The 57671-nt window shown below is 36.0% G+C and carries 52 protein-coding genes, 6 pseudogenes and 1 riboswitch (1 of these 59 running past the window's edge); of the genes and pseudogenes, 12 read left to right on the top strand and 46 right to left on the bottom strand.

What is annotated here, in order from left to right:
* From HNP81_RS24495 to HNP81_RS19840, 4 genes and pseudogenes are all read right to left on the bottom strand, one after another.
* Nucleotides 1-741: the 5' portion of a response regulator gene (locus HNP81_RS24495; RefSeq protein WP_182503771.1), read on the bottom strand. 2070 nt of this gene lie to the left of the window's left edge; 741 of the gene's 2811 nt are visible here — the first part of the coding sequence; the start codon lies at nucleotides 739-741; its stop codon lies beyond the left edge, outside the window.
* Nucleotides 742-941: 200 nt separating this feature from the next.
* Complete coding sequence (locus HNP81_RS19850; RefSeq protein WP_182503775.1) at nucleotides 942-2255, bottom strand: hemolysin family protein; 1314 nt, start codon at nucleotides 2253-2255, stop codon at nucleotides 942-944.
* A gap of 350 nt (nucleotides 2256-2605) precedes the next feature.
* Nucleotides 2606-2712, bottom strand: a pseudogene (cueR, locus tag HNP81_RS24080) (Cu(I)-responsive transcriptional regulator); the annotation flags it as partial.
* 419 nt (nucleotides 2713-3131) lie between these two features.
* Nucleotides 3132-3617 carry a MarR family winged helix-turn-helix transcriptional regulator gene (locus tag HNP81_RS19840; protein ID WP_182503770.1) on the bottom strand — a complete coding sequence of 162 codons (486 nt, stop codon included), beginning with the start codon at nucleotides 3615-3617 and terminating at the stop codon, nucleotides 3132-3134.
* Between the two features lie 114 nt (nucleotides 3618-3731).
* Between HNP81_RS19840 and HNP81_RS19835 the strand changes: the two genes are divergently transcribed.
* Nucleotides 3732-5255, top strand: coding sequence for an MDR family MFS transporter (locus HNP81_RS19835; RefSeq protein ID WP_182503769.1), 1524 nt, complete (start codon nucleotides 3732-3734; stop codon nucleotides 5253-5255).
* 132 nt (nucleotides 5256-5387) lie between these two features.
* On the opposite strand, the gene def is transcribed toward HNP81_RS19835, so the two are convergent.
* A complete protein-coding gene (gene def / locus HNP81_RS19830; RefSeq protein ID WP_182503768.1) occupies nucleotides 5388-5966 on the bottom strand; it encodes a peptide deformylase in 579 nt (192 codons plus the stop codon).
* Nucleotides 5967-6187: 221 nt separating this feature from the next.
* Here def and HNP81_RS19825 point away from each other — a divergent pair, with 221 nt between their 5' ends.
* Both HNP81_RS19825 and HNP81_RS19820 read left to right on the top strand, forming a co-directional pair.
* Nucleotides 6188-7915 (top strand): AAA family ATPase, encoded by a 1728-nt coding sequence (locus HNP81_RS19825; RefSeq protein WP_182503767.1) that lies wholly within the window; start codon nucleotides 6188-6190, stop codon nucleotides 7913-7915.
* 241 nt (nucleotides 7916-8156) lie between these two features.
* Nucleotides 8157-8600, top strand: a complete 444-nt coding sequence (locus tag HNP81_RS19820) for a YtxH domain-containing protein (protein WP_182503766.1) — start codon at nucleotides 8157-8159, stop codon at nucleotides 8598-8600.
* A 173-nt stretch (nucleotides 8601-8773) separates the two neighbouring features.
* On the opposite strand, the gene HNP81_RS19815 is transcribed toward HNP81_RS19820, so the two are convergent.
* The 10 genes from HNP81_RS19815 to HNP81_RS19770 all read right to left on the bottom strand — a co-directional run bounded on the left by HNP81_RS19815 (nucleotide 8774) and on the right by HNP81_RS19770 (nucleotide 20086).
* Nucleotides 8774-9667 (bottom strand): peptidylprolyl isomerase, encoded by an 894-nt coding sequence (locus HNP81_RS19815; protein WP_182503765.1) that lies wholly within the window; start codon nucleotides 9665-9667, stop codon nucleotides 8774-8776.
* A 242-nt stretch (nucleotides 9668-9909) separates the two neighbouring features.
* A complete protein-coding gene (locus HNP81_RS19810; protein WP_182503764.1) occupies nucleotides 9910-10983 on the bottom strand; it encodes an ABC transporter substrate-binding protein in 1074 nt (357 codons plus the stop codon).
* Nucleotides 10980-11786 carry an ABC transporter permease gene (locus tag HNP81_RS19805; protein WP_028392696.1) on the bottom strand — a complete coding sequence of 269 codons (807 nt, stop codon included), beginning with the start codon at nucleotides 11784-11786 and terminating at the stop codon, nucleotides 10980-10982. The genes HNP81_RS19810 and HNP81_RS19805 overlap by 4 nt, the downstream gene beginning before the upstream one ends.
* Before the next feature lies 1 nt (nucleotide 11787).
* The gene (locus HNP81_RS19800; protein WP_182503763.1) at nucleotides 11788-12591 is read right to left on the bottom strand and encodes an ABC transporter permease; all 804 of its coding nucleotides are present in this window, start codon (nucleotides 12589-12591) and stop codon (nucleotides 11788-11790) included.
* Nucleotides 12581-13690 (bottom strand): ABC transporter ATP-binding protein, encoded by a 1110-nt coding sequence (locus HNP81_RS19795; RefSeq protein WP_182503762.1) that lies wholly within the window; start codon nucleotides 13688-13690, stop codon nucleotides 12581-12583. The genes HNP81_RS19800 and HNP81_RS19795 overlap by 11 nt, the downstream gene beginning before the upstream one ends.
* Nucleotides 13691-13747: 57 nt before the next feature.
* Nucleotides 13748-14290, bottom strand: a complete 543-nt coding sequence (locus HNP81_RS19790; protein ID WP_028392693.1) for a helix-turn-helix domain-containing protein — start codon at nucleotides 14288-14290, stop codon at nucleotides 13748-13750.
* 420 nt (nucleotides 14291-14710) lie between these two features.
* Nucleotides 14711-15778 carry a nitric oxide synthase oxygenase gene (locus HNP81_RS19785; RefSeq protein ID WP_182503761.1) on the bottom strand — a complete coding sequence of 356 codons (1068 nt, stop codon included), beginning with the start codon at nucleotides 15776-15778 and terminating at the stop codon, nucleotides 14711-14713.
* Between the two features lie 206 nt (nucleotides 15779-15984).
* The gene (locus HNP81_RS19780; protein WP_182503760.1) at nucleotides 15985-17370 is read right to left on the bottom strand and encodes a protoporphyrinogen oxidase; all 1386 of its coding nucleotides are present in this window, start codon (nucleotides 17368-17370) and stop codon (nucleotides 15985-15987) included.
* A 131-nt stretch (nucleotides 17371-17501) separates the two neighbouring features.
* On the bottom strand, nucleotides 17502-17990 hold the full coding sequence (locus HNP81_RS19775; protein WP_182503759.1) for a GNAT family N-acetyltransferase: 489 nt from the start codon (nucleotides 17988-17990) through the stop codon (nucleotides 17502-17504).
* A 59-nt stretch (nucleotides 17991-18049) separates the two neighbouring features.
* Nucleotides 18050-20086 (bottom strand): Na+/H+ antiporter, encoded by a 2037-nt coding sequence (locus HNP81_RS19770; protein WP_182503758.1) that lies wholly within the window; start codon nucleotides 20084-20086, stop codon nucleotides 18050-18052.
* A gap of 186 nt (nucleotides 20087-20272) precedes the next feature.
* Here HNP81_RS19770 and HNP81_RS19765 point away from each other — a divergent pair, with 186 nt between their 5' ends.
* On the top strand, nucleotides 20273-21958 hold the full coding sequence (locus tag HNP81_RS19765; protein WP_084552432.1) for a methyl-accepting chemotaxis protein: 1686 nt from the start codon (nucleotides 20273-20275) through the stop codon (nucleotides 21956-21958).
* A 194-nt stretch (nucleotides 21959-22152) separates the two neighbouring features.
* On the opposite strand, the gene trhO is transcribed toward HNP81_RS19765, so the two are convergent.
* Together trhO and HNP81_RS19755 are read right to left on the bottom strand one after the other, a co-directional pair.
* Nucleotides 22153-23121, bottom strand: coding sequence for an oxygen-dependent tRNA uridine(34) hydroxylase TrhO (trhO, locus tag HNP81_RS19760; protein WP_182503757.1), 969 nt, complete (start codon nucleotides 23119-23121; stop codon nucleotides 22153-22155).
* 307 nt (nucleotides 23122-23428) lie between these two features.
* Nucleotides 23429-23629, bottom strand: coding sequence for a hypothetical protein (locus tag HNP81_RS19755; protein ID WP_182503756.1), 201 nt, complete (start codon nucleotides 23627-23629; stop codon nucleotides 23429-23431).
* A 227-nt stretch (nucleotides 23630-23856) separates the two neighbouring features.
* Here HNP81_RS19755 and yhfH point away from each other — a divergent pair, with 227 nt between their 5' ends.
* A complete protein-coding gene (yhfH, locus tag HNP81_RS19750) occupies nucleotides 23857-23988 on the top strand; it encodes a protein YhfH (RefSeq protein ID WP_084552431.1) in 132 nt (43 codons plus the stop codon).
* Between the two features lie 162 nt (nucleotides 23989-24150).
* Here the strand turns inward: yhfH and hflX are convergent, their stop codons facing one another.
* The 10 genes from hflX to HNP81_RS19700 form a co-directional block, all read right to left on the bottom strand.
* Entirely contained in the window at nucleotides 24151-25419 is a 1269-nt protein-coding gene (hflX, locus tag HNP81_RS19745; protein ID WP_182503755.1) for a GTPase HflX, read from the bottom strand.
* Between the two features lie 772 nt (nucleotides 25420-26191).
* Complete coding sequence (locus tag HNP81_RS19740; RefSeq protein ID WP_182503754.1) at nucleotides 26192-27292, bottom strand: YecA family protein; 1101 nt, start codon at nucleotides 27290-27292, stop codon at nucleotides 26192-26194.
* Between the two features lie 214 nt (nucleotides 27293-27506).
* A complete protein-coding gene (locus HNP81_RS19735) occupies nucleotides 27507-28559 on the bottom strand; it encodes an SEC-C metal-binding domain-containing protein (protein ID WP_028392683.1) in 1053 nt (350 codons plus the stop codon).
* Nucleotides 28560-28834: 275 nt separating this feature from the next.
* On the bottom strand, nucleotides 28835-29188 hold the full coding sequence (locus HNP81_RS19730; RefSeq protein WP_182503753.1) for a hypothetical protein: 354 nt from the start codon (nucleotides 29186-29188) through the stop codon (nucleotides 28835-28837).
* 180 nt (nucleotides 29189-29368) lie between these two features.
* Nucleotides 29369-29569 carry a cold-shock protein gene (locus HNP81_RS19725; protein ID WP_028392682.1) on the bottom strand — a complete coding sequence of 67 codons (201 nt, stop codon included), beginning with the start codon at nucleotides 29567-29569 and terminating at the stop codon, nucleotides 29369-29371.
* A 211-nt stretch (nucleotides 29570-29780) separates the two neighbouring features.
* Nucleotides 29781-30557, bottom strand: coding sequence for a TatD family hydrolase (locus tag HNP81_RS19720; RefSeq protein ID WP_312859710.1), 777 nt, complete (start codon nucleotides 30555-30557; stop codon nucleotides 29781-29783).
* On the bottom strand, nucleotides 30554-31291 hold the full coding sequence (locus HNP81_RS19715) for an ABC transporter ATP-binding protein (RefSeq protein WP_028392680.1): 738 nt from the start codon (nucleotides 31289-31291) through the stop codon (nucleotides 30554-30556). Before HNP81_RS19715 ends, HNP81_RS19720 begins: the two co-directional genes overlap by 4 nt.
* Entirely contained in the window at nucleotides 31284-32054 is a 771-nt protein-coding gene (locus HNP81_RS19710; RefSeq protein ID WP_028392679.1) for an ABC transporter permease, read from the bottom strand. Before HNP81_RS19710 ends, HNP81_RS19715 begins: the two co-directional genes overlap by 8 nt.
* On the bottom strand, nucleotides 32051-32344 hold the full coding sequence (locus HNP81_RS19705; protein ID WP_028392678.1) for a thiamine-binding protein: 294 nt from the start codon (nucleotides 32342-32344) through the stop codon (nucleotides 32051-32053). Before HNP81_RS19705 ends, HNP81_RS19710 begins: the two co-directional genes overlap by 4 nt.
* Before the next feature lie 13 nt (nucleotides 32345-32357).
* Nucleotides 32358-33350 carry an ABC transporter substrate-binding protein gene (locus HNP81_RS19700; RefSeq protein ID WP_028392677.1) on the bottom strand — a complete coding sequence of 331 codons (993 nt, stop codon included), beginning with the start codon at nucleotides 33348-33350 and terminating at the stop codon, nucleotides 32358-32360.
* Between the two features lie 138 nt (nucleotides 33351-33488).
* A riboswitch (TPP riboswitch) is annotated at nucleotides 33489-33598 on the bottom strand.
* Between the two features lie 68 nt (nucleotides 33599-33666).
* On the opposite strand from HNP81_RS19700, the gene HNP81_RS19695 reads away from it, so the two are divergent.
* Complete coding sequence (locus HNP81_RS19695) at nucleotides 33667-34314, top strand: hypothetical protein (protein ID WP_182503752.1); 648 nt, start codon at nucleotides 33667-33669, stop codon at nucleotides 34312-34314.
* A 21-nt stretch (nucleotides 34315-34335) separates the two neighbouring features.
* Here the strand turns inward: HNP81_RS19695 and HNP81_RS19690 are convergent, their stop codons facing one another.
* The 3 genes from HNP81_RS19690 to brnQ form a co-directional block, all read right to left on the bottom strand.
* Nucleotides 34336-34839, bottom strand: coding sequence for a DinB family protein (locus HNP81_RS19690; RefSeq protein WP_182503751.1), 504 nt, complete (start codon nucleotides 34837-34839; stop codon nucleotides 34336-34338).
* Nucleotides 34840-35164: 325 nt separating this feature from the next.
* Nucleotides 35165-35530, bottom strand: a complete 366-nt coding sequence (locus tag HNP81_RS19685; protein ID WP_028392674.1) for a winged helix-turn-helix transcriptional regulator — start codon at nucleotides 35528-35530, stop codon at nucleotides 35165-35167.
* Nucleotides 35531-36155: 625 nt separating this feature from the next.
* Nucleotides 36156-37499 (bottom strand): branched-chain amino acid transport system II carrier protein, encoded by a 1344-nt coding sequence (gene brnQ, locus HNP81_RS19680; protein ID WP_182503750.1) that lies wholly within the window; start codon nucleotides 37497-37499, stop codon nucleotides 36156-36158.
* Between the two features lie 249 nt (nucleotides 37500-37748).
* Between brnQ and HNP81_RS19675 the strand changes: the two genes are divergently transcribed.
* Nucleotides 37749-38423 (top strand): GntR family transcriptional regulator, encoded by a 675-nt coding sequence (locus tag HNP81_RS19675; RefSeq protein ID WP_028392672.1) that lies wholly within the window; start codon nucleotides 37749-37751, stop codon nucleotides 38421-38423.
* 98 nt (nucleotides 38424-38521) lie between these two features.
* Here the strand turns inward: HNP81_RS19675 and HNP81_RS19670 are convergent, their stop codons facing one another.
* Entirely contained in the window at nucleotides 38522-39160 is a 639-nt protein-coding gene (locus HNP81_RS19670; RefSeq protein WP_182503749.1) for a FusB/FusC family EF-G-binding protein, read from the bottom strand.
* A 205-nt stretch (nucleotides 39161-39365) separates the two neighbouring features.
* Nucleotides 39366-39485: pseudogene (locus HNP81_RS19665) on the bottom strand (hypothetical protein); the annotation flags it as partial.
* 835 nt (nucleotides 39486-40320) lie between these two features.
* Here HNP81_RS19665 and HNP81_RS19660 point away from each other — a divergent pair.
* Nucleotides 40321-40680, top strand: coding sequence for a DMT family transporter (locus tag HNP81_RS19660; RefSeq protein WP_182503748.1), 360 nt, complete (start codon nucleotides 40321-40323; stop codon nucleotides 40678-40680).
* 224 nt (nucleotides 40681-40904) lie between these two features.
* Here the strand turns inward: HNP81_RS19660 and HNP81_RS19655 are convergent, their stop codons facing one another.
* Nucleotides 40905-41246: a zinc ribbon domain-containing protein YjdM gene (locus HNP81_RS19655; RefSeq protein WP_028392669.1), complete on the bottom strand. Its 342-nt coding sequence runs from the start codon at nucleotides 41244-41246 to the stop codon at nucleotides 40905-40907.
* Between the two features lie 789 nt (nucleotides 41247-42035).
* Here HNP81_RS19655 and HNP81_RS24490 point away from each other — a divergent pair.
* A pseudogene (locus tag HNP81_RS24490) lies at nucleotides 42036-42236 on the top strand (multicopper oxidase family protein); the annotation flags it as partial.
* A 341-nt stretch (nucleotides 42237-42577) separates the two neighbouring features.
* Here the strand turns inward: HNP81_RS24490 and HNP81_RS19645 are convergent.
* From HNP81_RS19645 to HNP81_RS24065, 5 genes are all read right to left on the bottom strand, one after another.
* Nucleotides 42578-42784 carry a hypothetical protein gene (locus tag HNP81_RS19645; RefSeq protein ID WP_028392668.1) on the bottom strand — a complete coding sequence of 69 codons (207 nt, stop codon included), beginning with the start codon at nucleotides 42782-42784 and terminating at the stop codon, nucleotides 42578-42580.
* Between the two features lie 225 nt (nucleotides 42785-43009).
* Nucleotides 43010-43441: a universal stress protein gene (locus HNP81_RS19640; RefSeq protein ID WP_182503747.1), complete on the bottom strand. Its 432-nt coding sequence runs from the start codon at nucleotides 43439-43441 to the stop codon at nucleotides 43010-43012.
* Nucleotides 43442-43542: 101 nt separating this feature from the next.
* On the bottom strand, nucleotides 43543-44901 hold the full coding sequence (locus HNP81_RS19635; RefSeq protein WP_182503773.1) for a DHA2 family efflux MFS transporter permease subunit: 1359 nt from the start codon (nucleotides 44899-44901) through the stop codon (nucleotides 43543-43545).
* Between the two features lie 63 nt (nucleotides 44902-44964).
* Nucleotides 44965-45249, bottom strand: a complete 285-nt coding sequence (locus HNP81_RS24070) for an LmrA/YxaF family transcription factor (RefSeq protein WP_235179152.1) — start codon at nucleotides 45247-45249, stop codon at nucleotides 44965-44967.
* Nucleotides 45250-45354: 105 nt separating this feature from the next.
* Entirely contained in the window at nucleotides 45355-45516 is a 162-nt protein-coding gene (locus tag HNP81_RS24065; protein ID WP_235179150.1) for a TetR/AcrR family transcriptional regulator, read from the bottom strand.
* 135 nt (nucleotides 45517-45651) lie between these two features.
* On the opposite strand from HNP81_RS24065, the gene HNP81_RS19625 reads away from it, so the two are divergent.
* A complete protein-coding gene (locus tag HNP81_RS19625) occupies nucleotides 45652-46155 on the top strand; it encodes a CarD family transcriptional regulator (protein WP_028392665.1) in 504 nt (167 codons plus the stop codon).
* Between the two features lie 176 nt (nucleotides 46156-46331).
* Here the strand turns inward: HNP81_RS19625 and HNP81_RS19620 are convergent, their stop codons facing one another.
* Nucleotides 46332-46784 (bottom strand): MarR family winged helix-turn-helix transcriptional regulator, encoded by a 453-nt coding sequence (locus HNP81_RS19620; RefSeq protein WP_034301946.1) that lies wholly within the window; start codon nucleotides 46782-46784, stop codon nucleotides 46332-46334.
* 69 nt (nucleotides 46785-46853) lie between these two features.
* Between HNP81_RS19620 and HNP81_RS24060 the strand changes: the two are divergent.
* Nucleotides 46854-47000 (top strand): annotated as a pseudogene (locus HNP81_RS24060) (group II intron reverse transcriptase/maturase); the annotation flags it as partial.
* A gap of 232 nt (nucleotides 47001-47232) precedes the next feature.
* Here the strand turns inward: HNP81_RS24060 and HNP81_RS19615 are convergent.
* The 4 genes and pseudogenes from HNP81_RS19615 to HNP81_RS19605 form a co-directional block, all read right to left on the bottom strand.
* Nucleotides 47233-47604 carry an iron chaperone gene (locus HNP81_RS19615; RefSeq protein ID WP_182503746.1) on the bottom strand — a complete coding sequence of 124 codons (372 nt, stop codon included), beginning with the start codon at nucleotides 47602-47604 and terminating at the stop codon, nucleotides 47233-47235.
* Between the two features lie 96 nt (nucleotides 47605-47700).
* Nucleotides 47701-47835, bottom strand: coding sequence for a hypothetical protein (locus HNP81_RS24380; RefSeq protein WP_268745209.1), 135 nt, complete (start codon nucleotides 47833-47835; stop codon nucleotides 47701-47703).
* Between the two features lie 690 nt (nucleotides 47836-48525).
* Nucleotides 48526-50361 carry an ATP-dependent nuclease gene (locus HNP81_RS19610; RefSeq protein ID WP_182503745.1) on the bottom strand — a complete coding sequence of 612 codons (1836 nt, stop codon included), beginning with the start codon at nucleotides 50359-50361 and terminating at the stop codon, nucleotides 48526-48528.
* 307 nt (nucleotides 50362-50668) lie between these two features.
* Nucleotides 50669-51157, bottom strand: a pseudogene (locus tag HNP81_RS19605) (transposase); the annotation flags it as partial.
* Between the two features lie 343 nt (nucleotides 51158-51500).
* On the opposite strand from HNP81_RS19605, the gene HNP81_RS19600 reads away from it, so the two are divergent.
* Nucleotides 51501-54071 carry an AAA family ATPase gene (locus tag HNP81_RS19600; RefSeq protein WP_182503744.1) on the top strand — a complete coding sequence of 857 codons (2571 nt, stop codon included), beginning with the start codon at nucleotides 51501-51503 and terminating at the stop codon, nucleotides 54069-54071.
* An 896-nt stretch (nucleotides 54072-54967) separates the two neighbouring features.
* Here HNP81_RS19600 and HNP81_RS19595 read toward each other — a convergent pair.
* The 3 genes and pseudogenes from HNP81_RS19595 to HNP81_RS24775 all read right to left on the bottom strand — a co-directional run.
* Nucleotides 54968-56261, bottom strand: a pseudogene (locus HNP81_RS19595) (IS110 family RNA-guided transposase).
* Between the two features lie 594 nt (nucleotides 56262-56855).
* Entirely contained in the window at nucleotides 56856-57350 is a 495-nt protein-coding gene (locus HNP81_RS19590; protein ID WP_182503743.1) for a hypothetical protein, read from the bottom strand.
* Between the two features lie 228 nt (nucleotides 57351-57578).
* On the bottom strand, nucleotides 57579-57671 hold a 93-nt coding region (locus HNP81_RS24775), incomplete at its 5' end, for an IS3 family transposase (RefSeq protein WP_182503742.1).

The following is a 57671-nucleotide window of genomic DNA, read 5'->3' as shown; positions in this document are numbered from 1 at the left end:
AGCAATATCACCAATCTCATCTTTAGTCTTCACATGTATACGCGGAAGGTCCGTTAGATAATTAAAGTCAATTTTTTTCATAATACTCGTGATAGATCTCAGATTCTTGGTCGTACTTCGAATCATCCAAATCATCGCAATCGTAATGAAAATAATCACTAGACCTACAGAGAAAATAATAAATTGTATAATTGCATCATAAGTTTCATACGCTTCTTTCAGCGCCTCATTCATCAATCCTTCTTGATAAACTTTAAATTCCTCTATAGAACTAGTTACCTTCAACCTTTTATCTCTTTGCTGGGCCATCAGGGTATTTATATCAGATGCAGATTTACCTTGTTCAAGCGCATAAATAATTTCTGTTTCCGTTATCGAGTAGGAACCATAATTCGCTTCAACCTGTTTAATCACCTGCGATCCATTACTTCTATTTACAATTTGCGATAATTCAGCAATCTTCAATTTAATTTCGTCTTGATTATTTTTAATTATCTCCAAACTATCCCTAGCTTCTTCTTTAGTAATAGAATCATTGACAGCATAAAGAATTTCCCGATCGCTACGTGAAAATAATTGACGAATTTCCATTGCAGCACTTACTTTAACATACCGATCGTCAACGATTTCCGTTATATTGCTTTTTACACTGTTCACCATAAATACAATACCCATTAGCATAGCGGCTAAAAAAAGGATAATTACACCAAATACTACAAATTGCTTCTTTTTAAAACTCACCCTATCCCCTGCCCTCTTGATTTTATTTATAAAATCTAACTCTTGAACGATTAATCGAACTCGCCAAAAGGAATATGACTCTATTAATTCATATTAATTATCTACCACTATAGAAAATTAATCTCTCTTTAATCCCTAGATAGAGAAAGCCAAAGATTATCTGTTCAATCAAATCTTTGGCTTTTTTTAAATCTATTCTTTTATTTAACTAAAGAAGAGCTTGTCTTCTTGACTTCTATATATAAAACATGATGTCCATCCATCTCTTTCACAGTGAATTCATAGTCCTCGAATTCTATTTTATCTCCTACCGACACATCATATTTGCCAGTTAAAATCCAACCGCCAATCGTGTCTATGTCCATTTCAGGCAGATGGATTCCTAATGTAGAGTTGACATCACCTATTAATGTTTTGGCATCAAAAACATAATGCCCTTCTGTGATTTTTTGGATATTAGGTCGTTCATCCTGATCAAATTCATCACGGATATCACCGACAATTTCTTCTAAGATATCCTCAACCGTCACCAAACCTGCTGTTCCACCATATTCATCTGACAGTATCGCCATATGAATCCGTTCTTTTTGCATTTTAAGCAGTAAATCATGAATGGGTATTGTCTCAAGTACCCGAATAACTGGAGTAATAAATTCATCAACATTTAAATCTGCCACATTGTCTTCCGTTATTGTAGCTGTATAGAGCCGTTTAATATTTACCATGCCAACAATATTATCTTTATCTCCATCTGTTACTGGATATCGTGTAAATTGTTCTTCTTGGATTATTTCAATGACATCAAGAAGCGAAGTTCCTTGTTCAATCGTTACCATTTCCGTTCTTGGCACCATGATTTCATTGGCAATTCGATTATCAAATTCAAAGATTTTATTCACATATTTATATTCCGATTGATTAATTTCACCACTTTTGTAACTCTCAGATAAGATTAAGCGTAACTCCTCTTCAGAATGGGCTAATTCATTCTCAGACGCAGGCTGCATTCCGAACATACCGACGAGCAGACGAGAGGAACCATTAAGAACCCAAATAAATGGATACATAATACGGTAGAACCAAATTAAAGGTTTAGCAAATGCAAGGGTAACTTGCTCAGCTTTCTGAATAGCAACTGTTTTCGGAGCCAATTCTCCTACAACAACATGCAAGTAAGTTACTGAAGCGAATGCAATGGCAAATGACAAAATGCTTATTGCTGGTTCAGCAACATGCAATTTTTCAAATAAAGGATGTAATATCGCCTCAACCGTTGGTTCACCTAGCCAACCAAGCCCAAGGGCTGTTACAGTAATTCCTAATTGACAAGCAGATAAATACTCATCAAGATGAGACGTTACTTTCTTCGCTGCAAGTGCATTTTTATGTCCTTCTTCTATTAATTGGTTAATACGAGAACTTCTCACTTTGACAATCGCAAATTCAGAAGCAACGAAAAAGGCAGTTAAAGCGATTAGTAATGCTACGGCTATCAATTTTATGGTAATCTCCAATGTGGATGGGTAATCGGTATACAATCCTTATTTATGATCCTATTGTCTTGCTTGAATCAAAATAAGGAAATACTTGAATACGATTGAATCCCAGGCACCTCCTGTATAGTGTCTCTATTTATATATATAATTTACACATAATCTCGATTTCTTAACCCACTGAACATTACAAAAGTAAAAGCAGCAATGTTTGCATGAATGACTTACTTTTTTTGCGATACTCTATTTTTTTTACGAACTTTTTATTTTCATGCTGATAATGGTCTAAAATTCTTGGAATGTATCATTTTGATCTTATCCAATGGAATATTGCTATTTTCTATACGTGACAATCCAAGTTCACCATATTTGTAATAGTGGTAATTAAAAGAGAACGTTCAGGTTTTAACAATCCGAGATTTGTATAATAGTCGAATGTGCGCTTTGTCACATTCGCTAATTGTGCTAGCTCACTTATTCTTAGTCTCTCGTTCCCAACATAGTTACCCCCTTACTATCACATTATGGATTTGTTTGATTTAATTACTCAAACATATTTCTATTTTACAAAATGAATGACCCTAAGAAAAATATTTTTCACTGAAACACATAAATATTCGTAAAAATAAAAAACCGACTCTTCTTAAGTCAGAATAATCGGTTGAAATGTATGATTTTATTTATTTGTTTTAGAAGCTTGGAGTCCAATAAGAATCTTAGGACCACATTGGCATAAAGCAGAATGTTTTAATTTTTTTATAGGTGCTCCACATGTGTTACAAATTTTTACCGCCATGATTCGTCCTCCTCTTTTACTCACTTAACTTATAGTATACTACTTTACATGTAATAATCAATATTAGTTTATAATAATTATAAATTAAATATACCAAGAACTCAATTATTCTCTTCTCTCTCCGCCATTAGTTTTTCGTTTTCGTGATCCATAATCCTTATTACTTTTTCAACAAAGCCAAGAATAACAACTAATTCTTCTTCAGTATATGTCAAGCAAGCTTCTTTGGTCGCTTCTGCTAACGATTCGAAATGAGCCTTTATTTGTTTTTGTCGTTTCTGAATTGGAGTGATCACGACTTTCCTGCGATCTTCCTCATCTTTTTCTCTCATTACATAGCCTGTTTTTTCAAGCCGATCAATAAGAGCCGTAACTGACCCGGAGCTAAGACCGGTAATTCTCGACAGCTCACCAGCAGTAATGGGGCCTGTTTCATTTAGTATCTCTGCAGTCTTTAAATCTGTGTGGACGACCCCCATCTTCTGTGCCATATTTTGTTGAAATAAGACGGTTCTCATCCCGTACTTATGCAGGCTTTTCAATAAGCAGTCTAACGTCTCTTGTTTTTGAAGTTTATCCCTTGACATGGACAGGCACCTCCCACTAAACTTGGTTTTATCTCGATTATCAAGATAATCATTTTTATAAAATTTTTCAAGTGATATAATCACTGGGTCCATAAAAAAAGGGGGATTTAATTGATGGATGGTATTCAACAGAATAAAAATCAAAACCTTATTGTTGCTGGTTTACTATTAGCTATTTTCATGGCAGCAATGGACAATACAATTGTCGCTACAGCCATGGGAACCATCGTTTCAGATTTAGGCGACTTTGATAAGTTTGTCTGGGTTACATCCGCCTATATGGTTGCTACAATGGCTGGGATGCCGATCTTCGGTAAACTTTCCGATATGTATGGTCGTAAACGTTTTTTCATTTTTGGTCTTATTGTTTTCCTACTAGGATCTGCATTATGCGGAATTGCCCAAAGCATGGTTCAATTAAGTATTTTTAGGGCGATACAAGGGATTGGCGGTGGGGCACTAATGCCTATTGCCTTTACGATTGTATTCGATATTTTCCCACCTGAAAAACGTGGAAAAATGACCGGGTTGCTCGGAGCTGTATTTGGGGCATCAAGTGTAATAGGGCCTTTATTAGGCGCTTATATTACCGTATATGTCAGCTGGCATTGGGTATTTTATGTAAATGTGCCCATTGGATTAATATCCTTATTTTTCATACTACGTTATTATAAAGAATCTCCACAAATTCGAGAACAAAAAATTGATTGGGGAGGAGCTGCAACACTTATCATCGCCGTAATTAGCCTCATGTTCGCACTTGAATTAGGTGGTGGTAAATATAGCTGGGATTCAGTCCAGATTATCGGTTTATTTACTAGCTTTGCCGTATTCTTTCTATTATTTTTCTTTTTCGAAAAAAGAGCGCAAGAACCAATCATATCTTTCTGGATGTTCAAAAAACGCTTATTTGCGACTTCGCAACTTTTAGCGATTCTTTATGGGGCATCGTTTATTATTTTAACCGTCTATATTCCAATCTTTGTTCAGGCTGTCTATGGTGGGTCAGCCACGAATGCAGGGCTTATCCTCATGCCAATGATGCTCGGTTCTGTAGCTGGAAGTGCATGCGGCGGGATTTTTCAAACAAAGGCAAGCTTCCGTAAGCTGATGATTATTTCAGTTGTCGCTTATTTTATCGGCATGTTCTTGCTCGGAACATTAACACCTGAAACAAGCAGAGGATTACTCACTCTTTATATGACAATTGTTGGAATTGGAGTTGGTTTTTCATTTTCTTTACTACCAACAGCATCTATTCACGATCTAGAGCCGCGTTTTCGAGGTTCCGCTACCTCAACAAATTCATTTTTGCGTTCATTTGGAATGACATTAGGTATTACTATTTTCGGAGCTATACAAAACCATGCGTTTACGAGCAATATAGCAGATTCATTTAAAGGAATGGGAACTGGTGGTGAAGGGGCGTTTGGCAATCTTAAAGATTCGCGAGAGCTGTTCCAATCAGAGGCTCGTGCTCTTATCCCAGACTTTGTTCTTAAGAAGATCGTCCAATCTATGTCGGATTCGATTACTTTAACTTTTATGCTGGCGCTTATTCCAATTAGTATAGCAGTTATTACTGTTTTCTTTATGGGAAACACACGTGTTAAAACTACACAAAAAGAGCAAGATTAAAACGAGTAATACTTAATAACTAATGGTCTGCCCCCCACTTCATACATGCCACAATAGAAATGTGCATCTAGTGTGGGGGCAGACCATTATGCTTTGACCGTGTTAGAAGCTTAACCCTAACTATATGTTAAATCATAAACTCTTGATCTCTACATTATCAGGAAGTTTAAATGGGTTTTTTTCATTAATTCTGTCATAGAACATGATACCGTTCAAATGGTCGAATTCATGCTGGAAAACGATAGCAGGGAACCCTTTCAGGCGAAGCTCGATTTCCTTTCCAGTTAAATCCGTTGCTTTTACTTTAACTCGCTCATATCTTGGCACATAGCCACTTATTTCACGGTCAACAGACAGGCAGCCTTCACTTTGTGGCAAGTATATCATTGTTGCTGAATGACTGATAATTTTCGGATTAACAAGTGCATGTTCATATAAAGTTCCTTTTTCGTCTGTAAAGTACATGGCGAACATCCGTTTATTCAAGCCGATTTGATTCCCAGACAAACCTACACCAGCACGCAATTGATATGTTTTTGCTATCACAGGATCCTGACTATTCTTTAGAAACTGCATCATACTCTCCAATGTTTCTTTGTCTTCTTCCGAAAGGGGCAGTTTGACTTCTTCCGTTTTCTGCTGTAATATCGGATCGCCCTCTTTCACAATATCGTCCATCGTAATAATATAATCACTCTTAAATTTATTCATACGTAACCATTCCTCTTTTATTGTTTGAGACATGTTTCATACCTATTCTCTATTCACTTTACCATGTCAGTCTTCATACTGTCTAACAACGAAGAAACGATGGGAAATTAAGCTACAATATCATATTTTCCATTATTTTACACTATAAATAGTACAAAAGAACCATTTATAATAGAGAGTAGTTCACTATACTAGTTTCATAGTAAAGGGGAGATAAGAAATTGAACTCAAACTCTACATTTGTTTCTAAATTCACGCCAATCTTCGTGGCATTACTTGTGATCATTTCCGGTGTTTTATTGTATGTTGTTAATCCGACACAGAAGACAGAAATCCCTTTTTCTTCAGTCGAAGATAAGATTGCAGCTCAGAATGGTGATTTAGTCACGTTAAAGGAAAATCAGAATGGTACTTTGACATTGATTACGCCAGACGGAAGTTATGTTTCTCACATACCACCCAATAGCACATTAGTAAACAAACTTGTCGAAACATATAATGTTCAGTATTCTTTCTCATCAACTAGCCCATTTAGTCTATGGTTATTAGGTGGAATAGTCGCAGCATTAGCGGTAACCGCCATTATTATACAAAGAAAAACAAAAGGTGGCATTGGAATCGGAAAAAGGAAGAATAGTGTTTCTTCAGCAAAACCACTTCCAGCCATTACCCTTGATGATATCGGTGGATTACAGACCGAAATCAAAGAAGAAATTCTCCAGACACTTGCCATTTTAAAAGAACCTGAGCGTTCAGAGAAACTCGGAATCACCGCTCCAAAAGGAATTCTATTATATGGGCCTCCTGGGACCGGCAAAACATTGCTTGCTCAAGCAATTGCTAAAGAAATGGGCGCCAACTTCTTTTCTACAAGCGGTTCCGCCTTTAATGAAATGTTTGTTGGTGTCGGAGCCTCTCGTGTCCGGAGTTTATTCCAAAATGCAAGAAAGCAAACACCAGCGGTTATTTTTATCGATGAAGTAGATGCTCTTGCTGCTAAACGAAAAGAGCACGGCGGTGAAGAAGGAGAAAAAACACTGACCGAACTGCTCGTCCAGCTTGATGGTGGGCATTCGAACGATGGGATTTTGTTTATTTCGGCTACAAACCGAAAGGATATGTTAGATGAAGCCTTCCTTCGCCCTGGTCGGATTGATTTTTCATTTCAAGTGCCGTTGCCAGATACGAAAGGCCGGAAAGAAATTATTGAAATCCATTCCAAAGGTAAACAACTATCAGAAGATGTGAAGCTTTCCCTTGATACATTAGCTGAAAGCACTTCAGGATTTTCCGGAGCAGATTTAAGCTCTCTATTCGATACCGCCTCAAGACGAGCATTACGTAACGGGCAAGCGTTTATTGAGAAAAGCGATCTTGATTATGCCATTGATCGTACAATATTAGGCAGCACTTCACGTTCATTAAATGATCCTGATACAAAAAGGCGTGTTGCTATACACGAAAGCGGACATGCACTTGTAGCAGCGATTACGAAACCGGGTTCTGTTCGCAAAGCAACTATTATCCCTCGTGGTGATGCTCTAGGTTATGTTGCACCCATTCAAAAAGAACTGCATCTAGCTACAACAAGTGAATTATTCGATCAAGTCAAAATGATCCTTGCTGGCGGTGTTTCAGAACGGATGTTTTTAGGTGAACATAGCATCGGCGTAAGCGGCGATGTCAAACAAGCAAAACATCTGCTTGAACAAATGGTCGAAACAGGGATGCTACAAGAAGGCTTCACTCTTACCTTCAATAAAGGTGAAAAAGAGAAAAAAATGCAGGAATTGTTTAACGAAGCGATTCAAGCAACCGAAAAACTTATCAATAATAACCGTGAACAGTACGAAGAACTTGTTGAAACATTATTAAAGAAAGAAACGCTTGAAGGATCTGAGGTTGAAGAAATCGTTAGCAGTAGACGACCTGAAATAGTTCTTGTTTGATAAAAAACCTCCTTGGCACTGATGATTGCCTAGGAGGTTTTTCTATTTTTATCCTGTATTAACAGGCAGTAAAATCCCCACTGATTGAAGTTGCACTTTATACTTTATTTCTATTTTTCCCTTAAGAATTCGCATTAAGACCCTGATCAACCACTGTAAACCTAAATGATGTAGTTTAGCAAACGAGCTTATCGGGAAAATACCAACAAGCTAATCACATTAATGCTAGGAGGAATTAAACATGGTTCAAACATCAGATGATCAAAATAATAGCAAACTGGTGAAAGGAATGATTGTCGGAGGAATTATAGGTGGAGCTCTCATGCTCTTAAATTCATCAACAAGGAGCAAAGTAAAAGAAACAGCAATGGATATTAAAGACTCATCCTTGGACATGATTACCCAAGTGAAAGAAAACCCGAGTGAAGTGAAAGATGATATGATTAACCGTTTTAAGTCAGCATCCGAAGTACTAAAAGAGGCAATCAGTGATGCTCAAGCCCTTTATTCAATGATTAATGATGATGTGTTCAGCAAAGTAAGTGAGGTTAAAGATATTTCAACCGACGCCGTGTCAACAGTAATGGAAGCCAAAGAGGAATTAGCGGATATTGGTTCCAAAGTCGCTGAAGCAGGTAGTCAATTAAAGGAGGCATCACCAGAGCCTAGAACCAATTCTAAATAGCCACAACTAAGAGCAAAACCTTGAAATTAGTAAAAAGAGGGTGTCCCAAATGAAAAGTCAAAGCCCACACCTACTTAAATATTGTTATATGACGTGTCATTGACACGATAAACAATGTATAGAGTGTGAGATCAGACCCTTTGGGAAACCCTCTTTAGATTTTGAATGTATTATTATTTCTCAGGAACTAAGGAATTAGTAATCTTGTGATCTTTTTTCTGCTCTGCTAGCCATGTCGGGAATTCTGCAGATAGTTTTTCCGTTTTTAGAGCTTCTTTGATATCCTTTTTGCTATCTTCAAAGTTCGCTGCTTTCGCTGCTTTTTTTCCAGTTACTTGAATGATGTGATAGCCAAAATCCGTTTTAACTGGATCACTGATTTCATTTACCTTGAGTGAGAAAGCTGCACTTTCAAACTCTGGAGCCATTTCCCCTTTTCCGAAATAACCCAACTTCCCTCCATTGGAAGCATTAGCGGTGTCCGTAGAATATTCTTTTGCTAATTTAGCAAAGTCGCCTCCATCAGCTAGTTTCTTAGCTACTTCTTTAGCTGTAGCTTCATCCTTCACTAAAATATGACTTGCTTCTACTTGCTCAGCTTGCGCGTATTGATCTTTATTGGCTTCGAAATATTCCTTCATTTCATCGTCTGTAATCTTGATTCTAGGCTCTAATAGTTTTACAGTCTTTAAATACGAACGAATATCTTCTTCAATATCCGCGGTTTTCAAGCCACTACTTGCAAGCTGAGCTTCGAATGCATCTTTGCCACCATATGATTCCATCATCGTATCAAGCTCTGTTTGAATTTCCTTATCGGTGATTTTAACTTTTTCTTTATCCGCTTCAAGGTCAACCAATTTATTCGTGATCAATGTGTCTAAAGCAGTCGCTCCATATTGAGTGACAAGGGCATCGTATAACTCATCCTTACTAATTTTACTCCCATCCACTTCTGCTACAACTTCACTGCTTGAAAAAGAGGCAATAAGTACGGCTGCAGCAACAATGACTAGAATTGCTGCACCCCATATATACGTTTTTGTATTTTTAAAGAAATCCTTCATCATCGCTCTCCCTTATCATTAGTACGTTCGATTCTTTGATTTGTTCTTGTTCATTCATCATATCGAGAAAGTGTGACGAAACTATGAACGAGTCTTTAAATAAGTGTGAAAATGAATAGTAGCTGCCTCAAACTAATGGAATAAACCTCACAACATCAGTAACGTTTCAATTTAACCTTTGTCACACGATAGTCCATCTATAGAGTGTGAGTTAGACCCTGTTCGAAGCAGCCCTTTGCTTATTATTTCCGGTGCATTTTAAACTCTAGGAAAAGTTCATTATAGGTAGCCAAATTTCTTTTCCCAAGATTCTCATACACTTCTAGCTTATCCGTTAGTTCTGGTGCTGGATAAAAGCGTTCATCGTTTACCATTTCTTCAGGCATAAATTCAAGTGCTGCTTTATTAGGAGTTGAGTAGCTTACATACTCCGTGTTTTGTGCAGCAACTTTCGCATCTAGCATGAAGTTAATGAAGGCATGGGCTCCATCAATATTTTTTGCTGTTTTTGGAATAACCATATTATCAAACCATAAATTAGACCCTTCGCTTGGTACGACATAGTCAAGATCTTCGTTTTCAGACATAATTTCAGAAGCATCTCCTGACCAAGTAATCCCAATGGCCGCTTCTCGGTTAGCGAGAAGCAATTTATTTTCATCACCGACAATCGCCTTGATGTTTGGAGTTAATGTATCAAGCTTTGCCTTCGCTTCTTGTAAATGCTTTGGATTTGTATCATTTAATGAATAATGTAAACTATTAAGCCCCATTCCGATTACTTCTCGCGCACCATCAATCAATAGAATTTCGTTTCTTAGTTTTCGATCCCACAAATCATTCCAACTTGTTATCTCCATTCCACCCAGCATTTCCGGATTATAGACAATACCCACTGTTCCCCAAAAATACGGAATAGAATATAAATTATCCGGATCAAATGGTAAGTTTAGAAACCGTTCATCGATATTTTTCAGATTCGGCAGCTTTGAATGGTCTAGTGGAATTAATAAGTTTTCCTTAATCATTTTATCAATCATATATTCTGATGGAACCGCAACATCATACGTCGTTCCACCTTGTTCAATTTTTGTCATCATCGCTTCATTCGAGTCAAATGTCTCATAAATGACCTTTATGCCTGTTTCTTTTTCAAACCGATTAATTAAATCCGTATCAATATAGTCTCCCCAGTTATAAACCGTCAACGTATTGCTTCCGGAAAAACCTTGTGATTGATTCAATCGATTCGTGATAGAAAGGAGTACAATAGAAACAAGAATAATTGTCAAAAATGTACGGACTAATTGCTTCATTTGTGAACCCCCATTCCGCCAGACTTCATACTACGCTTTGTGATGAAGTAATAACCAATGACTAATAGAATGGTGAATAGGAATAGTAAGGACGATAGAGCATTAATATTCAATGATACTCCTCTACGCGCTAATGAGTAAATTTCAACCGATAATGTTGAAAACCCATTTCCTGTCACAAAGAAAGTAACTGCGAAATCATCAAGAGAGTATGTCAGCGCCATGAAAAAACCAGCAAATATGCCTGGTGTAATATAAGGTAAGATCACTTTTGTAAGCACACCTAAGTTGCTTGCTCCAAGATCACGTGCCGCATCAATATAGGTGGGGCTCATTTCCATTAGCTTCGGCAGAACCATCAAGACAACGATTGGTACACTAAATGCAATATGTGCTAACAATACGGAATAAAAACCAAGCTTAATTCCAGCCATCGTAAATAAGATCAAAAACGATGCACCGATAATTACATCGGGGCTGACGATGAGCACACTATTCAATGATAAAATGGTGTTTTTCGTTTGTCTTCTCTTTACCGAATGAATAAACAAAGCACCTATTACGCCAATAATCGTCGAGATTAGCGCAGATAATAAAGCAATTACAAGTGTATTCAAAACAATAATTAACAGGCGTGTATCATCAAATAATTCTCGATACCAATCCAGCGTAAAGCTTTCAAAGTTAAACATAGTACCGCCGCTGTTAAATGAGTAAAAGATAAGAAAGAAAATTGGTGCATACAAGATAAAAAAGATAAGCACTAAAAATAGCGAAGATACAGGTGACAATTTCTTCTTCACCTTATACACCTCTTTTCCTTGCACCTGTCAATGCCATGATCAGGAACATAAAAATAATTAAAAAGACCGCAATAGTCGAGCCCATTCCCCAATCTTGGATGACAAGGAAATGCTGTTCAATCGCTGTACCTAGTGTAATCACACGGTTACCAGAAATTAAACGTGTCAGCATGAACAGTGATAAGGCTGGAATGAAAACAACCTGACAGCCTGATTTCACGCCATCTAATGTTAACGGAAAAATAACACGGCGGAACGTTACCCATCCAGATGCTCCTAAATCATTAGCCGCGGCTATTAACGTCGGATTCAATTTATTTAACGCATTGAAGATCGGTAAGATCATGAATGGTATAAAAATATAAACGGACACGAAAATAAAACTAAAATCCGTGAAAAGAATTTGCCGAGAACCAATTCCGATTCCTTCCAAAAATTTATTTGCTGCCCCATATGTGCCGAATATACCGATAAACGCATAAGCTTTCAACAGCAGATTGATCCACGAAGGAACGATAATTAGCAAAAGCCACAACTGCTTGTGCTTCGTCTTTGTTAACAAATAAGCGGTCGGATAGGCAACAAGCAATGAAAAGAAGGTAATTAAAAATGCATACCAAAAAGAATTCACTGTCATCATTAGGTATACAGGCGTAAAGAAATTCTGATAATTAACGAAAGAAAAATTCCCATCTATATCGAATAAGGAATAATAAAGAACGAGTAAAATTGGCGCAATAACAAAACAGACAATCCACAGAAAATACGGAAGGGAATATACATTAAACTTCGCTTTATTTTCCATCTTGAGCTCCATCATTGTAAGCTTCTAAACGTTTATCAAACTCTTCTTCCGATTCGCCAAAGCGCATAACATGAATAGCCTCTGGATCAAAGTATAGACCAATTTGATCACCAACAGTTGCTTTCTTTGTAGAATGAACTAACCACTCATTTCCTTCTGTATCATAACTGCTAATTTCATAATGAACGCCACGGAATAACTGAGAGTCCACACGCACTTTTAATTTCCCTCGGTTCACATCAGTAATTTCCAAGTCTTCTGGTCGAATCACAACCTCAACTGGCTCATTTTCATTAAATCCACCATCGACACATTCAAACTCTTTACCAGTAAACTCGACTAAATGATCACGAATCATTTTTCCTTCGACAATATTTGATTCCCCAATGAAATCCGCGACAAAACGGCTGATTGGCTCATCGTAAATATCTGTAGGCGTCCCGCTTTGTTGAATTTTTCCGTTATTCAAAACAAAAATCTCATCTGACATAGCAAGCGCTTCTTCCTGATCATGCGTAACAAAGATAAAAGTAATTCCAAGCCTTTGTTGTAATTCTCGTAATTCATATTGCATTTCCGTTCTCAGCTTTAGATCAAGCGCAGACAAAGGTTCATCTAACAAGATTACTTCAGGCTCGTTTACAATTGCTCTGGCAATCGCCACACGCTGACGCTGTCCACCTGACATTTCTGAGATCTCTCTTGTTTCATAGCCGTCAAGGTTGACAAAGCTTAATGCTTCTCGAACCTTTGCAGTAACTTCACTATTCTTCATTTTCTTTATACGTAATCCAAATGCAACATTTTCAAAAACATTCAAATGAGGAAATAACGCATAGTCCTGAAAAACTGTATTTACTTGCCGTTTATTAGCTGGTACTCGGTTAATAATTTTCCCATTAAAATAAATCTTTCCTTGCGTAGCCTCTGTAAAGCCAGCTATTAAACGTAGAATGGTTGTTTTTCCGCAACCAGAAGGTCCTAGTAGCGTATAAAATTTGCCTCGTTCGATTTCAAAACTAACATCATTCAACACAGCTGGATCTGCATCATATTGTTTAGTTACTCGTTCGAAACGAATGATTGACTCATTTGTCAAAGTATTCTCCTCCTCAATATCTTTATGTGTGATCCTTTTCACCAAATAGCTGAATGCTCACAGATAGGAATTTGTAACAACTAGAAGCAATTCTGTAGGACCATCATTATCATTAACCAATTGGTGATCTTCAGAAGCATGAAAATAAATTGATTCCCCCGCCTTAGCCATATATATACGGTTTCCTAAATAAACAATGATTCTTCCGCTTACTACATACCCAAACGTTTCTGAAAGAGATGGTTCAAACTTCTTGAACTCCCCTTTTTCCTTAAATGATAGATAGATTGGTTCCATTTCCTTTTCGTTTGATTCCGGTACGAGCCATCTAATCTGATAGCCTTTCTCTTCTTCTGCGTAAAAGGTCTGCGAATTTTCATCATAGACAACTTTTTGAACACGCTCTTCATCATCGAAGAATTGCTTTGGGGAACATCCAAGCACCTCAATTATATTGAAAAACGTTTCAATAGAAGGTGAACTCAAATCACGCTCCAGTTGAGATATATAACCCTTACTTAAATCTGTTCTTTCGCCTAACTCCTCTTGTGTCAACCCTTTTTTCAAACGTAAATTCTTAATCTTTTTTCCAATTTGCATAGTTCCTCCAAGGGCTCATCGTCGCCATCTTTTTAAACAAAGGATCGTATTTCTTACTTTCACTGACTCGACTGTAAGTTTAGTTTTACTAAACTTCAAAACATAAAAGTATTCTATATATAAACTTCTAGTTTACTTTTGACCACAATTATTATACAGGAATCAGGACAATCTTCAACATCATTTTTAAAATCAAATAATACTTCAGTCGACATAAATATTTCCTAAGAAATAAATTTCATCAAAATACTACATGAGATTCACATATTGTCGTCTTGTACCAATACACTTTCTAAAAAAGTATAACTTCAATCAGTGTGGTGTTTTACCGACTTTAAATGCGGGAAAAGATCCTTGTTACTAATTGAATCAAAACAGCAAAAAACCTCGTGAGCAAGTCCCACGAGGTTCAAGTATGTATCATTTATAGGGAACCTTTTGATAAAAGTAATTTGGTTTAATGATCTGATTTTTATAAGGATTATGGAATATATGAGTGGTTGCTGGAGAAACTGGCGGAATAAGCCACGTCCAATTACCGGTTACAGGACGATCAGCAGCATTTTCCTTTTTCTCAAACATCTTAAATTGCTGAGCAGCCGTATGGTGATCGACAATACTTACCCCATCCTCTTTAAAAGAATAAAGAACTGCCTGATTAAGCTCGATTAGAGCCCGGTCTTTCCAGAGCGATGAATTCTTACGGATATCTAGCCCCATATGTTCTGCTATTATAGGAAGCATATTATATCGATCCTCATCTGCTAAGTTTCTCGCTCCGATTTCTGTACCCATATACCAACCATTAAATGGTGCAGCTTGATAAGTGATTCCACCGATTTCAAGACTCATATTCGAAATAATCGGAACGGCATACCATTTGAGTTCTAAATCTCTAAACCATTCAAAATCAGGATGACGCAAAGGAACTTCCTTCACAAGATTAGAAGGGATTTCAAACCATCGAGGCTTTCCACCATCTACTTGTATAACGAGAGGTAAAAGATCAAACCAGCCACCGCAACCCCTCCATCCCAACTCCTCACAAACTTGTGTGAATCGCAACGAATCTGGATCTCCGATAACTCCATTTTCTGTTTCATAGCCTGCGTATCGAATTAATTGATGATTCCATATCCGAACTCGGTCAGGATGAAAAACAGTAATGGACGGCCGTATTTTACCCTCGTTTGTTGCAAACGATATATGTTCGAACAGCGCTTCTACTATCTCTTCTATTGATTGTAAATCACGTTTATCCATTACCTGCATCGTTTCCCAAAACAGACGTCCAATACATTTATTACTATTCCGCCACGCCATTTTAGCTCCATGTTCAAGCTCTTCGAGCGTATGTTCATACTTGTCTCGTTTCTGAAGATGACCAGTCACTTCTTCTAAACGGGCATAAATTTCTTCTTCACTTTTATGCAATTCCCCATAACTAGTTCGAATAAAGTGTTCTGCTTCTTGGAGTCGATGTCCCATAGATGTTCGTTGCCTCCTATGTTAGTCTTCAACATGATTATCTTTTACAAATAATGTACCACACCCATACTCTTATCTCTAAATGAGCAACAAGAAAAACCAAATATAATAATATACAACTATTAAAGATTATTTAAACAACTTATTTTTATTGACTACCCAAATTAAAAAGGATCTGACTCACGTGTAACGAGTCAGACCTCTGTTCATAATTGCTCGATTACCCATTTTGCTGTCGCCTCACCATTTCCAATGCAATCAGGAATACCCACTCCGTAATAGGAACAACCAGCTAGCCGAATCCCAGGAAAGTCTTGCTCAAGCTTCTCTTCTAATCGCTGTACAACTTTCCGATGATGAATGTGATAATTAGGCATCATATTGCTCCAATTAGTCACTTCACTTGTCACAGGAATACCTGAAATACCCAGACTTACCTCAATATCTCTTAATGCAACCTTAAGCAACTCTTCTTCAGTTGCAGTTTGTAACGTAGCAAAAGCAGGGTTTGTACTTTTATAAAAAAGCCGGATTAGTAAAAGATTCTTCTTAGATGTATGTTCCCATTTTCTACTTGTCCACGTACAGGCATTACAAGTTAATGCACTAGTTCCTGCAGTAATAAATCCTGTTCCATCCTTCGGAAGCTCACTATCCGCCAAATCGAAGCCCACATAGACGCTAATAAGCGAACTATTTTTTAATTGGTCAAATTCCTTTTGAAGTGCAGGATTCTCTAATAGTTTTTGTGTAGCATTGTAAGGAATGCTTAAAATGATATAATCAGCGATAATGCTTTCTCCGTTTACAAAAGTGACCGTGTATGTACTCCCTGTTTTTGTTACAGCCTTTACTTCTGTCCCTTTACGTATTTCAACATCTTCCATCTGTTCTTCCATACGATCTAGCAATGTCGACAGTCCACTTTTAAAAGAAAGAAATTTCTTATCGCCATTTCCTTGGAAGGCTTTTTTATTTTCTGAAAGCCCTTTTATGATGCTGCCATATTCATTCTTGTAATCTAATAAATATGGTAGGGTTGAAGCAATAGTCAAGTCGGCAAGCTTTCCTGAATATACACCAGAAAGCACGGGAGCAATTTGTTTTTCTACTAATTCTTTCCCAAGAAAGCATTCCAGAAAGTCACCGATGGAATCATGTGCCGTGAATGCTTCATTCTTTGTGTAGAAATCCTTCAATGCCGCAACTTTCCCTTCAGCTGACACTAATGTAGTTTTCGCCAATGACTCGATGCTCGTTGGAATGCCAAATACAGCTTCTTCTGGAATAAGTTTTAATTCTCCTTCATTATGAATGAAGGATCGTCCTGTCGCATTGTATACGACTTCTTCTTGTATTCCTAACTCTTCAATTAACGGTCCAATATACCCTTTACGCGCCACGATAGAATCAGCACCCGATTCCATAATGAAATCACCATCATGTACCGAACGAATTTTCCCCCCCAGCTCCTCATTTGCTTCCGCCAATATGAGTCTAACATTCGATGCTGTCTTCTTTTTCCACTTTTGCAATTCATAAAGAGCAGATACTCCTGTAATGCCTCCGCCTATCACAACGACTGTTTTCAACGTATGTACACCTCAATCACGATCCAAATTATACTTCTTAAAGTGTACCATAAGGGTTCTTTAATTAGTATTTATAGACTTAACAAAAAAATGTTCCACTTCAATATCTTACAATAGTCGAGAATGAAATTTTATGACAATTTATAGCTATATATATGCATCTGTCCGCTTCTCCCGTTTTTTTCAGCACCTGTATCACGGAAGCCTGATTTTACATACAAAGCTTTTGCTGGCTCATTGTCCTTATTAACTGCAAGAACAATTTCTTCTTTATCCGAGAATTGTTGTCGGACAAAATAGGGTAAAACAGCCATTGCCCTGGATGCATACTTTTTACCTTGATAACAATGATTTATACAAAAAGCTCGCAATAAAATAGTTCGTGGATTTTCAGAAAAATCTTGAATCCCTTCACCAGTATGGAGAACAAAAAAACCAACTGGCACTTCCCCCGAAAAGACCATGATCGGTCTTCTATTTGGATCTTCGGTACATATCTTCAATGCCTCAATAGGAAGAGCTGTAAATTTTTTCTGCTCTACCGTTAAATGAAATTGGGCTAATTCCGCTTTATATTTAGATTCATATAGCCGTAGTGAAACATCCTCATTTTCAAGCATCAGATCTACTCCCTCCCTATCTGTCTAAATCAGTGTTTTGTTTAAACTTTTTTATTGCATCAGGGACCGTAATTGCTTTCTTCTACTGTACTCGCTTCCCTAATATTAATATACTGGCGAATTTTTTGCGCAATTTCAAAACTGATTGTTCCTTCTTCAAACATGTCCTGAATGTCATCACGCTCAGCTTGGATAGCGATATATTGTAAATCTCGTTCGAAATTTATTTGTTTATACCTTTCGCTTACTTTAGTCTCCCGTTTAAATCTTGAAATTAGTGAACTATATTCCGCGATCACAATTAAAGAAATCCCCCTATCTTCTGGACTTGTTTTTTCCTTAATCTCTCTAATTGCCGCTTTAGCTGTCTTCACTTTCAATGTGATGAATTTATGAAGATGCTCATTTCTTTGCTCGATTAATTCTCTTTTTCTAATTGAAAATAGATAGCTAATCATTAATAACAATTTTTTTAAAAATAGTGAGAAAATCAACCGGCGATATTTCATTCGATTTGTCACTGCCATTTTCATCCTTTGAATATGCTCCAAATACAAGTATACAGTTTCCCCATCTACTAGCTCAGAATTTACAAGATTCTCGATTTCCTTCTCTTCTGCCTCTATTCCTATCAATCGAATTTTATTTTCTCTCTCTCTCATTTCAGATTGATTCTTTTGGCTTCCAGCTGCATAAGCTTGGTTAAGCCTAAGGTTATATTTAGAAATAATTCTTACGGCAACATCTCGGTTTTCATTTGTAATAGAAGATTCGACTGCTTTTATTGCCGCCAAATGGGAATGAATCAAAGCACGTTTTTCTGTTTCTGCTTTATTCTCACCTGTATACTCCTCTTTTGACCGAGCAATAATCGGTAAGAAAATGCTTGTAACTAACAGTGTCGCCAAAATGACTCCAGCTGCAATAAAAATAATTAATGAACGTTCTGGAAATGGACTGCCATCATCTAACGCAAATGGGATGGTAAAGGCCCCCGCCAATGTAACAGCTCCTCTGACACCAGAAACAGTTATCATCCCAATAGCTTTAAATGACGGCTTTACCATCTCCTTCTTTACTTTCCAACCAGTCCACCACGCCATCAATACCCAAGCGAAACGGAGAGCAAATAAGGAAATACTAATGATGATGATATAACCGATCACTTCCTTATTATTAAAGGCAGCATTTTGAAAAATAGAATTCGCTACACCTGGCACCTGAAAACCAAGTAAAACAAAAACAAGACCATTCAAAATAAATAAAATGACAGACCATGTACTATTTGAAACAATTTGCAGCTTAATTGTCGGTGACTGCTCATGATCTCGTTCAATTGCATGAACAATCCCACCAGCTACAACACCTAATATTCCTGAAAAGTGAAAATGTTCTACGCTTAAATAAATTACAAATGGAGTTAAAATCTGAATGAGCATATGGATGGTCACATCTTCCATACCTAATCGGCGGATTATGACTCGTAGTCTAATAATCATAAAGGCAATGAGCCCACCCCCGATAAGGCCCCCTAAAGCAATAATAATAAAGCTTAACGATGCCTCCACTAAAGAAAAATAACCAGTTACCGTAGCTGCTACAGCAAACTTAAACGCCACAAGACCTGATGCATCATTCATTAACCCTTCTCCCTCAAGAGTATGCATAATAACTTTCGGTAACTTAACGCGACTCGCCATAGCACCTACAGCGACTACATCTGTAGGTGAAAGAATTGCTGCAAGTGCAAAAGCAGCAGGTAAAGGGATAGATGGAATCAACCAATGAATTAAATAACCGATTATAAGAACGGTTACCAAGACCAGCCCTAACGCTAATAATAAAATGGGAACTCTAAGTTTCCATAGTGCTGAACGAGGTACATTTTTTCCATCATTAAATAACAACGGAGCAATAAATAGGACAAAAAACAATTCCGGCTCCATTGGCACGTGTAAACCCATAGGTAAGATAGCCAATATCCCGCCTAAAGCGATTTGAATAAGTGGTACCGGAATAAATGGAATAAAGTGATTAATCATATTAGATAGTCCAATGGTGAACAACAAAAGTAAAACTATTAGAAATAACTCCATTAAACCACCTTTTCTATATGTTTTTTTATCATTAATTTACCATAAAAAATTTTTTCTATTTATCAAAATGCTTGATTTAATTTATTTTTTTCAAATAACTGTTTTTCATTTACACAAACAATTTACTTAATCTTCACAAATATTTAACACTATTCATGGATAATTAGACCTAGAAAGAAGGGGTGGATGATGAGAAAGTTATTTAGTTTTCATGAAAACTGGTCCTTAAAGACCAAGCTCTTACTATTTATAATATTTATCTTAATTTTCACGTCCGGCATCATTAGTTATATGTCTTATGTAAAATCAAAAGATGCAACAATGACCGCTGTCGAACAACGTCTAGAAAGAGAAGTTATGCTTTTTTACCAGATGGCACAAAACCTCATGTATCTCCATGTAGGGGACGAACAGAATTTTAACAAGAAAATTGATGGCTTTATTAAAAGTCAGAATGCCGATATGAGTCAAGATGGTCTCCATAGTGATTACTTCCTTATCAAAGGGAAAGAAACCATCCCTTTCTCAGTCAGTGAAAAAACGGCAATAAAGATTCCTGATTCTCTACAAACAGAAATCTTAAAAAAAGGGAATGGCATTTTACATAAAGATATTGACGGTATTACCTATACATTTGCTTTTCAACATATTCAAGAAGTAAAAGGGGCTTTTGTCATCGCTCTTCCACAACAAGTATATTTAACTAAGATCCATGAAATGGCTTTTTCTATTCTCACCGTTACGATTGCTTGTGTACTTATTACTGCTCTTCTTGTCATCGTACTCGTTAATCAATTGACTAGACCTTTAGAAAATCTTCGCGGACTTATGAAAGAAGCCCGTGAAGGTAATTTTGATATATCATTGAAGAATATTCCAAGGAGCTCAAGCGAAGTAACATCTCTTGTTAAGAGTTTCGAATCATTATTACTTACTGTGAAAAACATGCTACAAAACATAAGCTCTACAACCCATCAATTACATACAACCGGTGCCAAGCTGCAAACTTCCTCTAATATTGTGCTGGTCCGGAATCAGGAATTGATTAATGAAATAGAAACGGTTAAAACTGCCGCGGATGAAACAGCTGTTAGTTCTGAATTATCTATGGTTGCTTTTGACAAAATGAAGACGGACATTTACCAAACATTTCAGGAAATGCAACATATTTTTGACATATCAAAAACGATGGAGGCTTCTTCTCTAAGTGGGACAAACCATATGGATCAACTAGTACGTGAACTCGGATTATTTCAAAGGGAGTTTAAAAACATCACACAGACAATGAACACACTGAAAACTCATTCAGTCTCTGTCACATCCATCGTCTCACTGATACAAACCGTTGCTGAACAGACGAAACTTCTTGCTTTAAATGCAACAATCGAAGCAGCAAGAGCAGGGGATGCTGGTAAAGGGTTCTCTGTTGTTGCAACAGAAGTCAGAAAGCTTGCTAACGAATCATTCAAAGCAGCAGAAGAAATTGCTACAACAATGGGGCAAATGGAAGAGATAACAAGCCAGACACATCGTGAATTTGAAGATATTCATCAGATCGTCAATAAAAATGTTCAAGTAGCATCAAAAAGTAAAGACTCAATTGACTTATGGAGTTTACATGTTGATGAGGTGAACGTTAAGCTTCGGTTCATAGAATCCATTCTAAAAAACTTGCAAGGTTCCTTACCTGAAGTAGAACAATCATCCGAAAGATACGTAGCACTATCGCAACAGACAAGTGCTAGCGCCGAACAAATGCTATCAAGCTTCCAAGAACAACTGAACCAATATAAAGAAACATATGAGATTGGGAAAGTGCTCAATGATTTATCAGGCAAGCTAGGCGAACAGACAGAGGGAATCAAGGCCTAAGTGGTTTATAGAGAGTTTCGTTTTGTCCAGCCTGAACATTAGCCGTATTCTGTTTTAGCATAACAAAAACGGAGGTGTCCCCAAAAAAACAGGGTCTGCCCCCGCAATAACTAAATTCAGTATAAGATACGTGTTTGAAACACGACATACTGATTTAGAGTGCGAGGTCAGACCCTCATTTCTTATTATATTCTTTATTTTGTAGCCATCTCTTCAGTAAGCTGACTAGCTCTTTCAGCCCATTCTTCATCCGTTAGATTGTGTTGCTTTACGTAAAGGTTACGTGGATGCACGCGGCACTCGTGTGAACAGCTTCGCATATATTTGTGTTCATTTTCCTCTGACGCGAGGATTTGTTTATTACACTCAGGGTTTGCACAATTAATATAACGTTCACATGGCTCACCAGTAAAATAATCGCGGCCAACAATGACATGTTCCTTTTGGTTGATTGGAACAGAAATTCGCTCATCGAATACATACATTTGTCCATCCCAAAGCTCGCCTTGCACTTCAAGGTCTTTTCCGTAAGTGGCGATACCACCATGAAGCTGACCTACATCTTCAAATCCTTCTCTTACAAGCCAGCCAGAGAATTTCTCACAGCGGATACCGCCGGTGCAATAAGTTAATACTTTTTTTCCTTCAAACATTTCTTTGTTATCGCGTACCCATTGCGGAAGCTCACGGAAGGATTTAATATCTGGTTTAATGGCATTTCTAAAATGTCCTAACTCGTATTCATAATCATTTCTTGCATCTAGAACAATAGTATTTTCATCTTTAAGTCCTTCATAAAATTCCTTTGGACTTAAATATCGACCAGTAAGCTCAAGTGGATTAATATCATCTTCCAAACGAAGCGTTACAAGCTCATTTCGTGGTCTAACGTGCATTTTCTTAAATGCGTGTCCGTCTGCTTCATCTATTTTAAATACGATACCTTCAAATAAGGGATCGCTTTCCATCATGTTGATATACTCATCAGTTTGTTCAATTGTACCTGATACAGTCCCATTAATTCCTTCATTCGCAACCAAAATACGACCTTTTAGCTCGTGCTCTTTACACCAAGCCAGATGTGCAGCTGCAAATTCCTCAGGGTTCTCAATCGTGACATAATAATAGTACAACAATACTCTATACGGTTTACTTTCGATCATTCTTATTACCACCTATCCATTTATATTTGCAAGATATAAAAGGTGATCCTTTTAGGCACTTTACTCTTACAACAAAGTATTATACCAATAAAACTACATAATCGTCAAAAAACGATTGGAAATAATCCCAGTCGTTTCCTACTTCTCATCAAATTTGCTTAAATGCTTTTTCAAATAATTATTCGATATATTCCCTGATTTTCACACCAACTAATTCCTAAGACTCTATAGCAAGCTTCTTTATAAGAATACTATTCCTCTTCCAGATTTAAACCGATAAGTACATCCTTAAACTTGCGAAAAGCACCTATACCATCCAACGCTCTGCGCAGTTGATTTTTAACTGTCTCATTTCTTTGTATTCATCGAAATGATCTTGCACACCAATCGCCAACTCGTCTTCTTCTGCCAAGCTTAACCCTTCTTCTAAAACAGTGACAAATTTTCCATTTTTTAATGACACGAAGGTTTGATACCCTTCAAATTGAATATCTGTTTCCTCAATCAACTGTTTTATCGTACCTGCTTACTTTAGTTCCCTTCTGCTTTCGCTCCTTTTTCTTATATCCATCCATTTTGTTCTGCAATTCATTTAGGGAAAATAGGAAATATTAACATGAAAAATTATTATATTTTTCTGTAAATTATCTATACATTTTTCACTAACGGGTATATACTGTATTATAACAAGAAACAATAATTTGAATCTGTATTATAAAAAGGGAGGAACTACACATGCAAACAAAAAAACCTATGGAATTCTTCAGAAACTTACCGCCGAAACAATGTCCGGATTGCGGTCATCATATCGATGAACAAGCAGAATCCTATGTGGTTAAGTGTACAGAATGCTCATCAAAACAATAATTGCAAAATAAAACGGGTTAGCATTAGAGCTAACCCGTTTTATAGAAAATGATTTACATTCCCTATTTTACTTTTCTCTTCTTTTTGACCCCTGCATAACCCTTCCGGCCTTCAATCTCATAATTTTGAGCAGATAAACCCGTATCACCTACTCGCTTACTATCATGAGTCTTTCAACACAAACGTCCGATATTTATCACAATCACTATGTTTACACTCAACTTTGATTTTCGTACCTTCTTCTTCATATTCAGTTTCGAGGATTTGCGCATGTTCATTAAAATAAGAAATGATCTGACCTTGATCATACGGGATTAGCAATTCACAGCGAACATAATCTGTGAAGATGTTTTCACGAATCTTTCTAATCAATTCATCCACGCCAATTCTCTGTTTGGCTGACAAATAAACAGAATCAGTACGAACTTGTGGAATCTCCATTTCTGTTAGATCTGCCTTATTATACGCATAAACGGTTGGGATATTTTCAATCCCAATTGCTTTAAGTGTTTCATTTGTAATTTCAATAAGCTGTTCATAATTCGCATTAGAAAAATCGACGACATGAATGAGCAAATCAGCTTCAGCCACTTCCTCAAGCGTTGACCGGAATGCTTTAACAAGATGATGCGGCAGCTTTGAAACAAATCCTACTGTATCTGTTAACAGAAATTCTTTCTTATCTGGGAGCGGGATGTTTCGGACAGACGTCTCTAATGTCGCAAACAGCATATCTTTTTCAAAAACCTGCTTTAAAGCAGATGTATGAAATTTTTCGACAAGAGCATTCATTATTGTCGACTTCCCAGCATTTGTATACCCAACAAGAGAAACAACAGGTATTGCATTTTTCTTTCTTTGCTTCCGCTGTGTTTTCCTATGCGCCACGAGCGTTTCTAATTCTTTATTCAACACATTAATCTTTTCTTCGATTCTTCGACGATCAAGTTCGAGTTTTTTCTCCCCGACCCCTCTGTTCTTCGTACCGACACCACCACTTTGACGTCCCAATGACTCCCTGAGACCTATCAAGCGTGGCAGCATATATTGCAGTTCCGCCACTTCCACTTGTAATTGCGCCTCTCTCGTCTTCGCCCGATCCGCAAAGATATCCAGGATTAATATCGTACGATCAATCACCTTACAGTCTAAATCACGTTCTAAATTTCGAATTTGTGATGGAGATAGTTCATCATTAAAAATAACCAGATTACCATCACAATATTCTACAAGAGTCTTTACTTCCTCTACCTTACCACTACCAATATAATGAGATGAATTCACTCTTTGTAAATTTTGAGTCATCTCTCCAACGACCTCTACACCACAAGCTTCGGCTAGATTTGCAAGCTCTTCCATAGAGTAGGCAAAGTCCCGATGGTTATTAATATTTACTCCGACTAATACCGCTTTTTGTTGCAATTCTTCCATTTGCATATTCCCCCTTAAGTTTTGTAAGTACTTTTGCTGCACCGCAGTTTGAATATGCTAAAAAAACACAGACCTATTACCTGTGTTTGAGTAAACGAAAAAGGTGACGTTAAGGACACAGCACTCTCTTTAGTATAGACAATACGAATATGGTGTTAAAACATCAACATTCGCCACGAAGGATACATCCTGTAGCACGCTACACTCGCCTAATCACAATGGGGGCGGTGCGGAGCCGGATTTTGAAGTACTTTCAAATAAAGTACGTATATCTACAAAGTAGACTGTCTATAGTAGAAAGTTGTGGTGCCTCGCCCCCATGTCCTTCATACAAAAAAGAGAGCGTTCATTCAGCCCTCCCTCATTGATTCATTATAGGGTTTTCGTTAATTAGGCAGACTTATCCCGTTCACTCTGCACACAGACAGAAGTTTTTGAGCACTATTCAGTTAGCGACACAAAAGTGTTGAACGTAGTCTGACAAACTTCACTGTAAACCCCTCCGTTTCATTTAAGTTATGGAAATTTTACCATATGAATGTTTGATTGGCAATTTGTTTTTATAACAGGTCTGACGCTTCCTTCTTAACTTAGACAACATCACTAAAGTAACGGAGCAATTCATCTAATAAAATTTCACATTACAACTGAATCTAAATTCAGCCCAAATCTTCATTTTCTCCGTAGTTGCCACCGTTTAACGTAATTTAACACTATAAATGGTGTTTAGAGGGTAAGGTCAGATCCTTTTTAGAGACATCCTTATTTCCCATTAATATTCATAATCCATTACTTCAGTTCTCACGAGACTTTCCAATTCTTCATAGAGGATTTTGCCAATTTTTTTATACAGTTTGGAAACGGTAGCTGCACTTATATCATACTTATCAGCAATTTCCTTTTGTGTCGGAGCTACTATACCCAGTAAAGCAGATTGTACCAGGTAGTCAATTGATGCAGCGTACACTTCAGGTTTATGAATAGAAGGTGACTCTTTCTCACAATACGACTTCCAAATTACAACAGCAGTCATGATCATATCTATGGAGCAATCGTCCTCTCTCATATGTTCCTGAATAAGAAGCGCAACTTTCAGCTCTTTTTCTGAACTCCATTCAAACTGTGTTATGTCTGGCAATTCAATATCCCCTACCATTCTTAGAAGCAGCCTTTCAAGGATATACGGAAAATCAATTTGGTAAAAGTCTTCATATCCTCCGTCATCTTCAAGATGCTCTTCCAATTCATCCTGAAATTCCTTTACTAATACTTCCGTCCCAGCTACAGGGAATTTGATAGGTTCGCCCCAAAAGCGCATGCCAGCGCCCCTATCTAACAACATACCAAGTAGTAAACTATTTTCCTCCACCATTTCTTTTTCAAACTCCAGTGGCAGTTCATACTCACCCCTACTAAGTATTTCTTCTATCACAACACTATCCGAATGGATGGTCTTTACCAGGTATAGATTTGGTGTTGCCCCACGCCATGAATGGATTAGGTTTTTCGTTCTCTTTCTGATTATTTTAGAGGATTTTTTTCGATAAAATTCTTCGAAGATCGTCTGTCCTTTAGCAATTGGTAAGTTAAACACTGCCCATGTAAACATGTGTTGCATATAGATATCATGTGTTTCGACAAGAATTGGTTCCTCTTCAACATCCATAAAATCAAATAATGGATATTGAAAGGCAAGATTTAGAATATCAGTCTCATACTTTTCAAGAGTATATTGAAATAACTCCTTTTGAAACATGTCTGTTTCTTCACTAATCGAAATCGTTGGAAACTCTATTACATTCTGTCCGCAACAATTTTTATATATTTTCTCACTTCCACACGGACATGGATTCTCTATAGATATTTTACTCAAAAAACTCTCCTCCTTTTATAAAGAACGTAATCGGTCCAAGCTACACACCTAGCAATTTTCACATACCCATATATTACCTTGACCATTAAAAATGGGGCTCCAACCTCTTGAAAGCTAATACCTTTCCTTAAAGTCTGATGATATTTAAACCACAAGGGTTATTTTCGTTAGATACTATTATTCAAATAGGCCACCAAAATGGCAGCCTATTTGTTTATATTTCTATTTTTTCTCCAACCGTTGCTTCTATTTCTTTATAACGATTTGATAAAGTAGAAGCGCCTACCCCATATTTCTTAGCAAGCTTAGTCTGCGAAGGACTGAACTCCCCTTTTGAGAGCAGTTTCACTGAATACTCCAGTGCTGCAGCAAAGGCTTCTGGTTTTCGAATGGATGGAGAATGCTCCGTACAATAGGTGTTCCACAACGTTTGAACACTTTCTATTAGTGATTGCGGGTAGCCCTCTTCATTCATTCCTCGTTGCACCATTTCTGCTGTTTCTCTTTCTTTCTCATTGTACCATACTCGCTCATTTGTTTCAGTTTTTGGTAACTCAATACCTTCTGTGATAGCCGCGAGACTATGGAAGATTTGCAAGAATTTTCGAGCCATGAATTCTTCTGCTTTTCCACCCGCATTCTTGTATTCTTCTAATTGTTGTTTTATAGTTGTTAAAATGCTGTCTGTGAATCTTGGTTCAAAGCTTATAAACTGACCAAAGAAATCACTTCTCGTTCCCATATCAACTAGATACCCAAGAATGATTTCGCCAATTCCTAATTCCTGACTTGCATATGGAGTATACGGAAGCGTGGTAGTTTGTTTTGTCACGATATCTTCTAAAGTTATTGTTTCACTAGTTAACTCCTTAATTGAAAATAATACAGGAGCCGTACCTTTCCAAGACTCTACTACCTCTCTCGTTTTCTCCCTTACAATACGAGACCCTTCCTGTTCCATAAATGTATCATAGATTGTATTGCCGTTCACGACCGGCTGTGTGAAAGTACCCCAAATATTTACATTAAATTGATAAATTTCTTGAACCTCTTCACTTACAGTTGCCGGAAGTGGATTATCAAGCAAAAGCTGATTGATTTCAGCTTTATAATTCTTTTCTGTAAAATCCATTAACTCCTTCTGAATTAGTGTTGCTTCTTCATAATGAACAGCTGTTGGATTTTCATCAACTTTTCTGCCGCAGCATTTCTTATATTTTTTCCCGCTGCCACATTCACACGGTGCATTTCTATTTAATTTTCCCATATATATACCTCCAAAAAACAAAACGCTACTCACCATTGTATCAAAAAATCACGAAATTACCTAATGGAACTCATAGGAAGATTGATACTCCTTCAAACTCCCCCTGGGGTCAGACCCTATTTCCCGGATTAAATCCACTAGCCATCAACCCACATATACCAAGGGATTTCATACTTTCATGGTGGGGTCAGACCCCATTTCCCGTTTGTGATGATACATAAAAAAGCTATCCCACCAGGTTAAGCCTTGTGAAATAGCTTATATTTTTGTGTAATTCAAGTGATTAGCAAATAAGTAAGTACGGGGTGTTTTAAGGAGTTGAGGTGTTTGATTTTGTCCGTCATGTCGATCCATTTCACCTTCGCACATCTTTCTTCCAACTTCTCATTTATTTCTCTTTCTATTTCATGCATAAGCTTAATCATTTGACCATATTCCAAACGAAAGTGTTTGGCTGCAGTTCGATGTGGTGCATGTTTCACAAATAGCTGCAGAAGATGTTCAGCGTTCTCCGCTTGCTGTGCCAATTGGTCTTCTTCATTGACTATATATTGATAAATCTCACGCTTTTCATCCGGTAAATGCGAAACAATATCCCTTAGTAAAAATTCCATTAGAATCTCATTCATTATTAGCTACCTCAAGTTTTATGAGTCCATTTTTCTTAATCATAACGCATCTTTTCAAATTTGTAAATCGTAATTATTACTATTTAATTCACAAACTCTAATACTTTCTTTATAATAAATGAACTTATACGCCAAAAAAAGACAGACTCCTAAGTAGAGTCTGCCTATTGCATGTATCAATTAAGCTTTTTGTACGTTAGAAGCTTGTGGTCCACGTTGTCCTTGTTCAACTTCAAAAGTTACTTCTTGACCTTCGTCAAGAGTTTTGAAACCTTCAGTTTGAATAGCTGAGAAATGTACGAATACATCGTCTCCGTTTTCGCGTTCGATGAATCCAAAACCTTTTTCTGCGTTAAACCATTTAACTTTACCTTGTTCCATTGTTGTTGCCTCCTAGTGCGTTCATCACACATTGTATTACTATCCTTGCTCAAAGTGACAATCGAGTCAAAAAGTTCTCACTTTTAGATTCCTACAGTACCGAACAAAAATAATTCCTCTTAATAGTAACAGGATTTGGCAACGATTGCAAACCAATAAAATAAATATTTTTGACAAGGATGTCTGTTACTGGATAACTATTCAAACATTATTACAGCCCATAAAATGTTTTTGTATTTCCATATATATCTACGTATACCTTCTCTACCGGTACCTTCTTTATTTCCGCTATTAATTGGATGCTACGATGAATCATTTTAGGATGAGTCACCATATTTTTAAATGGTCCTTCGAATGGCCATGGTCCATCCGTTTCCACCATCAGCTTATCTAAAGAATACTCTTTTATCAATTGCTGAATTTCCGTTTCATACAAACAATCCGGAGTGACTGAAATATAATAGCCATTTTGAATCATACGCTGAATCGTTTTTGCGTCTCCTTTAAACCAATGGAAATGTGCCTTCGTCACCGAGTGTTTCTCTAAAAGGTCGCAAACGACAGGAGCGTCATCGTATACTGCATGAAGAATAATTGGTTTATTCAGCTTTGAAGCTTGTTTGACAAACACATCTAATATTTCAATGTAAGGCTCGACTTGTATGTCTGGATGCTCAATCCGCAAGTAGTAAGGTAAGCCCACTTCACCTACAGCTACCATTTGATTTTTGTGTTCATCCAAAAATGAACACATTTGACTCAATTCCCAATCACCCGGCAGCTCTTGTTCTGGATGAAAGCCAAAAGCAGGCTTTATTCGTTGATCCATCTCTGCTAAGGCTAAATTTCTTTGGGAAGAAGCGAGATTCGTTGATACGGAAATAAGTGCTTCTACTTTGTATGCTTGCAAATCTTTTAAAATGGTTGACCGGGCACTTTCTGAATATTGATCAAAATGAATATGAGCGTCGATGATAGAATGTATCACATAATCACCCGCAATTCATTGTATATCTTTTTTTTCCAATTTAAAAATTCCTCGCTTAACAAAATCGATGCTTGCCTTGGTCTTGGAAACGGAACGACAAACTCTTTTTTCACATGGGTAGGCTTCTCTGATAACACAATAATCCGATCAGATAAATAAAGAGCTTCTTCAATATTATGGGTAACAAGCATTATAGCTCGCTTATCTTCTTCCCAAACAGATAGGAGCCAGTTTTGCATTTCGAGTCGCGTGAATTCATCTAGTGCTGAAAAAGGTTCATCTAAACAAATCAGTGATTGCGGGCTTAAGAGACTGCGAATAAATGCAACTCTCTGCTTCATTCCTCCAGAAAGCTCATAAGGATAAGCATTCTCATATCCTTTCAGGCCCGCTTTATCAATCATTTGTAATGCAAGTGCGTGATCAGTCTCTCCCACTATTTCACCACCAAGTAGGATATTACCGAGGACTGTTCGCCAAGGCAACAGCGATGGACTTTGAGGTGTATAACTTATCGAACCAGTTTTACCGTTAATACGTTTGCCATCCAAGCTAATTGCTCCAGAATCAGGTGAATACAAACCACCAATTAATTGGAATAAAGTGCTTTTCCCACTCCCAGAAGGACCTAATATCGACACAAACTCCGCTTCTTTTACACGAAGAGACAATTGATCCAGTACTTGATTTTCACCAAATGATTTCGATATGTTCTCGATTAAAAGTTTAGTCACGCCCCTTGCCATCTCCTTTCGGCTTCCACTTCACAATCATCCGTTCCAACGATACAATCAAAGTAAAGAATACCAAGCTCAATATCATGATCAAAAAGATCGCAACAAAGACGCGATCCGTTCGAAAGGATGACGATGCTAAGGTCATATAGACACCTATTCCTTCTTTAGCCCCGAGCCATTCGGAAATAACAGCCCCCATCACACTGTATGTAGCAGATATCTTCAAACCTGAGAAGATAGACGGTAGCGCATAAGGCCATTCCAGCTTCCAAAAGATTTGTCCCTTCGAAGCTCCTGCCATTTTCATATAATGCGAAAGCTCTGAGCTCGTCTGCTTAAATCCATCCAAAGTAGCCACTGTGATCGGAAAAAAACAAACAAGCGTAATGACAATGATCTTAGGTAAGATACCAAAGCCGAACCAAATAACGAGCAATGGAGCCAACACAATGATCGGAACGTTTTGTGAGAGAATGATGATTGGATAAACCGCTTCTCTGAGCCTAGGAAGTAGATGTAGCCCAACAGCAACTGCAATACCTACACTTGCTCCAATTAAAAATCCCAAGATTGTAAGTCCGATTGTCGCTGTTAAGTGGTGATAATAATTCGACCATCCTTCAGCTCCTTCTAATACGATCTGTGAGGGAGAAGGTAGGAGCCACCTCGGTATTTCGAAAAGACGACAGGACACTTCCCAAACGACGAACAAAAGGATGAGGACCAAAACTGGTCGCCATCCCTTATGCCAAATGTTCATGGGCGATATTTCTCTGTCAGTTTCTCCATAGATGCACCGCTCGGTTGATAAAGGATTTTCACTTGGGATATCACATTACTGCTACCAATCTCAATCATTCGTTGATTCATTTTCTCGATAACCGAAAAGATCTCTGTCAAATTACCTTCCATCGTTGTTTCAAGCGGGTGCACTTCATATTTAATACCCGAGTTATGAATAATAGCGATCGCTTCATCGACGTAAGGAATAACATCTTCGCCATTTTTCGTTTTCGGGATAATTTGAATGCTTACTAATGAGTCACTCATGTTGCTCTCCTCCTTAATTCGGTAAAAATTCATTGGTAAACGCTCGCTTCGCCTCTAGTTTACTTTCAAGCAAACCGTTCTCATACATCCAATTTGCATAGTCTTCCCAAACCTTTTGATCTTGAACGCCCCATTTCGAAGCGTCATCTTGATATTTGGGTGATAACCATTTTTGACTAGCTTTTACTAATTCCGAGTCTAGATCAGGAACTTCTTTAATTAAAATATCAGCTGCTTTTTCTGGATGTTCAATCGCATATTGATATCCTTTGGACACTGCTGCTACAAAAGAACGAACCGTTTTGGGATCTTCTTTTATCAAATTCTCACTAGTTGTGAGCACGGGTGTATAGTAATCTAGCTTTTTCGAGTAGTCTGTCACATATTGCATATTCAATTTCTCGCCACGCAACTCGGCTTCTATACCTGTCCAACCATAGTATATCCAAGCAAAATCAATATCTCGTTTCACCGCTGTAAAAAAGTCCGTATCTCCCATATTTACAAAATCGACTTTTTCCACATCTCCACTTTCCTGTTTCATCAAAGAAGAAAGTACCGCCTTCTCTACAGGTGCTCCCCAACCGCCATACGTCTTTCCTTCATAATCTTTCGGGGAAGTAATTTTTTTATCAACTGGAGAAGCAAATCCAGACGTATTATGTTGAATAATGGCAGCAAGAGAGACTAATGGCACTCCTTGCACACGTGCTTCTGTCAAAGCTTCCTGGTAGCCTATTCCGAAGTCTGCTTTCCCCGCAGCAACAAGCTGGTCAGCACCCGCTTCACCTGGCATTATGATTTCAACATCCAACCCCTCTTCTTCAAAATACCCATTTTCCTTCGCGACATACAAACCAGTATGATTTGTATTCGGCGTCCAATCTAAAACAAGAGTGACTTTCTTTAATTTCTCCTGATTATTTCCCTTTGAACCATTGTCCTGACTATTCCCGCAAGCAGCAAGAATCAGTACCGTGCATAGTAATACAAGCCATTTCTTCATCACAATTCCTCCTTTAAATATGTCTTTACAAAGCAGAAAACGAAGAAACAAGGAGGAAGATATGTAAACGTTTAAGGAATAGCGCTACGCAAAAAAGCACCGTAGGTTTATACCTAGGGTGCATATCATAACAAATAAGTCCTGTTTAAATATGTTCCCTACGCTGGTTTTAACCAGATCAGGTTCCAAGGGTATGTATCTATTGGATACGGTCTCAACCAGCAACACTGGTACCCCTACATGTTTCATTATTTAATTCGTTTAATGCTTCATTACCTTCTTACTTTGCCATAGGTGGTGGGGTTTTTCAAGAGTTATGCTTAAAAAGAAGGGCGATGTTAAAGCTCATTTTTATTTTGGCAATATGTTAATTGGAGCGGAAGGCGTGAGACTCCTGCTTAGAAAAGCGAGTCAAAAGGAGACCCCACAGGCGCACAGCGCCGAGGAGGCATCGCCTGAAGTGGAAATCAACAGACAGGTTTTCAGAAAAGCAATCAATAGAGATGGCATGCCTACTAATCTTTCGGAATCCGAACTTGAAGAAATAATGACGCGTATTCTTTTATTACAAGTCCAGCATCCTAAACAGAAAATAGCAAACTTAGTAATACCAGAGCTAGAATATGCTCAAACCTTGCCGCTCACTTACCTGGTCTATCACGATGAAGAGCCAGTCAGATACTTGGAAAGTACATGGAAATGGTCGAAATCTTCCCCTCCACTGGAAGCTCGTCAAGTGAAAGTTATTATGGTGATAGTGGCGGTGACAGCGGTGGTGGAGCAGACTAATCTAGTAAAATTTAAATGGAAAGCCAAATACCTATTTCAATTTACGCTCAGTTACAACACTAGATTCCTCATCCAATTTAGATTTCACCATATAAAAACACGTATGAAAAGCGGTTTTTCATCGCTAACCCATACGTGTTCTTTACGTGCTATATTTAATAACAGCCAATTTTAAGAATCAATTTCCGTTACACGATTATACTTCAGGAGCTTGTCCACCAAAAGCTGCCCACTCTTCCCTTGCCGGCCCGTATATACCAGGAACAGTTAAACCTGCCTGACGCATGAGTACAGTCATTTGGCCACGATGATGTGCTTGATGAGCAATTAATAATCCAAGCACCGTGTTAATGGACCACATTTCCCCGTACATTTCTCTCTCTTCGTTCAATGTTTCGTCATTCCATTGTTCGCGAATCGAAGCGACCATCTCTTCGCTTGATGTGCGATATGCCTCAGTTATTTCACTCGCCGTTTTCGGTACTGGCGCATCATGCCGAGCCGCATTAAAAACAAGCCCTGTACGTCCAATCATTTCATCAAGCGTCGTTACGATATGCCAGGCAATCCTTCCAAGTGTGCGATCTTCAGGCGATACTTCCTGTGCTAATGATTCATCTGTTAACGCATTCAATATTTTTTGTGTAGATCCACTTTCATGCTTCCAATTTGTCAAGAAATCCTCAATTGTACTAAACATCTCTTCGCCTCCAATTAGCAATTTCCATCTATCAACATTACCTACATTCGCTAATAATATCCACATTCCTGCTAAAGATTACTATGAACTTTTGTTCTATTGTTTCTCAACCTTTCTGAATTATTTAGTTTAAAAAGTAAATCAAGATGAATTAGTTCTTAGACATACATAATACCGCCCACAAATGCGGGCGGTATTATTATATATTAAGGTATGTTTTCATTTGCATAAGGTGTTTTTAAAAGAGGAGGAATTTTCATAAAACCACTGAAAGCATTTCTATAAATTTGCCGACCGTGGACGTTTTAGTGAGATAATCTTATGCCTATTCAATCGACTTATCTTTTCCAGGTCCCGTTTCCAACACATTTTCTATATAATATTTACCCCATTCATACATAGAATCTAGAATCGGCATTAAGCTTCGTCCATGCTCAGTTAGGGAATATTCTACTTTTGGAGGAACAACAGGATAGACCTCGCGATGAATAATCAAATGATCCTCTAGTTCACGCAATTGATTCACTAACATTCGTTGCGTAATTCCTGGCATTAGCGCCTTCAGTTCACCAAAGCGTTTAGTGCCCTCTTTCCCTAAATGCCACAATATCAACATTTTCCATTTACCACCAATAACAGAAAGAGTCAGTTCTTTTTCACAATTAAAAAATTTATCCTCTAGGTTTGGCATTTGCTCCACCTCATAAATATATTATAGTATACTTTTTTTCACTATGTTTCATAAACGTATGTACTTTAATTATTAATAGTATAAGCAACTGTTTACGTTTAGTAAAGGTTAAATCAAAGAAGCAAGTATGGATGAAACTAGGAAATTGCTACTTTACTGACTCCTCCAGAGTAGCAGAGTCACTAGAATAAAAGGACTGGTTCCAAAGAAAAGAAAAACATTGAATTCGATAGCTCAAATGCCGTAACTGTAACGATCCCCGAAAGTTCACCCTGTTAGGATGTATAAAACAATGAAACGAACGGAGTCATTTTTGCCCACAAAAATAACCCATACTAAATTGTATGGTATATAAGCCATTCTAGAATCTGGATTTATTATGTGAAACATCCAAAAGATTTTGCTGCCATTTAATACGGGTTAAAGTGAATATTGCAAAACCAAAAAAGTCAAAAGACCCCACATCTACTATAAATCGTTTAAATCACGCGTAAGTGACACGATAAACGATGTATAGAGTGTGAGGTCTTTACCCTATTGGGATAACCTTTGTTTACGAATTAGACAATGATTAGGTCGTCATGCGAATAATCTAGATTGGCAATTCCTTTTTCTAGTTTCCCTATCAATCTAATTGAGCTGAGTAAGGATTAATTTTTTTTCTTAACAAACTGATAACATATCCTAATACTCCGCCGATAATAGCAGTACTGATCCAGCCAAGTCCTACTTCATAGCCTGGTAGAATAGCAGTAAATAGCTCATTAATTACTTTAATTTCCACTCCTGCAGCTTTTAATCCATCGAATAAACTAATAATAAAAGTCATTAGCATCGTGCCTAAATAAACTTCTTGTCTTCCTTTAAAGAATGAATGTAAGAAAGTTAAAAAGATTAACGCGATTGCTAATGGATAAATCGCTGAAAGAACAGGAACAGATATACTAATTAACTTCATTAAACCAACATTAGCAAAAATCGTACTAAAAATAGACAATACAACGGCGAACATTTTGTAAGAAATGTTTGGAAATAACTTATGGAAGTAAGATGAACATGCCGTAATAAGTCCGATACTCGTTGTTAAACATGCTCCTAATACGATTATTCCTAGTATTGGACCTCCGAATGATCCGAAGTAGTGAGTAGAAACAGCTGTCAGAACGGCTCCACCATTTTCTAAATGTCCAATCCCATCTACACTTGATGCCCCAATATACGTAAGAGAAGTATAAATAATAGCCAAAAGCGCTGAAGCAATTAATGCAGCTTGTGTACAAACGATCATCGTTTGCTTCTTAGATGTTACACCTTTTTCCTTAATAGCATTAATAATAATGATACCAAAAACAAACGCCGCAAGAGTGTCCATTGTTAAATATCCCTCTTGGAAACCTTTAAAGAATGCATGCTCTGTATAAGCTTCGATTGGAGCTTGGAATTCTCCAATCGGATTAGCGATTCCAAAAATAATTAAGATTGCAATAACAATTAATAAAATAGGTGTCAAGATTTTTCCTACTATATCGACAATTTTCGACGAATTGAGTGAAAAAAAACAAGTTATCCCAAAGAATAAAATTGTAAAAATCAGTAATGGTAAAAAGCCAACATTTTCAGGTAAGTAAGGTTTCAAGGCGATTTCGTATGAAACACTACCCGTTCTTGGTATCGCGAATAATGGACCAATGGATAAGTAAAGAGCCATCGTGAAAACAAGTCCGAAAATTGGATGTACCCGACTCGCTAATGATTGTAAATCACTTTTACCCGATATCCCAAATGCCAGAACGCCTAGTAACGGAAGGCCGACTCCTGTTACGACAAACCCAGCATTAGCTGACCAAAAATTCACACCCGATGATTGACCGAGCATGACAGGGAAAATAAGATTCCCAGCCCCAAAGAATAAAGCAAATAACATAAATCCTACAGCCACTAAAAATGAAAATGATATTTTATTAGTCATATTAAACTCCCTTCGTAGCAAGTAAATTATTTTTTTAATATACGAAAGATACCACACAAATTATACTTACGCAATATATTTCAAAGAATTTGCAATTTTCAGTTCTTTGGTAATGCATTGAATTTAGCTATTCTTTTTTATATACTACAATCATGTATATCCTGGATTCAAAATTAGCTATAATTCACGAGTCAACTTCAACATTATTCCATTATCATATTATCAACAATATTAAAAGGTGGTCATACGATGCCCATACCTACTAATTTCTCAATAAAACCTCGTGTATCTGCAAAAAAGCGTGCATTTAATCAAATACAGGAATGGATTATTGATGGTACTTTAATTCCAGGAGAAAAACTGAATGATGCCGACCTTGCACAAGCATTAGGTGTAAGTAGAACTCCTATTAGGGAAGCTTTGCAATTGCTAACCGTCCAAGGTTTCGTCGAAATGTATCCCGGAGTCGGCACGCAAGTCACCGCCTTAAAAAAAGAAGATGTTTCAAAAATTTTGCCTCCATTAGCAGTGTTACAAGCTTTGGCAGCAGAACTTGCAACATCTGTCATCAATCAAGAAACGATTCATTTGCTACGTGATATAAATACAAGATTTGCTCAGTCTATTAAAAATGGCGACTCTGACAATGCCTTAAAGTTGGATGAACAATTCCACAATATCATTGTAGAAAACGCGCACAATGAGTATATTTCAAGTTTAGTTTCCACGCTTCAGTCACATGTTTTTCGACTTTATTATCATTCATCGATTATTTTTACGAAACGTTCAATCGAAGAACATGAAGCAATTTTGAGTGCTTTTGAAGAGAAAAATAAAGTAGAAGCTGCTCGACTGGCGCGAGTCAATTGGCTTCATCCGGTTGAGTTTTTCTATTCAGAGCATAAAGATCAGACAAACAAATAAACCTAGCAATCCTTCTCATTTATTGATTAAATATCTGCAAAAATCGTCAAAAACCAGTTATCCACAAGGGAAACTGGTTTTTGACTGTTCTAACCATATTAGCGAGTTATTCGCTCAATAAAGTCATTTAATTTATCTAATGTGATGATATTCTGATTACATTTCTGACTATTTTCACATATATAGTTCCCTCTTTTAATAAATGTGCCAATTGCTAATCCTTTTGCTTCCGAAAGAAACATTCCTATTTCTTCGTGATGATTACACAGTGAACAAATTCCTTTTTTATTTATACTTTTAAATGTACCTTGTAAGCCAACCAGTTTATGATCGCGAAGAGCTACGATGTATTTTTTATTAGACCCCTTATCATTCCATCCTAAATATGAAATCTCTCTTAGATCCATGCTCTCGAGTACTGGTACTTTTAACTTCTTTGCTTTTGGAAATAATTTTTTAATCGTTTTGTCTGTTACTTCTATAAATGGAATGACAAATGGTTTTACTTGTGATAGAAACTCTTCAGCTTTATCGTTATCTTCTATAGTACTGATCGGATCTAGTACCTGTCTTTGCTCTTCACTTAAGTCTCTAAACAAATGTAACACTTTTTCTTTAACGATTGACTTTAATGCAAGAAGTACATCATTGTCATTAACAGTCGCGTGGCCATTAATTAAAATCTGTAATTGCGCTTTAATGAAATTATACTGATCACTTTTAATAAAGGGTTCCATTTTCACCACTCCAGTTACTCTATTATATTACAGGCAAATCTGCCACGAAGCCGTCATATTAGAGAGCCTATTTCATTCTATTCATTTATAACCTTAAATTGCACACCCAACATAACAGCTAATTCCCCTTTTTACTTTAAAAGTTCAGCTTACTTTTTTCAATGTAGAAAATTACTAAGTAGCTAGCTTACCAGATAAAAGATGTCCCCCATTTTTGATAGGTCGTTTCTGGTTTAGGTATATAAATGGATTCTCTTTGAACATACTTTTGAATTTCTAAAATCAGCTTTTCAGGCAAAATAGTGGTCGCATCTACATATTTCATATCTGCCAGCTCCTTATTTTTTGTATGAATGAAAATAAGGTGCAAAGCCAACTATTAGAAATGATATGAACTAAACTTGGCGATGTTAGATAAGCGTTCACACCATACAAAGTATCGCCTTTCCATAGTAGGCTTTGCATGAGACGCTGCAGATTTTGGCAACCAAGTTCCGTTTACCATTCCACATCATGTCCTTAAACGTTCTTAAGTGATATAAAATCCCCATAACCCATGCTTTCACTGGATTTCACCAAAATATCCAAATTGGTAAATTATGATATTTCAAGTTTACCATATGCTTCTTTTGTCGGGAACAAACAACTATTACTATCATTTCACCTGAGTTTCGTAACCATATTTCTTTGCCTGATCATGTCTAGGGACTTGAAAGAAACTCAAATGTTTGAAGTAATAAGGCCTCACCATTCCCACTCCTTACCCATTTTTTTAAAAAATAATGTAGCAAATCTGATGGAATGAGATATTTGAATGACGGGCAAAAGGTTGGGGCTTTTATCAATAGGTTACGTTAACGCTCCTTTTTGATTTTGGCACTATATTGATTGGAGCGGTAGGCGTGAAACTCCTGCGGAAAGCAAGCGGCTGAAACGGGAATCAACAGGAAAGTTTAATAGAGCCTTTCAATAAAAAATTGTTTCTCGTGGAACAATTTTTTATTGTATGTAAATTTTCAGCTTCGGTCACCCTACATATTTTTATACATTTATAACCAACAGGTAGTTATTGATAACTGTTATGTACTTCTTTCATGTATAATTCAAATATCACAATACAGACACTAGAGCGAATTTACACTTAATAAGGAGGAATGAATTTGTCTTGGGTTTATTTATGCCTAGCCATCTTTCTTGAAGTAGCAGGCACAATCAGTATGAAATTGTCTGAAGGATTCACTAAATTAACGCCAAGTATATTATTAGCTTTCTTTTACATTGGTAGTCTTAGTTTTTTAACGTTAGCACTAAAGACCATTGAAGTGTCAGTCGCATATGCAATTTGGTCTGGTATTGGTATCTTGATTATCACCTTCATCGGCGTATTTTTCTTTAATGAAAGCTTTAGTCTGCTAAAGGTTGTTTCAATACTTCTTATTATTATTGGTGTTATAACTTTAAACTTTACAGTAAGTCATGATTCATCCAAAGATAGGCAGATAACAGAAAAGCAAAAATGAATTGCCCCATACATAATAAAAGAATATGGAAGTATTTATATACAGGTAATTCCATATTTAGGTCTTTTAAAAAAATAAATGTCCATTAAAAACTAGCTTAATGGACATTCCTATTATCAATTATTTAGATGTTATGTGGTGACTATAATGAGAAACGAGGTTTTTATAGTGGAAGTGTTCAATAACACGCCTATTAGTATAGAAACTATTTCGGCTTGTTGCTTTTAAACTTTTTTAACAAATTCAGATTTTAATTTCATTTCTCCAAAACCATCAATTTTGCAATCAATATCATGATCCCCATCAACTAAACGTATATTTTTTACTTTTGTTCCTATTTTTACAACCAATGAACTTCCTTTTACTTTAAGATCTTTGATTACTGTTACAGTGTCACCATCATTTAAGACGTTGCCATTTGCATCTTTAATTATCTTTTCATCTTCACTGTTATCAGTTTCTACTTCTAAAGTCCACTCATGACTACATTCAGGACAAACAAAAAGACTTCCATCTTCGTACGTGTATTCAGAATTACATTTTGGGCAATTTGGTAAATCAAACATTATTTCATTTCCTCCATTCGTGAATTGTTCCTTCTAATAGATAGGAATTATTTTCATTTCCTTTTTACACCTTCGTAAGAAAAGCAATTACGAACTTTTAATTATAGGCTAATAGACGTAACTTAAACAACTCTATGCTTTAAAAGGTATTACTTTTTGTAAATATAAATTCCCCTATAATAGGATGATACGGGTGCTCGCCGCCTAGTTCTTCAGCTAATCATATAATGTCTCCTCTATCTCGGCTCTCTTATGTTTAGGAGTCCATACGTTAAACCTGTTTGTCCGATAATTCCTTCCCTACCTTTTATTTCGATTTTCCATACAATGCCTCGTTTTTTCTTTGTAGTTCATTGCACTCAACAAATTGTTTTGCATGTTCTATGCTTGTTATAGTATCCTGACCATAACAGCTTGTCACATCGTTATTAGAAAAGCAATTGAAGATGCCTAAAGCAACTTTATATGTAGAAATTAGAAAGTAACGCGAGAACAACATAGAATAGTTGTTACACGTTTTGAATGTCTCCATTACATCCTTTACTATAATGCGTGATAATACATTTATTACTGTGTGCCAACCACCACCAACTTGTATCGTTTGACCTGTTGTAAAGTTTGATTGATCTATTTCTGCCTATTTTGCATAATCAGTGTTATCGGTATTGAAACATAAGAAATCCTTTTTAAAATTAGAAATCCTACATCTGGAATAAAGGGCTTGTACTATTTTTACCCTTTAGAAAGAGGGTAATTCTAATCAGCAGGTTATTAAGGAGCCCAAGTAGGATTCTCTCTAAGTTTGTAGATGAGCTCCCCATTTCCCCTATTTTAAAACCTCGATGGAAAGATCAGTTTTATACTTATTATGAAGTAAATATGACGGAATTTAAGCAATCACTACATAGTGAATTAAATGATACAACTGTATGGGGCTATGAAAGCAGCTATCCAGGACCTACAATTGAAGTAGAGATCGGAGAATCTGTAAAAAGTCATTATACTTTTCGATATTATCTTTGAAGAATCTATATTGTACAAAGAATTCAAAAAAGGTGTAGCTTTGGAATAAAGTTTAATGAAAAATATATTGAAAACGCTAATTCTATATAGAATTGAAAAAACGCATTTTGAACAAAATTTTATCAAAATGCGTTTTTACCATTTGTTAAAAAGATTCATTTTCACAAAAAAGATTGATTAGTCAACGTCGTTTTTTCCTCTTATAAATAACATGTTTTATGACTCCCTCTACAAATGAAACAACGAAATACATTCCAAACAATGACACAATGAAACCGAGAAAGAAGCAAATGGTGACAAAGTATATTTTAGACATAATCCATATCGATCATTCCGTTGTTGAAGTCAGCAACACATTTAATAATCTTTCCAATTGCTCTCGGTTCACAAACCTTTTTAATTGCCAACTTTGCCATTCCGTCATAAACGTCCAGAGCCCTAACCCTTGAAACGTCTTGAATGGTTGTTGACGTTTCAATGAAATCCGTAAGCTCTGGAGGAGAAATTAACCTCATTCCATCCTCGTCCTTGTCCTCTTTTTGCTTCTCTCTCTGACTTTGTTTCAGTAGGAGAAAATGTAAACATCGCCCCCGTTATCATAGTAGTGATTTTCGAATCGTTCATTGACATTTCGTAAAGGATGTAGATTTGTTACATTTCTAGAATAGTTGCTATAAAAATCATACACGCTCTTTGATGTTTGGATAACCGAATCATTCAATTAAGGACCATACTATCACTCAGGTGTAGATAACTAAAACGTCACATTTAGCTGAACGTACGATTGCTTCAGATACAGAACCAATTAAGAAACGTTCAACAGCATTCAGCCCCGTAGCACCACAGATAATTAAATCCGCCTCGACTAAGCTAGCAAGCTCTTTCGTGATGATCGTTCTTGGAGAACCGTGTTCGATTACTACTTTTACGTTTTCAACATCTTCAGCCTCAGCTTGTGCCTTGTAGCCATTTAAAAGTTCCTCTGATCGATGCTGTGCACTTTCAACACTTGCACGTTCATAAGTCTCGAATGACCGAGTATCGACAACATTTACGATGTTTAATATGGAACCTTTGTTACGCTTTGCAACATCGATTGATTTGCGAAATGCGTATTCAGCTTCTTTTGAACCGTCTACAGCTACTACAATACTTTTATAATGATTTACCATATGTCATAATCTCCTTCTAACATGATTTGAGCTCTATTCAATGGGAATTCTACACCTTGTATAAAGGATCCGTTGTATTCATGTAAGATTTTGTCTTTAGATTAATGCTGGGGCTTTTTTAGGAAGAAAGACAGTACAACATTAATCACAGCTAATATTAAACCGATTGTAAAAACTAGTGATGATCCCACAGCCGCTGCTTGTGGCAAGTCATTCGCAGTTGTTGCTAAGTAACTCCCCTGTTTTGCTGAGAAAACCGATACCAATACTGCAATACCAATAGCGCCAGCTACTTGTTGGATTGTTTGAGTGATCGCAATTCCATCTGGATAGTATCGTTTAGGAAGCGAATTTAGCGTGTTTGTTTGAACTGAAGCAAGCACTGCCCCTATACCTAACATCATAACAATATGGGTTACCACAATCATCCATATATCCGTTTCTGTACTAAATTGTGAATATAATACATAACCAATTGCTACTAAAATCGTTCCAGGTGTAATCACTGCTTTCGGGCCATATTTGTCAAATAATTTACCAATGGATGGAGCTAATATACAGTTAAGTAAGCTACCTGGTAGAAGGATAAGACCTGTTGTAAAAGCAGCCATTAATAAAGCCATTTGCATATACATTGGTAAAATGACCAGCATTGACATCATATTAAAAAACGTAATAAAACTCATTATGACGCCAAGAACAAAGAGTGGAGTTTTAAATGCCCTTAGATTCATCGTAAGAGTCTCCATTTTTCTTTGGCGAATCGCAAAAAGAATGAGTGCTATCAATCCAATGATAATTGTTCCTAAAACCGTTGCACTTGTCCAACCGTGAACACCAGATACACTAAATCCGTATACAATACCACCGAATGCAATCGTCGAAAGTATAACAGATAGTGTGTCAATCGAAACCTTACGTACTTCATTCACATTCGTTAAATATATTTGTCCGAAAATAAGTGAAAACAGTAAGAAAGGTACTGTAACCCAGAAAATCCAATGCCATGTTAATGTATCTAAAATAAGTCCTGCTACTGTTGGACCTAGTGCTGGGCCAGCTAGCATAACTAATCCCATGAGCCCCATAGCGCCACCACGTTTATTTGGAGGGAAGATGGTAAAAATAACATTCTGCGTTAAAGGTAAAGTAATGGCTAATCCTGCTGCCTGGATAATACGTGCCACCAATAAAACACTAAATGTTGGTGCTACTGCTGCTAAAATCGCACCGATAAGGGCTAACAATATAGCAGTCATAAACATTTGTCTTGTTGTAAATTTTTGCATCAAAATACCTGTTACTGGTATTAAAATACCTAATGTTAAGAAATAACCTGTTGCTAGCCACTGAATCGTTGTGGGATCGGCACTGAATATTTTACTTAATTCTGTAAAGGCAATGTTTAATGCCGTTTCACTAAAAAGTCCAACAAACCCTGCCACTAAAAGAGCAGCCATGATCGGGCCTGTTTTGATCTGTTGTTGCGTTGTCGGAACTGTTTTGGCTTGTGTATTCACTTATTAAAACTCCTTTAATAAATTTGGTAATCCCTGAGAAATAATTTTTAGTGGTTCACTTGTTTTATTGGTTAAACAAAGCATGATTCCACCCTCGATAGAAGCCGTCATCATTAAAGCAATTGAATTAGCCGTTTCTATCGAAAACCCATCCGCTACTAATTTGTTCGAATAAATCCCTTGAATCTTTGTGTAAAGGTCCGAACAAGCATTTAGGACTGGTTCACTTAGTGCCGCCGCTAACGATGCTGCTAAATGTATAACTAGTAATCGTACCTTCTCGCTCAAAGTTGGCTACTAATTTCTCAATCATCTTCTTTGTGGCTTCTTGAGTGGTTAGATATCGGTTGAAAATTACCTCGGTATCTGTAGTAATCGCTTCATCTATGTTCTTCAAGCGATGAGTAATTCTTCTTTTCCATTCGGAAAATGATGATAGTGCGCACCTTTTGTAATAGTACAGGCTTTTAAGATTTCGTTTACTCCTACACCTATATATCCTTTCTGCTGAAAAAGATTTGTCGCGATTTTGATTATCAGCGATTTTGTATCCATTTCCGTAGCACACCCCCACATACCAACCGGTCTGTTTAATATATCAAAAATTTTTTATTAACGTCAACTAAATTGACAATATTTTTTCACTGAGCTATTATCAACTTAGTTGACAATAAACAGTAGGAGGAACAAATGTTCAATATTGGAGATTTAATCATCTATTCCGCACATGGCATTTGTAAAATTGATGATATTTGTGAAAAAACAGTTTCAGGTATTACAAGACCTTATTACGTATTACATCCTATAGAGAATAATCATCAATTAACAATAAGTACCCCTATTAATAATGATAAGGTAGTCATGCTTGAACTAATCCATCAAGAGGACGCCGATGAAATACTTGAATCTTTTAAAAACACTGGGATAAAATGGATTGACAAACCTAACATTCGTCACGATATATATTTCGATCTAGTAAATACAGGTGATCGAAAAGAAATTGCTAAAGTTGTAAATACGCTGATGCGAAAAAAAATTGAGGTTGAACTTGAGGAAAGAAAATTTTATGAACAAGATCGTAAACTTTTGGACACTACACAAAATATACTATTTAAAGAATTAGCTATTTCATTGAACACTACTTTTGAAGAAATAAGTGTAAAGGTAATAAGGTTGATAAAGGGAATTAAATAGGAAGAATCTTTTATTCTTTAAAATAGAATGGCCCTATTGAAATGAAATATTCTATAGGACCATTGTTTTCTATTCTATTTAACTTCCACTTTGATATAATCCAGCTCTAAAAAAGTCTACTGTTCTAAAGAACATACATCCATATTTTTGACGAATACAGCATTTATCTTCCTCTGTTAAATTCCCCAATCTAACTTTAATAGATCTTTAAGAATAGTTACTTGCTCACTACCTATTTTTTCTGCAATTTTATTTTCAAGCTGGGCTTTAAGGGCGGCGTTTTTTTCGTAGCACTCTTCTCCTAATGCCGTTAACTGGATACACTTCTCTTTCTTGTTGTTTTCCAGATTTAGGATTTCAACTAATCCTTTTGCAGAAAGATTTTTGATAAACTTATGTATCGCCTGGCGAGAAATTTCTACATTTTTTGTAACATACGAAATGGTCGGTCGCTTTTTATAAACCCTAGCCATGATATACCATTCAGAATTTGAAATATAAATCTCACTTTTATCATTCCAGGCTTTCTCTGAAATTCTTCGGACCAAACTATGACGCTCACTTAATAAATCTATAAGATCTAAATTTTGTAATTCAGAGTTTGAAGTCAAACGATTCACTCCAATCATAATCTTCGCCACTTACTATACGAAATCCGCTATTGGATGTCAATTTGGTTGACTTCTAATAGCTTATAAAAGGCCTATGAATGGGGTAATTCTCGTAAGAAATATTGGAGAATAGCCAAAAGTCCAATTCTCCAAAGAACCCTCACAAATTCCTACTGGAAGATACAAGGGTTGAAAAGTCCTTGTGTGAGATATTCACAACTACGTCAGACATAAATGGAACCGCCGCATACGTAACCGTACATACGGTGGTGTGAGAGGTCGGGAGTATATCACTCCCCCCTACTCGATTTGTTAGAAATCCTTTGATTCATAATACTCTGATTCACATTCTTCGAAATCCTCAAATTCATCATCAACTACGATAGTGTGAGGATTATCTTGAATGAATCTAACAACATTTAGTGGACCTATTCGGGGTTCAGTTCATCCTTAATAATCCATATGTTTATTTCCGCCAAAAAGTTGAACAGTCTGCCTTATCCAAAATATTAAACTCGATCATTTTTTCAAGTAATGAGAAATCAACCGGACTATCCCATGGGATACGTACCAACTGCTTGGTATGATCATAGCCAGCCTGCACAATTTCATCAGAAAAATGATTAATTCCTGCACTTTCAGGGGCAACAGCCAAATGTTTTTTAGCTATGCTAAAACCAATAATAAATGTGCCATGATCGGTAAACATAGGCTGATTCCACGCAATTTTGGGCTTTAAATTTGGAAATTGCCTAGTTACCCAAGCCAAAACTTCTTCCGTTCGGTCCCGATGTTGTATGTCATCAATCTGAGCTACGTATTCTGCCAAAACTTCCATGTCGTTCTCTCCTCAAATAAAATTTATTTTTATACGATGTAATTTTTCATGCCATTACACCATTCGCAACCTCATCCGTATCATCATCAATATGAATTAAATCGCCATCTTCACATTTTCTAAATTTAATGCCTTATGGCTTTCTTTCAACAGTCCGCCATAGGATATCAATTGTTTATAAGCCAGCGCCTTATCCAAGTCTTTAACCATTTGAATATTTTCTGGTGTCACTCAGTTACCTCGAATGACATCCGTATCTTTGACAGGATACTTAGACACCTTAAAAATTTCCTTTTGTTCAGCAATAGTTTTTTACTTCTTCTTCAATTTCGATAAAGTCCGCAGACCATTATTTAGGTTTAACTTTTTCTATATGCACAATCGGTTTGATCGGTGATATTGAACGACTTTATTGTCACTGCACACCATTTCCTATTCCTCGGCCTTCTTTAATCCTCTTATCAACTTTAGATGTTCTCATTCTTTTAGACATAAAAAACACCCCTTTAGATAATCATATCCAACGGGGTGTATCCGTGCAACTGTTGTACAAACGGTATAACTTTATTTAACATCTACATCACTGTAATACAATAATAAAGTTGTCACCTAATAACTCTTTTAAACCAACTAAAATTAAGAGTATGTTTGAGCGGAAATTAAAAAAAGTTGTCACCTAATATTTCCTATACTAAATAATAAAGTTGTCACCAAATCATCACCTTATTTAATTTTTATTCAAAATTTGTTATTCCTTTTATTATTAGTCATAAATTCTTAAACTAAATATAAGCTTTCTTAGAAGTATTTTATAATCTTTGCGCATTTGCTATTGTAGTGTATATTCACTTTTAATTATATATGTTTACCATGTGCAAATTTAAAAGGGTCTCCTAATTTATTGGAAACCCTTTTAAATATTTATCTTGAAATTGTCTTTATAACTTCAACAAAATTTAGAATATCTACATTAACTTCGTCGTTTATTAAATTTTCAATCAGTTTAGTAATAAATTCACTTTGCGATGGTGTACCCGACTTAATTAGATTTATCCTTATTTCTTTTAAAACCTCTTTCCCAGAGACTATATCATTAATATCTTGACTTTCAATATAATTCCTTGCCCTCTTCCTACACTCCCTTTTAGTTTCTTCACCTAATTCCTTAATACTTATACCATTATTTTTAGAGGCTTTAGCCTTTTCTTCCAATTCAAATGCTTTTGCATACTCATTAACAATAATATCTTCTTTTTGTTCTTCAAACGTTTTATCTATAATAGCTTGAACATCACCGGGTTCAATTATTTGTTCCTGTCGAAACTCCTTATTGATAACATTCGAAACCAATACAGGTTCAATAAAGTAGTTTTCAAGCTCCTTTTTTGACCAAGCCAGAACATCAAACCCTTTACTTCTTAATTTTTCCGCATCATTTGATTGTTGTTCTATAAATCTGTAATCCCTATCAAATATTGCAATCTTTTTAAAATCATTCATGTTATTTATATTAGTAAAAAATTTAAATAACTGATTTTTTAAAACGTTATCGCGACCACCTAAAGGTATGAATTTTATTAGGGAAAAATTTTCTAATTTATCAATTCCGAATTTGATACACAGTTCATTTAAACTTTTAACATCATCTTCTCCCTCTACTATAACTAATCGTTTACCTACATTTATTCCTATCAGTTCTTCTGTAGTCGCCCCTAATGTTTTTAACACATTTATGAATTGGTTAGTTTCTTTTACCTCTTCTAATTTACCGAAATTATTGAAGCTAACTACTTGGGTGGGCTTGACATTATTGATTATGTCCTTTGAATGAGTAGCAATAACAAAATTAATTTTATGTGTATTAGATAAATCATTAAGTAATTGAATAATCTTAATTTGTAAACCTGAATGCAAGTGTGCATCTGGTTCATCTAAAAGAATTATTGAAGGTTGCCCTAAAAGTACCTGAGCCAAAACTTGTATAAATTGAAGAGTCCCCATCCCCAAAGTTGCAACTCCTAATTTCTTGGTATTTCGCCCTTCAATCCCTTCAATGGTATAGGTGGCATTAATAAATTCATCTTTTTTTTCATCAAATTCAACATTTAGACCCTTTATGCCAAAAATATCCTCGACCATTTCAGATAACTTCTTAAAACTCTTGGGTTTACTAGATTTTAAATCAAATAATATATTTCTAAACAACTGATTGTAGTTTCCGCTTTTTAACAAGCTGTTATATCTAGCTTGAGATTTTCTTTCTTCATCTGATACAACTGTAAAAAAACTTGGAATTAGAGTTATTGACTTATTTATAAAAGATACCACATCATTTTTAGTAATATTTTCTGAGCAGTCTGTTACCTTTACCGAAAAATATTCACCTATTAAAGAAGCTGAGATTGTAATAAATTTTTTCCCAAAATAAAGCGATACAATTTCATTTTTTTCAAATGGCTTTAGAACTTTAACATTAAATAAGGTTTTAAGGTCATCAAGTAAAAATTGGAATTCCTCTATTCTTATCCCTTTTCTTTTTGCAGTTTGTTCCTTATCTATATATCCATTTTCATTAAAAACTATTCTATCGCTATTATAAAGTTTTAATAAGCTTTGATACCCAAGCAAAATGCCTTGGATTAACGACGATTTCCCTGAATTATTTGGTCCAACTAAGACAATTAAATTTTTTTCGAAATTTACCGTTGCCTCATCAATTTTCTTGAAATTCTTTACAATTATTCTAGTTAGTTTCATGCGAGCCTCTCCACTTTCCCCAAGAAAATAATTCTCATTTTAACATATTTATACTTCTATTATATTATATGGATAAATTTATAACTAGCTTTTCTAAGTCTATTATCATAGATAATTCTTTACCGACAGTACATATATCTTTATAAAATATATAAGGATGAAATCTTTGCGATTTCATCCTTATATTAAACAACATTCTAGGCGATGACCTTCTATCTTTAATTTCTTCTATATTTACTTTTATATAATCAACAATTACGGGTTCAGTTTCTTATATGATTGGCTATGTTAAATTTTATTGTTGATTTGTTTCATCTATTTCTACTATACCTGAAAAGGTATCAAAGTCCATTTGCTTTAGAGCAGACAATACCTTGTGTCTTCAATAGAATAAGGTAACATAATGGATGTCAACTATAAGCTCTGCTGATTTACGAATGGAATAACCTTATAACATACATTTAATAAAATCTAACCATTTGTCTGACTTATGAGTACGGTAAAGAGGTGTTAGGGTTACATCTGTATAAGTTTTTCGGCAATCTTTACAACGATATCGTTGGCGTTCAACTTCTTTTGAACCGAGTTTTACCAGATACTTACCGAAGCGTACAACTTGCTTGGAACCGCAGTGAACACAAGTAAAACCATCTTTATTTTTATGTTCCTTTACTTCTTGGAAAACTGGTTCATTAGCTGAAAACGACGCAAGTGAATTGATAAAAAATTCCTTCAAACGATGTTGTTCTGCTGAATTCATTTTTTTAATTTCTGCTATTAATGCTTTTAGCATCACCACAAAACCTACAAACAAGCGTTCTTTTAATTATATTATAGAACATTCGTTTGTTTTTTCAAATATCAACAGAATTATTTAACATAGCCTATATAAAAAGCGAATTAAAAATTATAGAAATATTATGAGTATAACTTCTCCAATTCATTGTTAATAAAATTCTTCACTTTTCCGAAACGTTTTTACTACGAGAATAAATAAATCCACAATTACATTTAAATATTCCTATCGGCTTTTTATTTTCAGTGTAGTTAATTAATAATGTAATTTTTCTACAACTTTCAAATATATATTGTTCTCTTTTGTTGAATGGGTTAAGTTATTGACAGAGGTGGGGAAATATATGGAATTTAACGATCAAATTTGGGAATGGTCATTAGTGCTTCCTAAATGGCAAAATGACTTAATAAGAAGGCTTTATCAAAAATCTACGCTCGAAAGTAAAGAATTAAAAGAAGTAATAGATAATATCCTTCACGAGAATGGCTTTTCTGAAAGAATTTTAAATATCATTCCTTTAGAAAAAGGTCATATCCCAAATAAACATTTGAAAGATACAATTAAGATTACAGCAATAAAAAATTTCAAAAACATTGCAGCCATCGAACCAGAGTATGGGCTTGAATTTTCTCCAGATGGATTAACAGTTGTTTATGGTGAAAATTCTGCTGGTAAATCTAGTTATGCTAAGGTGCTAAAACAGGCTTGTCGAGCAGTTGATGCTAAAACAAAAATTCATCCGAATATCTATAATTCAAGCCAACCAATAAGCACAGCAGACATATATGTTCAGCAAAATGGAATAGAGACCATTATTAATAGAAGTGTAAATACTGCACCTGAACAGCAGTTAACCTCGGTTAGTATTTTTGATACAGATTGTGCAAAGGTTTATGCAGAATCTGAAAACGAGGTTGTATTTATTCCAACTGAATTTAAAATCTTTGATAATCTTGCTACACATCAAACGGAAATAAAACAAAGTTTATTACAATTAAAAGAAAATCTTATGAAAACTCTGCCTACGTTTCATGAGTTATCCAGTTCTTCTAAGGTCAAAATGTTTGTTGAATCTATTTCTTACAAAACTGAAGAAAAAGACATACAGCAAAATTGTATTTTTACAAAGGAGGATCAGGTACGGCTTGAACAGATTTCAAAAGATTTAAAGGTACTTATAAATTCAAATCCGCTTAAATTGACTCAAGAACTTCAAAGGAACATAAATGATATTACAAATTTAAAAAATAATCTCCAGTATATTCGTAAAGAAATATCTTTTGAAAAGGTTAAAGAATTTGTCACATTACATCAGCAATATCTTGATTCAAAAGCAACGCTGGCAGCTTTAACTCACGAAGCATTTGAAGAACAACCTTTAGATGGTGTCGGTAGTGATCCTTGGAAAAATCTCTGGTATTCCGCAAAGCAATATAATGAAATTGCTTATCCTGAACATTCCTTTCCATACGTCGAGAATGACGCAAAATGTTTGTTGTGTCACCAAGACTTAAAAGATGAATCTCGAATACGATTAACGCGTTTTGAGGAATTTATTAATGACAGTATCAGTCAAAAGACAGCTCAACTAGATGCACATAGACAGTTTTGGCTATCTAAATTAAAATCTCTACCATTTACAAAAGTAACGGACTCCTCTGTTCGTACTTTCTTAAATAATGATTCACCTGAATTGGATATGAAAGTTGAATTATTTATTCAATCTGCGATGAAAGTTAGTACCGTCTTACAGAATGCGGAGAGTGATATAAGCCTATCGCTGGAAGATATACCAGGAATAGAATTACTTCCTTTAAAACAAATAGAAGAATGGTTAGAGTCAAAAAGCATTGAGATGGAGCATTTTAAAACACTAGTCCAACAAGACAATTCGACAGATTTACAGGCTGAGCAAAACGAGTTAGTTTCGAAAGAAAAGGTCTTTAAAAGAATGGAAGATGTTTATCGACTAGCAAAAATACGACACCAAGTAGATAATATTGATAAAGCTATAAAATCCCTAGATACAACAAAGCTAACAAGAAAATATAATGAATTATCTAGCTCATTATTAACTGATAAATTTCAAAGCGAAATTGAAAAAGAACTAAAGCTACTTAGAAGGGAACACATTCTGTTCAAGTTAAACAGCAGAGGAGTTAAAGGAAAAACCACAATCAAACTCGCTTTAGATTCAAGTTCAAAAATTAATATCAATGAAATACTAAGTGAAGGTGAACAAAAAGCATTATCAATAGCATTTTTTCTTGCTGAAATTTCCTCTATAACCTCAAAGGGAGGAATCATACTTGATGACCCCGTGTCTTCTCTAGACCATAGCAGGAGAGATTATGTAGCACAGCGATTAATACAAGAAGCCAAAAAGCGACAAGTAATTATTTTTACACACGACATCGTGTTTCTTCATACTCTCCAAAAACATGCAAAATTACAAAAGGTTAATGAATCGTATTGTTCTGTTAGGAGAAATGGGAAGAGGGCAGGAATTGCAAAAACTGAAATGCCATGGATAACCTTGTCAACTAGCAAAAGAATTAAATACTTGAAAAATGAATTGCCAAAGTTAAAAAAACAAGAGAGCCAACTAGATCCTGATATTTATTTTCCAAATGTAAAAACGTGGTATATGTTGTTAAGAGAATCTTGGGAAAGAGCGGTAGAGGAATTGCTATTAAACGGTGTCATTGAACGTTTTGATGCAAGTGTACAAACACAAAGACTTAGTAAGATTAAATTCACCGATGAATTAGTTCAGCTTGTAACAGAAGGTATGACAAAAACCTCCACTTTTGTACATGATGAGTCTCATGCCATCGGTCGAATAATACCAAGTAATGAAGAAATGATTGAAGATCTTAAAAAATTAGAACAGTTCAGCAGATTGTTTAAATAGCAGGCTTTGTTTAACGATAATATTAATATTTAAACACAATAAAAGGACCAGTGTTTCGGTCCTTTTGTAATTTTGCCAGTTCTGATTTAATAATTTCCTTTGTTTAACTCAAGCACCCGTTAGTTGAAGAATCTTGTTACCAATTAAGCCTCAAAATAAACGCTTAGAAAAAGTCCAATTATGAATATCGAAACAAAAAAAGAAACCACAGAAATTAGAACTTTAACTGTTTTTGAAATATCGTTAAACCTAATAAATACATCACTAGCTAGTCCAAAATAAGACCCCATTATTATTATAATAATTATAGCCCTTGCAATATCTGAATTACTGAAGTCGCTAAACGGTTTACGAAAGTTATCCCCATAGAAAAAACATAATCCTATAATAGTGTGTATGAAAAAAAAATATAAGAAAAATCTTATGTACCTCAAAACTTAAAATCCTCCTTGTAACTTTTTAATTTACTGTTTCCTTCTTTAATTAAACTCCCTCAATAAACAAACACTTATCTCTTAAATACGCAGTTTTTCTCTATATTACTACCTAACTTATTTAACTATACAGATTTGATTAGAACGAAAAGAACACAATCAGACAGTTTACGAAGAAAATGAGCGCAAGAAACTAGCCAACCTTCGGTTAATTTCAAAAAGTTGGATAAATAGGTATGTACGCACCAATGGATGTCCACATATCTTATGGGGGTCTACCCTCCCAAATCTCACAGAGTCTACGCTCCTACATTCCTTCGTTCAACCTTTCCATAAGGTGGATGTCGGTCATGCTGCCCTACAGGATCTATGTCCTTACGTTAGTTTCGTTGCCAACTAATCCCATGCTGATTTTGTCTGTTGATCTGTCTATCTATTTGTCAAAAGTCAGTTTTATATTGATTAAGCTGCTATTGGTTCTTGAATAAATGCATGCATATGGGGGATATCCTTTAACATTTTCTCTTCCTGGAATACAAACTGTTTTTTCCCGATAGAAAAGAGAATGCGTATGAGCTTATTACATAAAGCAATTAAAGACTGCATCTTTTTCAACGGATTGTCAGGTCTCGTTGTGTAATAATGATGTAGGGCTTTAAAGGCTTTGTTCTTCGCTACTAGAATCATAGATGCCCGAAATAATAAAGCTCGTAATTTTTTACGACCACGTTTCGTTATTTTGGTCCTCCCTTTATGCTTACCTGATGTATTTTCTTTTAAGCTGAGTCCTGCCAGTTTGGTTATTTGACGAGGATGATAATATTCACTCAAATCGCCTACTTCAGCTAAGAAACCCGCCACTGTATCGCGTCCGATTCCTGTTATCTCTAACATTTGATCAACGCCTGGAATATCTTGAAGCAGTGTATCCAGAGTTTGGTCAAGCTCTTCGAACTTGGCTTGAATGAGTTCATACTTTTGAATTAACGCTCTCAATTCCATTTTAGCCATCATGGCGCCCTGACGAATGCCAATCGAGCGATTGGCTGCTTCTTAAGGCCTGAATCTTCTTTATCCCTATACTACGTTTCACTGCCTGCCTAAGATATTCTAGTAATTCTTCGTCTGTATATCTCACAAGTTCATCCGGTAATGCTTCAAGCTTTAATAAATGAAGAGCTGCCTTTCCTTCCCAACTTTTAAAAACGGTAAAGAACTCTGGAAAGTATCGATCAATCCAGTTGTGTACCTGTCCCTGCACAATTTGTAAGTCTACATTTAATAAATCGCGTAATTTCTTAGCCACACGCAGTTCCGCGAAAACCCCTTGTGGTATTGTTGGTTCGGCGTATCTACCATCTTTAACTAGTTGTGCAATGACTTTTGCGTCTTTAACATCATTTTTTGTTGGAGAGTTATCGTCTAACTCCTTACTATGCTTGACGTGTAAAGGGTTGACCGTTACGAATTTAATCTGTTCTTCCTTTAGAATATGAGCTAAATTAAGCCAATAATGACCTGTTGGCTCCATTCCAGTAATGACAGACTCCATTTCGCATGACTCTTTTATTTGATTAATCCAATTAATAAATGCGCTAAATCCTTCTTGGGTATTATCAAAAAAGCAAGTAGATCCTAGCTCCATTCCACGATAATCCTGTGCTCTAGCTACGTGATGATGTTTGGCAATATCAATACCAATTACTAAGGCTTTAGGTGTAATTTGAGCTATTTTATGATTTTGGTTATAATTCATAGTGAGACCTCCGAGTAGATGTTTTGTCCCTTTTAGCTGGCTAGCTCAGGACATATTCATCTTATCAAGAGGTCTTTTTTCGTTCAAATCTCATTTTCAGTTATTACAGGAATGCTGCCCCTTTATTTTAAGTACATTCTTTCACAATATTTATTCCTATCCATTATCATTTAAAACCATTTGCATCCAATGTCTCATTTCATAACTTTTTCATGAAATCCTTATTAATGAAAAAAGACCCAACCCAGAAATCGGATTGAGTCCTACTCGATCAAACTTTTATTCATAATTTCTGATTAACAAATTTTCAAGTGAGTTCCCGACTTTATTGTCATTTAACATCACTGTTCACCGACATTAATGTTGGTAACCAAAGAATCCTTTAATATCAAGGAATATGGACTTTTTATTAAATATTAATATTACATTAATGTTGGTAACAAGTAGTCAGACATGTTACCTACTCTCGTATTAGCGCCCGATTGTTAAAGATCTTAATTACTAAGTCTTGTTGAACTATCGCACCCCGTTAGTTTAAGTGTAACAATTCACAAACTCGATTAAAAAAGAGAATCCTCTCTTATTTTTTTGATTTTACAACTGGTTGCTTGCAATATCTATTAATCTATTTTCAATTGCTATGTCCCCAACCAATCCAAGAGGATTAGGGATTTTTTTAAATTCTTCTTCTTTTATTTTTTCGCAATCACTTATGGGCAGAAGGCTATTACCGACACTTCTATAAAATTTATCCATAAATTCAGCAGCATATTCCACCTTATTTAATTCATCAGAGCCCATTATCATTTTCTGATAGGAACCTACAAACGTCCAGCAATGATTATAAATCGAAGCTATTCCTGAATTAGCAATAAATGAGAAATTCCTTTTCTCTATATTTTTAATTATTTCTTCAAGGTTTATTGGCTGTTCGGTGAAAGATTCTATGTAACCGATGATTATATCATCATTTTTATCTAACCGTATATCGCCCGCTAAGACTACACCGTAAGCATATTTGTTAATTTGCTGAAGATAAATTTCGAAAATTTGTCCTGGGTATATTTCACGAAATTTTTTGGCAACCATTCATTTCTCCCTCACTTTTTCTCTTCCTTGATTTTATCCTTTTAATATTACTTGGTTGACTCATATTCTTACATCGATTTTTTTATTTCCCTTCCTAAGCTAGATTAAAAAACTTCTCTAATTTTATTTCAAGAAGAGTTTACATAATCACCCTTATAGGTACTGAAAAAGGATCTTCCGTTTGGTCTTATCCCCGTCAAGTAGACAATTAATAAAAAGGTTCACTTATTAGGCAGCCTTAGCTCTATATTCAGTAGGGCTGAGGTTATTTAATTTTTTTTGAAAACGTTTATTGTTATAAAACTTAATATAATTTTTTAC

The organism is Peribacillus huizhouensis (genome assembly GCF_014138605.1).
GTDB classification, from domain to species: domain Bacteria; phylum Bacillota; class Bacilli; order Bacillales; family DSM-1321; genus Peribacillus; species Peribacillus huizhouensis.
This window is presented reverse-complemented; position numbering and strand designations above follow the sequence as displayed.

Coding starts and splice junctions, on each gene's coding strand:
- HNP81_RS19840 (WP_182503770.1), bottom strand. CDS start 3,617: ATGTCAAGGGATAAACTTCAAAAACAAGAGACGTTAGACTGCTTATTG.
- HNP81_RS19835 (WP_182503769.1), top strand. CDS start 3,732: ATGGATGGTATTCAACAGAATAAAAATCAAAACCTTATTGTTGCTGGT.
- def (WP_182503768.1), bottom strand. CDS start 5,966: ATGAATAAATTTAAGAGTGATTATATTATTACGATGGACGATATTGTG.
- HNP81_RS19820 (WP_182503766.1), top strand. CDS start 8,157: ATGGTTCAAACATCAGATGATCAAAATAATAGCAAACTGGTGAAAGGA.
- HNP81_RS19815 (WP_182503765.1), bottom strand. CDS start 9,667: ATGAAGGATTTCTTTAAAAATACAAAAACGTATATATGGGGTGCAGCA.
- HNP81_RS19810 (WP_182503764.1), bottom strand. CDS start 10,983: ATGAAGCAATTAGTCCGTACATTTTTGACAATTATTCTTGTTTCTATT.
- HNP81_RS19800 (WP_182503763.1), bottom strand. CDS start 12,591: ATGGAAAATAAAGCGAAGTTTAATGTATATTCCCTTCCGTATTTTCTG.
- HNP81_RS19790 (WP_028392693.1), bottom strand. CDS start 14,290: ATGCAAATTGGAAAAAAGATTAAGAATTTACGTTTGAAAAAAGGGTTG.
- HNP81_RS19785 (WP_182503761.1), bottom strand. CDS start 15,778: ATGGGACATCGACTCCAAGAAGCAGAACACTTTATTCGAACTAGTTAT.
- HNP81_RS19775 (WP_182503759.1), bottom strand. CDS start 17,990: ATGCTTGAAAATGAGGATGTTTCACTACGGCTATATGAATCTAAATAT.
- HNP81_RS19770 (WP_182503758.1), bottom strand. CDS start 20,086: ATGGAGTTATTTCTAATAGTTTTACTTTTGTTGTTCACCATTGGACTA.
- HNP81_RS19765 (WP_084552432.1), top strand. CDS start 20,273: ATGATGAGAAAGTTATTTAGTTTTCATGAAAACTGGTCCTTAAAGACC.
- trhO (WP_182503757.1), bottom strand. CDS start 23,121: ATGATCGAAAGTAAACCGTATAGAGTATTGTTGTACTATTATTATGTC.
- yhfH (WP_084552431.1), top strand. CDS start 23,857: ATGCAAACAAAAAAACCTATGGAATTCTTCAGAAACTTACCGCCGAAA.
- hflX (WP_182503755.1), bottom strand. CDS start 25,419: ATGGAAGAATTGCAACAAAAAGCGGTATTAGTCGGAGTAAATATTAAT.
- HNP81_RS19735 (WP_028392683.1), bottom strand. CDS start 28,559: ATGGGAAAATTAAATAGAAATGCACCGTGTGAATGTGGCAGCGGGAAA.
- HNP81_RS19730 (WP_182503753.1), bottom strand. CDS start 29,188: ATGAATGAGATTCTAATGGAATTTTTACTAAGGGATATTGTTTCGCAT.
- HNP81_RS19725 (WP_028392682.1), bottom strand. CDS start 29,569: ATGGAACAAGGTAAAGTTAAATGGTTTAACGCAGAAAAAGGTTTTGGA.
- HNP81_RS19710 (WP_028392679.1), bottom strand. CDS start 32,054: ATGAACATTTGGCATAAGGGATGGCGACCAGTTTTGGTCCTCATCCTT.
- HNP81_RS19705 (WP_028392678.1), bottom strand. CDS start 32,344: ATGAGTGACTCATTAGTAAGCATTCAAATTATCCCGAAAACGAAAAAT.
- HNP81_RS19700 (WP_028392677.1), bottom strand. CDS start 33,350: ATGAAGAAATGGCTTGTATTACTATGCACGGTACTGATTCTTGCTGCT.
- HNP81_RS19695 (WP_182503752.1), top strand. CDS start 33,667: ATGCTTAAAAAGAAGGGCGATGTTAAAGCTCATTTTTATTTTGGCAAT.
- HNP81_RS19690 (WP_182503751.1), bottom strand. CDS start 34,839: ATGTTTAGTACAATTGAGGATTTCTTGACAAATTGGAAGCATGAAAGT.
- HNP81_RS19685 (WP_028392674.1), bottom strand. CDS start 35,530: ATGCCAAACCTAGAGGATAAATTTTTTAATTGTGAAAAAGAACTGACT.
- brnQ (WP_182503750.1), bottom strand. CDS start 37,499: ATGACTAATAAAATATCATTTTCATTTTTAGTGGCTGTAGGATTTATG.
- HNP81_RS19675 (WP_028392672.1), top strand. CDS start 37,749: ATGCCCATACCTACTAATTTCTCAATAAAACCTCGTGTATCTGCAAAA.
- HNP81_RS19670 (WP_182503749.1), bottom strand. CDS start 39,160: ATGGAACCCTTTATTAAAAGTGATCAGTATAATTTCATTAAAGCGCAA.
- HNP81_RS19655 (WP_028392669.1), bottom strand. CDS start 41,246: ATGTTTGATTTACCAAATTGCCCAAAATGTAATTCTGAATACACGTAC.
- HNP81_RS19645 (WP_028392668.1), bottom strand. CDS start 42,784: ATGAGGTTAATTTCTCCTCCAGAGCTTACGGATTTCATTGAAACGTCA.
- HNP81_RS19640 (WP_182503747.1), bottom strand. CDS start 43,441: ATGGTAAATCATTATAAAAGTATTGTAGTAGCTGTAGACGGTTCAAAA.
- HNP81_RS19635 (WP_182503773.1), bottom strand. CDS start 44,901: ATGGCTGCTCTTTTAGTGGCAGGGTTTGTTGGACTTTTTAGTGAAACG.
- HNP81_RS24065 (WP_235179150.1), bottom strand. CDS start 45,516: ATGGATACAAAATCGCTGATAATCAAAATCGCGACAAATCTTTTTCAG.
- HNP81_RS19625 (WP_028392665.1), top strand. CDS start 45,652: ATGTTCAATATTGGAGATTTAATCATCTATTCCGCACATGGCATTTGT.
- HNP81_RS19620 (WP_034301946.1), bottom strand. CDS start 46,784: ATGATTGGAGTGAATCGTTTGACTTCAAACTCTGAATTACAAAATTTA.
- HNP81_RS19615 (WP_182503746.1), bottom strand. CDS start 47,604: ATGGAAGTTTTGGCAGAATACGTAGCTCAGATTGATGACATACAACAT.
- HNP81_RS19610 (WP_182503745.1), bottom strand. CDS start 50,361: ATGAAACTAACTAGAATAATTGTAAAGAATTTCAAGAAAATTGATGAG.
- HNP81_RS19600 (WP_182503744.1), top strand. CDS start 51,501: ATGGAATTTAACGATCAAATTTGGGAATGGTCATTAGTGCTTCCTAAA.
- HNP81_RS19590 (WP_182503743.1), bottom strand. CDS start 57,350: ATGGTTGCCAAAAAATTTCGTGAAATATACCCAGGACAAATTTTCGAA.